Genomic DNA, 57,671 nt, shown 5'->3' on the forward strand with positions numbered 1-57,671 from the left:
ATAATAACATCGTGGTTCTGTTTGGCAGCTTCAATACCACCTTTTTCACCACGCCAGCTCATTACAACGGCATTGGGGGCCAGGCCACCTTCCAGTATTTCATCCCAGCCAATGATGGTCTTGCCTTTGCTGTTGATGTATTTTTCCATGCGCTGGATAAAATAGCTTTGCAGCTCATGCTCATTTTTCAGGTTGTTATCGGCCATTCTTTTCTGGCATTTAGGACATTTTTTCCAGCTCTCTTTTGGGCATTCATCACCACCGATATGTACATATTTAGAAGGGAATAAAGGCATCACTTCATCCAGTACATCCTGTAAAAAAGTAAACACCGTGTCGTTGCCGGCACAGAATACATCGTTGAATACACCCCATGTTTGTTGTACCTGGTAAGGACCGCCGGTACAACCCAGGTTAGCGTAAGCAGTCAGGGCTGCGGAAGCATGACCAGGCATTTCAATTTCAGGCAGCACGGTAATATAGCGTTTGGCTGCATACTCCACTATTTCCTTAACTTCTTTTTGGGTATAGAAACCGCCATAATGAATGCTGTCGTTACCGGTACCAGGGTGGTGGCCAATAATGGTACCATTGCGCCAGGCGCCTACTTTAGTAAGGTTGGGATATTTTTTTATTTCAATACGCCAGCCCTGGTCATCTGTTAAATGCCAGTGGAAGTAATTCATTTTATGCAAAGCGATATAATCAATATAACGTTTTACAAAGGGAATGGGAAAGAAGTGACGGCTTACATCCAAATGCAATCCACGGTATTGAAAACGTGGGAAGTCTTTTATGCTGAGGTATGATACTGCTAAGGAAGATGATTTTTCTGTTGGTAACAACTGCAACAGGGTTTGAACGCCATAAAAGGTACCCGTTTCATTATCACCGCCGATGAAAACGCCTTTGTCGTTTACTTCCATATTATAAGCACCGGCAATAGGATATTCGATCTTTTCGAAATTCAGGTGAATACCAGGCTCCTTGCCTGCTTTCTTTTTGATGGGTAAAGTAAAGCCATACACCTGTTTCAGATAATCATTCAAAAAGTAGGCTGAATTTTGAAGACCATCGCCTGCTAAGATGATCGGCGTTTTGGCCGTAATTACAAACGTACCCGCAGTTTCCGGCATTTTCAGCTCTGCAGGTTGGGGAATGATGTTTACCTGAGCATGTAGGTGCATGGACAGGAGCATAGTGGCAATAAACCAAACTTTTTTCATAATTGGTAAAAATGTTTACTCGATTTGTCACTAAAAGTGTCAAAACCGGATATTTTATAAAGAAAAATGAAAGTACACCTAGCTGTAGGGGCAGCCTGGTATTAAGTGTTGAGATGTTGCACTGCGATTTCTATTGATCCTGAGAGTCCGCAATATACGAGGGAAATGCTAGTTGAGCAAATTGTTATTGAGGCGAGGCAGTTGAGTATGTTGTGGCTGATGATTACAAAGAGGATGACCTGTAAAAGCCTGTCCGCCTTTGGCGGATTCGTCATTGGGTCTCGAACTATTAAAAAAAAAATGATCCGCCAGCTGGCGGATCATTTTTTTTTTAATGCTTACAGGTCAGCTTCTTGTCAACTAAAAAGTTATTTCAATACAGGTAATACTATATTACTACTGTTAGTTCCATCATGATAGATCTTTATAGCCGCTTTCTGGAAATCGCTGTCATTGCATTCGTAAATATTTACAAATTTTTGCGGGTTGCGATCAACCAGCGGAAACCAGCTGCTTTGGATCTGGATCATCAGCCGGTGTCCTTTTTTGAAAGTATGCGCTACATCGGGTAATTCAAATTTTACCTGTTCAACTTTGTTGGGTTTAAATGCTTCCGGTATAGTAAAGCTTTTGCGAAAACGGCCGCGCATGATCTCGCCACGCACCAGCATTTGGTAACCACCCATAGGATGTGGGCCGCCTGCGTCGCGGCTTTGATTGACGTAGTTACCAGTATATTTAAAATCATCGGGGAATACATCTATCACCTTTACTACAAAGTCAGCATCGGTGGTTGAAATGCTGGTGAGCAGATCAGCTACCACAGTGCCTGCCAGTGTAAGATCGTTATTCAGGATTTCTGTTTGAAAGGTCAATACATCAGTGCGGCGACTGGCAAATCGCTGGTCATCGGTCATGTAATCACGGGTGCGGATAAAATGTATATCTTCTGTATAAGGTACCGGATGCGCAGGGTCACTTACATATTCTGAAAAGCTGCCTTTGGTGGTGGGTTTTTCCCAACCCAGTTTTCCATCGGCCTGCAGGTAAATGGGTTCATCTTTTTTGTCAGCAGGTGGCCAGGTCTCAAATTGTTTCCATTCATTGGCACCGCTGAAGAATATAGAAGCTTCTGGCAGTTTTGAAATATCGCCTTTGCCTTTCAGGTAATAATTAAAGAAGGGTATTTCAATATTGTTCTGGTACCAGATACTGGTGTTAGAACCAAAACGAACCTTGCCCATTCGGGTGCCATCTGGTGATGCCCATTGACCATGGAACCAGGGACCCATTACCAGGCGGTTGGTGTTTTTTGCTTTTTTCTCAATGGCCTCATAAGTTCTCCATGCACCAAAACAATCTTCTGCATCAAACAGACCACCTACCACCATAGTTGCGGTACCTGTAGGTACATTGTCTGCAAAATTCCGCACGTTGCGGGCTTTCCACCAGTCGTCATAATTGGGATGCGCATACAGGTCTTTCCAGAAGGCCAGGCTATCGCCGGTGAGCTTCATAAAGTTCTTTAAAGCACCTAAACGCAAATACGATCCATAATTGTCATTGTCAGGAATATTGATGGTTTGTCTGGGGCCCACTTTTACAGGGACCGGATGGGGGTTGCCAAAACCACTGCTGTAAAATGACCATCCATCCATTAGGAAAAAGGCGCCATTATGATGAAAGTCGTCACCTTGAAACCAGTCGGTAACCGGAGCCTGTGGGCTCACCGCTTTTAATGCCGGATGACCGCAGAGCGAGGCCATGGTAGAATAAAAACCGGGATAGGAAATACCCATCACGCCAACATTGCCATTGTTATTGCTGATGTTTTTTATCAGCCAGTCGATCGTGTCATAGGTGTCGCTGGCTTCATCTATATCCTGGGGTGTTTTTTTATTGGGGTTAAAGGGACGCACATCCACGAATGTTCCCTCACTTGCCCAGCGGCCGCGCACATCCTGGTAAACGAAGATGTAGTTTTCTCTTGCATAATATTTGAGATAGCGAAACCATAGGCCAGGGTTAAATTTATCTTCTCCGTAAGGATTACAGGAGTAGGGTGTTCTACTCAACAAAAAAGGATGCTTTTCTGTGGCATCCTTGGGAATGTATAAGGCGGTAAATAATTTAACGCCGTCCCGCATGGGGATCATCACTTCTTTTTTAATGAAGTTATCGCGTATCCAGGCCGAATCCTGTTCGTATTGTGCATTTGCAAAATGAATAAGGAATAAGGCAGTAATGAAAAGAAATAATTTTCTCATGTTTAGCTCTTAATTTAGATGGTTAAATGTAAGTTGAAAAGTTGACAAAGCCTGCCCCGATAATTCGGGTTTGACCGGTTGAGGTGTTGAATGGTAAACAGGTAATTGGGGTTTAAAGGGTACTGTTCCCCTGTTAACTTTTCAACAGGATAACTTATTAATTTTAACTATCATGTCAACACGTAGAAAATTTCTGCATTCATCATTGCTGGGATCCTTGGGTTTGTTTGCCGGAAAAAAACTTATGGCCCGGCCGGAAGCTACCTTGTACCCTGCCACAAAGAATGAACCCATTGTCATCTCTACCTGGGATTTTGGAAAGGAAGCCAATGCCGAGGCCTGGACTGTTTTAGGCAAGGGTGGTCGGGCACTGGATGCTGTAGAAGCAGGTGTTAAGATCCCGGAAGCCGATCCCAATAATCAGTCCGTTGGCTATGGTGGTTTACCTGACCGCGATGGCCGTGTAACCCTCGATGCCTGCATTATGGATGATCAGTATAACTGTGGTTCGGTAATGTGCCTGGAACATATCATGCACCCAATATCGGTTGCCCGGCTGGTTATGGAGAAAACGCCGCATGTGGTGTTGGTGGGCGATGGGGCGTTGCAATTTGCCCTGGCCAATGGTTTTCAAAAAGAAAACCTGTTAACGCCGCAAAGCGAAAAAGCCTGGAAGGAATGGTTAAAAACATCGAAATATGAGCCTGTAATAAATATTGAAAACAAGTTGCATAAATCCGCAAATGAGGGAAATATGCCCGGCGGCCCCAATAACCATGATACCATTGGCATGATTGCCATGGATGCCAATGGCAATTTCAGCGGTGCCTGCACTACCAGTGGCATGGCTTTTAAAATGCATGGCCGGGTAGGGGATTCGCCCATTATTGGCGCCGGGTTGTATGTTGATAATGAAATTGGCGCTGCCACCTCAACGGGGGTGGGGGAAGAAGTGATCCGGATCGTAGGATCGCACCTGGTGGTGGAATTGATGCGGCAGGGCCTGGCACCCGAAGCGGCCTGTAAAAAAGCGGTAGAACGCATTATAAGCAGGAATCCGGCTAAAGCTAAAACACTGCAGGTGGGTTTCATTGCCGTTAATAAAAAGGGGCAGTATGGCGGATATGCGTTGCAGAAAGGGTTTACGTATGCCGTAAAAACAGGGAAAGAAGAGAAGCTGATCCCGGCGAAAAGCGTTTATTAGCAAACCACAAACTGGCAACCGGTGACCGGAAATGTAAGTGAAGTCACAAAAGCAATAATTAAAACAATAGCAATACGGTATGTTATTAGAAGTATGTGCGTTTAACCTACAGTCAGCCTTAATTGCAGAAAAAGTAGGGGCGAAACGGGTGGAGTTATGTGAAAACCCGGCCGATGGTGGCACCACGCCTTCTTATGGAACTATAAAACAAACCCGTGAAATGATCGGCATCTCCCTGTACCCGATCATCAGGCCCCGGGGTGGTAATTACTTTTTTGATGAAGAGGAGTTCGCTATCATAAAACAGGATATCCTGATGTGCAAACAGCTGGGCTGCGATGGTATTTCAACCGGGGTGAGTAAAGGGAACGGGGAAATAGATACCGAGCGGTTGAAGCGGATGGTAGAGTGGGCCTATCCCATGGGGGTAACCTGTCACCGTGTTTTTGATGCTACACCCGATCCGTTGCAGGCGCTGGAAGATATTATAACCTGTGGGTGTGAACGGGTGTTGACCAGCGGTCAACGGTCCGCTGCGCCTGAGGGTATTGAGCTGCTGGCCAAACTGGTTGATCAGGCCGATGGCCGGATTATCATTATGCCCGGCGCCGGTGTGCGTTCAACCAATATTGAAACGCTGATCAATGGCACGGGTGCCACTGAGTTTCATACCTCGGCAAGAATGGTGGCAGCAGACCCGGTTACTTTTCGCAACCCTGCCATTCTGGATGCTACCAATTGGTACATAGCGAATGAAGAAGAACTAAGAAAGATCATGGAAATATTAAATACAATCAGTTTGTAAGAGCGAAAGGCAATGGGCAATAGGCAGTGGTGAGCAGGCTGTAAAAAGTAACAGGCGATACTAAATGACATTAGTGTCGCCTGTTGCTTTTGTGGTAGTTGAGTCGGCAATCATGAACCGGCAATCGGCAATCGTGAATCGGCAATGGTAAAGATGGACATGTTTAAGTAAGATCTGTCTGCCGTCTGCCTTTCCCCCATTGCCCATTGCCTATTGCCCCTACTTGATCTTAGTTCCCAGCCAGCTTTTACGGAACGATCTCATATCATTGGTAAAAGAGGTATCACTCTCTTCCAAAGCACTAATCGCGATCATTGGATTCTCTGCAAGGGTAAGCGAGGCCATCTTATTTTCATTGCGATGTTTGTATTGAACGTTGATCACATCACCTGGCTTATGCGTAGCGATGATCTCATTGATATCAGCAGGACGGGCAACGAGTTTACCATCTATCTGCATGATCACATCATTAAAGTCAAGACCGGCATTGTACAATGGAGTACCAGTAACTGTATTGGAACTGATCCTGGTAGCATTCTCTTCATATTGCACCTGACCCAACCAGGCTTTACCGGCATTTGATTTATTCAATCGTAAACCGGCTTTCTCCAGTAAGGGGGCATAATCAAACGATTCATGTCCGTTTACATAACGGGTAAAGAAATCAGCGGCAAAGGTTTTGTCGTGGGTAACATCCGCCAGCACTTCTTCCAGTGCCGGTACGGTATAAGCGATCTCGGTTTTGCCAAAGCGTTTCCATAAAGCGGTCATATAATCATCTAATGTAAGCTGGAATTTGGTGCGCAGGGTCAGGTCGAGCGCTAATGCAATGGCGCCGCCATAAGGATAATACGAGCTGTACATGTTGGGATAGTTGGTGCGGTCAATGGCTACGCCCGCGTCTACAAACACCGCATGCTGGCTCACTTCAATGGGAGAAAAGCGTTTAGCGCCTGCCGTATTTTCCTTGGTATAGATCAGTGCTTTAAAGGAGCCCATCAGGTCGTCAATGGATTTTAAGCCCGCCCGGCATAATAACAATTCTCCATAATATTGTGTAAACCCTTCCGCACACCACAGCTCATTGCTCATATTGCTTTTTTCAAAATTGAAGGGTTCCAGTGTTTTTGGGCGAATGCGTTCGACATTCCAGTTATGAAAGAATTCATGGGCAAAAACGCCTAACAGCTCATTTTTACCTGTAAAATCGGTGGGAATACTGATCATGGTTGAATTGCGGTGTTCCATGCCATCGCCGTCAACGTAACGATTTATGCTGGCGATAAAGGTGTAGGTGCCAAAGTCATATGCAGGCACCTCGCCAAAAACAGCCTGTTCTTCTTCAACCAGGCGTTTTATTTTAGTGGCGAATGAACCGGCCAGGGTATCGGTGGTTTCCGCTTCCAGCGCCAGTCTGAACCGGTAATTTTTGCCATCGGGGTTTTTGATGCTCCATTCTTTCCAGTGCAGGTTACCGATCTTGGTAGGGCAATCCATAAAGTATTGTAACCCGGGGGCCGTAAAGGTAAGCGGGTCTTCAGTTGGTTTTAACTGCGTGGCGATTGTCCATTTTTTATCGGTGGGAATGTTAAAGGTAATTGAGATGGGAGCTTTGTCGAAGCCTTTGATCCACATAAATACCGATGGAATGTTAAGGTGAATGCTCGCGGGGTCAATACCGGAGTAGGTGCCATCGGGTGAGGCGGCGTACACGGTATAATCAACCCGCAGGGTGCCATTTTGTTTAGGCACTTCATATACATCGCCATCGATGCGGGTAATGGGAATGGGAGCGCCATTTTGGTCGAATGCTTTTACCTCGTATACATTTTTGCCAAACTCATGCGTGGCATAGCGGCCCGGTGAGGAGCGGCTCATCCGAAAGGTGGCTTTGCCGGCGGGGATGCCAGCTGCAGTTATGCTGATGTTGGCTTCGTGGTGAACAATATTGGGAAATGATACGGCATAATTGATCTTTTGGGCATAGGTATGCGAAAACCAAAGTACGGCCAGGATCAGGAATGTTCTTTTCATAATCATTATTGTAATGTAAGTATCAAGCTACAATTTACAGGAAAATTACTTTTGTAAAGGTTTGTGCTATGGCAGACGGCAGACGGCAAAAGGCAAACGGCAGACGGCAGACGGCAAAGAGAAAGGCAATGGGCAATGGCGGCGCAAGGTAATTATTAAACTCAACAATCGCGAACCCTTTCACGTTTCACGTTTCACGCACTCACCACTCACCATTCTGTCTTTTTGATTAAATTTGGTATAAATGTGTGTACTATGACGGAACGTGAATTACGTTTTATGCAGGCTGCAGTAGACCTGGCCAGGAAGGGTATGAACAAAGGGGTAGGCGGGCCATTTGGGTGTGTTATTGTAAAAGGCGATACTATTGTTGGTACGGGATGTAACAGCGTGGCCAGCTCAAATGATCCTACCGCGCATGCTGAAGTAGTGGCCATTCGCGATGCCTGTAAAAACCTGCAAACTTTTCAATTGACAGATTGCGAAATATATACCAGTTGTGAACCCTGTCCAATGTGCATGGGGGCTATTTACTGGGCACGCCCGAAGAAAGTGTATTTTGGCGCTACCCGGCACGACGCTGCGGCCGCGGGTTTCGACGATTCACTTATTTATACTGAATTGACTGCCCCTATACATGATCGCATTATTGAATGTGTAAACCTGGGGCGGGAAGATGCCGTAACGGTATTTGACGAATGGAATGATAAACCCGATAAGATCACTTATTGATGATGAAGGAACCTGGTAATGACCACGTAGGCAAGAACGGTGATAATAAGAATAAATGCAATGGTCACATACACCCAAAAACCATTGTTGATCTGTTTTTTTTCCCGGCGGTTTTTCTTTTCCTTGATGTAGTGACGTAATTCCTTATTAAGCTGATCAACATATCCTTCCAGCTTTTTATTGCTGTTCATTTGTTGCAGCCCTTCCAGGGCTTCATTCTCAAAGTCGTTGTCGACCATCCACATTTCCACTTCATGCTTTTCCTGGTCACTCAGCTTGCCGCTTAAGTAATCCATCAACTTCTGGTTGTCAATGTCTTTGTTACTATTGGATAATATGTTCAGTAAATCGTTGTTCATTGTATGTGTCGTCCATGTACGATCATTAGACCCGGGGTTTTAAGATTGGTTTAGTCTCCTTTCCAACAAGATCTTCAAATTGCGTTTACCGTTCTGTATATAGCTTTTTACCTGCATGAGAGAAAAGCCTGTAATGTCGGTAATTTCATTATAAGATCTTTTCTCCAGATAGAACAAAGTTACGCACTGTTTTTGTTCTTTATTCAGTTCCTGCAGGCATTCCTCCATCATTTCCAGTTGCCGGTCTTTTTCCAGGTGTGGCGCCATTCCGGGATCGTCTTCGGGGGTAATGGCCATTTGTTCCTTGATCTCTGCCGGTGTACGCCCCTGTTTGTCGCGCAGCTTCATAAGACAATGGTTCTTGGCCACCATGTACAGCCAGCTTTTAAAATACTCTACCTTGTATTTATGCAATTCGGTAATGGCTTTCAAAAATACCTGCTGAACACAATCTTTAGCCTCTTCCTCATTCTTAAGGTATTTCATGCAAACCCCCAGTAACAGAAGGGTGTATCGTTGCAATAATATCCCCAGCCAGTGGTTGTCGCGACTGGAATAAAAGGAGTTTAGCAATTGCTGATCGCTGATATGTGAATTAGGGTCTTGTTTCACTATGCGAAAATGCGTTTTTCTTATTACTGAGATGCGTATCGTTCAAGATTCCATAAAAATCTGAAAGACACCCCTAAACGATAAGAATGGTATTTTATTATGTCTAAAGGGCAATAGGAAAAGGCAGAGGGCAGAGAAAAAAACAGTAGGACGATACACGTAATCCTCTGCTGAACCGAGGGCAGTCGGCAATCCTGAATCGGCAATGAATACACCTCATCGCGGCAACGCCACTATTAAACTTTGACCTCGGAACTCCGAACTCTGAAATCTGAACTAAATAACCCAATAACTTAATAACACCCCATTGCCCACTGCCTATTTCCCATTGCCCATTGCCCATTGCCTTTTGTCCATTGCCTACTGCCTTTTTTCATTACCTTGCTATCAAACTCATTACAATCTTATGGCATATGCTATATGCAGGGTGCCGGTAGCTCCCTTACGGGCCGAGCCGGCGCATAAAAGTGAAATGATCAGCCAGTTATTATTGGCAGAAGCGGCGATTATCCTGGAAGAAACAAAAGATTTTATAAAACTGCAGTGTCTGTACGATGGGTATGAAGGTTGGTGCCAGCGTAGCCAGTTGACCATTACCGAAACCTGGAATAATAACGGTCAATCGTCCTTGTTCACTTCAAACTGGATCAATTCCATTACCATTAATGAAGTGCCGGCGTATGTGCCCATGGGCATACCCGTGCCGGATGCAGAAAATGCCAAACAGTTATCTGGGGTATTAAAGATAGGTTTTGGTAATGCGGCTATCTGGAATAGTGCTACTGTAAAGCCGGAGGGCGCTGCCATCAGGGAGCGGGCCGAACAGGCATTGAATACGCCTTACCTTTGGGGCGGACGCTCTGTATTTGGTATTGATTGCAGCGGGTTCACTCAACTGGTATTTCGCTTTTTTAATATTGCCCTGTTACGCGATGCGTATTTACAGGCTACCCAGGGTGAAGTGGTTGGTTTTTTACAGGAAGCACGCTGTGGCGATCTGGCGTTCTTTGATAATGCCGAAGGGCGCATAACGCATGTGGGCATCTTGTTGAACGATCACGAGATCATTCACGCCTCGGGCAATGTGCGTATAGATAAGATCGATAATGCGGGGATTGTGAACGTGGATACGGGGGTGCGTACGCATCAGCTGCGGATTATAAAGAGATATTTTTGAGATAGTTGATCAGTTTACGAGAAAGAAGTTGATAGGGTTGACAGGGGTGATAGGGTTGATAAAGGAAGTAAGAAGTAGGAGGTAGGAAGTTGACCAGGTAAGGGAGAAGAAAATTGATAGGATTGGTGGAGTGGCAGGGCTATTGGGTTGACAAGGTATGGAGGCTTGAAACAAACTTAGAAAGTATGATCATAGGACTTTCACGTTTCACGAAAAGGAGTACGAAAATCAGTAGGATCTGTTTTTCGTACTCCCTTTTCCTATAAATCTCACATCTCATCAGCGCTAGGTCCATAGCTGCCAGGTATAGGTACATCCAACAACCGCAGGAAAACGCCCAATTGCGCCCGGTGGTGCACTATCTGGCAGAACGACATTCTGATCACTTCTGCTTTTGTAGATACACTATAGATTTCTTCGCCGTTGCGTAATGTCCAGTTAGGCAGCAGGTCTTCCTCTTTGGATTTTTCCAGCTGCGATTTGCCATCGGTATATGATTTTTCAAATAATTCCAGTAATGCTGCCGTAGTGTTGATGTCGACAGGTTCGTAGGGGTTGGCGGCAAAATCAAGCTCACTGGTAGTAAGCGCAAAGCTTACCCAACCCGGTAATTCTGCTATATGGGTAGCCAATTGTTTAATGGTCATGCTTTTTTCATGGGGCTTCCAGCCGAATGTAGAGTCGGGGATCCTGGAAAGCATTTTACGCGTGGTTTCCGCTTCCTGTTCCATTTCTTTTAAAAGCATTGGGATTATTAACATAGCGTGGTGTTTTTGTTGATACAAAGTAACCACAGGTTGGTGACAACCCTATGTCAGCAGGAATTAAAAAGAATGGCTATGTTTTAAAATTAATCCAGCAAGGTCCCTTTTCTCATTTTATCAACCACTTCATCCTGGAACCTCGTGGAATACCCCTTCGATCTTAAGAGTGTAATAGCTTTCTCCTCCAGTTTAATGGCCTTCTTTACATTGTTATCTACTTTGTATAGTAACCGGCCCCAGGTATCGAGCGTAGTAACACTTTCAAACGCATAGTTGGCATTCACTGCCCACTGTAAAATGCCCTGCGCCTGTAGTGGCTAAAAGTAAAAACCGGAAGCAGGTCTTTTTAACTTACTTCCGGTTTTTATAAAAGGACTATTTCTTGTTCTTGAAGGTATCGTTGTACAGTTTCATGGCGTCTTCGATAATGGCCAGTGCTTTGGCTTTATCACCGAATTCATTCACTTCAACTTTTTTATTTTCAAGTGTCTTATACTCTTCAAAGAAGTGGCGTAATTCGTCAAAGAAATGCGGGGGTATTTCTTCAATGTTGTTATAGTGTCTTACGCTGGGGTCGTTGGCAGCAACAGCAATGATCTTGTCGTCGCCATCGCCGTTGTCGATCATTTGCATAACACCAATAACCTTGGCTTCCATCAAACACATAGCCTGTACTGGTTGTGAAGTAATTACCAATATATCGAGTGGATCTTTGTCGTCGCCGTAAGTTTGAGGAATAAATCCATAGTTACATGGATAATAGAACGAAGAATAAATGATACGGTCCAGCTTTAATAAGCCGCTTTCCTTGTCAATTTCATACTTGGCCCTGGACCCCTGCGGAATCTCAATGACTGCATTTACAATCCGTGGAGCCTGATCACCAGGAGGCACGCCATGCCAGGGATGGGAAACAGTTATCATATTGTTTTTAAAATTTAAGCAAATCTAAAATAAGTTCTGCTTCATATGGTAAGTAACAATCATGCATGGTCCCGGTTAAAACCGGAGTTGGATATTAGGATAATGCAATAGTATTCGTTAGGGGCGCAAAGTAAACTAATAAAAAAACAATCAGCAACATTTACTGTCATGGTCCGCCGGGTTACATTTTTATTACGGACTTCAGGTCTACCAGCCAGGTATCCTGCTGGCGAATGATGCGTAAAGTGGTCGTATCGGCCGGGTTGGAGGTATGGTAGTATTTATATTCAACAGTTGAATCGTTGTCATTGGAGATGGCAACCGGTCTGATGGTAGCGGCTTTATACTGGTCTTTTTCTTTGCTACTCAATTGTTTGTAATTCGCCTGTTGCTTTTCGAACAGCAAGTTATTGGTGGAATCCTTCAGTAAATAAAATGCCGCTTTATCGTAATCGCCATCCAGTGAGGCCCGGATGAATTCGGTGCCGGCATCCTGTGCATTTTCGGCTTTTTTATATCCTTCGCCGCCTGAATTACAGGATAAAGTGGCCAAAAGGCAAAAAGGGCCAATTAATTTCTTCATAATCAACAAAAATAGGTCTAACTAAGGAAAAATGCTATGCTTTTTTAGTGTAATGTGTTTTTAAGGGGGCGAGCCAACTCACAACTGCCCATTGCCTATGCCCATTGCCTATTGCCTATTGCTGTCTGCCGTTTCACAAAAAAAGGAAGTACGATTATCATACTTCCTTTTTTTTGTTTATTATTTACAATTACTTGGTTTCCTCAGAACGATCAGTGCGTTCTTTCCGGTCGCGCCAGTGCTCTCTGGGGCGTTGGTCCGGGTGAACATCGGTTTCTTTGTGGTCCTTGTCGTAAGCCCGGATAATGGCTTTTACGAGGCGGTGACGCACTACGTCTTCTTCGTCCAGCTCAATATGCGCAATGCCATCGATGTTCCGTAAAATACGGGCGGCTTTTTCCAATCCACTGCGTTGATTTTTCGGCAGGTCGATCTGCGTTAAATCGCCGGTAATAATGGCTTTGGCATTGGCGCCAATACGGGTGAGGAACATCTTAAGTTGAAGATCGGTTGAGTTTTGCGCCTCATCCAGGATGATAAAGGCATTATCGAGCGTCCGGCCCCGCATGTAGGCGAGGGGCGCAATTTCAATAACGCGGGTGCTCATATAATACCCCAGCTTGTCGGCCGGTATCATATCGTCGAGTGCGTCATACAGGGGACGCAGATAGGGATCGATCTTCTCTTTTAGATCGCCGGGTAAGAAACCAAGGCTTTCGCCGGCTTCTACCGCAGGGCGGGTAAGAATGATCTTTTTGACCATTTTGTTTTTCAATGCCCGAACGGCCAGGGCTACGGCGGTATAGGTTTTACCCGTACCGGCAGGACCTATGGCAAATACAATGTCATTTTTTTCAGCCACCTGAACCAGTCTTTTCTGGTTTATAGTGCGGGCCCGAACTGTTTTTCCGTTGGGGCCAAAAACAAGTATGTCGTTGGGATTGCGGTCAATGAAATTGTCGACTGTTTCGGCGTCGTCGCCGCCCAGGATCTGCTCAAAGTAGTTCTCGCTCATATGGCCATTGCGCTCCAGGTATTGAACAATGAGGTCAATTTTTTCCTTGGCGCTTTCAACTTGTTCAGGCGAGCCGCTTAATTTGATTTGAGTTCCTCTTGAAAGGATTTTTAAAAGCGGGAATTTTTTCTTGAGAATATCCAGTTTTTGGTTGTTTACACCGAAAAACTCAATAGGGTTTACAGTTTCAAGGCTAATTATAGTTTCTGTCAATGCACATCAATTTAGGTTTCACAAATACAGGATAATATTCCTGACATCCTCTTTTTTCATCTATTCCAAATATAATTATTTGGAACAGCATTGTCGTAAAGTTACTTATTCACAACATGTGGAAAATTGAAAATGTTGTGGTGTTTTCGTTAAATGTGCTAAAACAAAAATGTCCCGATGAATCGGGACATTTTCTATATGATAGTAAGTGGCTTTGGCACTTATTTACTGATCTTGATCTCTGTTATTCTTATCGGTGCTCCGTTTTTATCATAATCAATTTTGGTGCAGTGTTGCAGAATGTTCGGTTCACTAACATCTTTCGAACAGATCTTTTCCAACTGGTTGGCACCATTGTAAGCATATTCATTCAGCGGCACGCCGGTCATGTAAGGTAATGTGGCAGTAGCAGGTCTGTTATTGCTATATTGCCACATGGGGAAAATGAACGGCACTTTTTTCTGCTGACGGGCATCTACTTCCCAGTTGTCGTTATCGAATTGCAATACTCTGCCGGGCGAGCTGATCTTTTGCAGTTTATCGCCGTTGTAAGAGTAAGTCCATGTATCGGTTTCCTGACCAACACCTGAAGGTATTACCTGTACAGTGGTGATCTGGCCGGTAGCATTGAAATTATATACCAGGTCATATTCTTTTTGACCTGAAGGCTCAGCGCTGCCGCTTGCCCGCAGGAATAATTTTTCAATTTTGATCTCTTTCATTTTCCTTTTGGCAATGAAAGCAGGGTTAGGCACAAATGGCAGGCCTGGGTGTGATGACAAATAGAAGTTGATACCTGCATAATAGTTGCTGGTACTGTAATCAAAGAAGTCATCAGCACTTACTGTTACAGTTTTGCTGTTAACAGGTGATTCTGAAGTTACTCTGGAATACTTTTTACCACCATCGGTGATGGTCTTTCCATCAAAGCTCAATGTCATTTTGGATGCATCAGGCTCAAAGTGTACCAGCTCGTTCCCATTGACAGTAAATGGTAAGAACTTGGCTTTTCCTGGAAAATAAACAAATACTGAGGGATTACTCTGTCCGCTTACGCTTACTAACAGGCTGTCCTTTTGGTCCTGGGTTTTCCATACTCCTTCAATATCAACCTTGTTTTGACCAAAGCTGACTGCGGAGATGATGAGCAGAAGTGTGGTTAGGGAACACTTACTTATCATAGAACGGTTTTTAAAATTGATTGATAAAAATAATTGAACTCACTTATTTTTTTAATGTTGCAATGCCTGGTCTAGGGGTGTTCCGCCTGTTAGCGGAACTGATATTCCGGTTTCCCGGTATATCTATAGGGTGTAACTTATAAACCATTTTACACTTTTCGATGAGTTGACTGCAAGTGTGCCTTATGCTTCTTGTTGTATCAACTTTTTCGCTAATATAACAGACGGATCTGTTATTTAAAAGTGATTTGTAAAAGAACTTTTATTGTCAGGTTATATTTAAAATATAACTGACCCTTGAACCGGGCCGTTCACTCACTGTACGCTCCGCACCTTGTTTATATAAACAAAAGCTGACTTATTTGATGTAAAAAGGGAATAATTAAATACTGCCTGGAGATAAATGCTACCCGGAGCACGTAACAGGCTGGCTGTTGGGTTTTCCGGCTTCCATTGCCTAACTATACCTTGTAACAGCAGCCCCTGCACATAGGATATGGTTATAATACAAATGAAAGTAAGTAGAATTATATTCATCATAGGGTATTAGTATGCAGCGGCAAATTAGTAAATTAACTAATTTAAAAACAGTGAAAAGTTTTTTTTATTATAAAAAGATCGTGTTATTAATAATAGTTCACATACAAATGCCGCCGAAATAGTACTTATTCCGGTATAATGATATAACGCAAAATTTTAGCCGGCAGTATATTCAATTTGAAATATGTTACAATAATTTAGCGTGCTTATACGCTTATTGTGATCGTTTTGAAGGTGTAAATAACACAGTTGTTCGTAACCCAGCTTTTACAGGCCGTCTTTTTCCGCTTTGGCGGCCCTGATCATTTCGGAATAACCCCAACCCTTTGCCAGGGCCTTCATAGACATAGTGAGCCGTTTGGTTTTGGTGGCCTCCGTTTTGGCGCTTTCTATCCAGGTGCTGAAGTAACGCTGATGGCCTTTGGTTAATTTGTCCCAACCGGCTTTTGCGTCCGGATCGTCTTTCAAACATTCCAGCAGGTCGGCATCTGTTGGTTTTTCGGTTTTATCTTCTTGTAACTGCACTTTTACCATCGCCCCTTTACGTTTTCCAATGCCTTTTCGCATGTCGGCATTTACGGCCAGAATAAACCGGCCACCACCCATGGGCATTATGGCCACACTTTTTATGGAAAAATTGTCCAATTTACCTTTAACGCGAAACGACTTTTTATTACCGGGCTTTAGTTGCTCACCTATATCGGCTGGTATTTCAATATACGTCCAGCCTGTTTTTTCCCCCTGCTCGGCAAATTGTAATAATGTGGTGGTAAATGTTACCATTGTTTTATTGTAGTTCTGTTGCTAATATAGGAAGAAATAAACTGACCAGTTGAGGAGGAAGAAAGAAGGTTGATATGGTTGATAAGGGAAGTAGGAGGTAAGAAGTAGGAGGTTGGAAGTTGATAAGTTGACGTGGAAGGAGGTAAATATGGTTGATGGAGTGATAAGGGAAGTAAGAGGTAAAATGTAGGAAATAGGAATTGGAAAGTTGAAAGAAGGTTGTGAGCCTAAGGCGAAAATGCGAAGAATCAACTTGCCGGATCAAGGGCTAGAACATAGTTTTTACAACTGCCGCGTCGAAGATTTGCCGTATGCCGTCTGCTCTCGGCTGAGCCGAGACCGTCTGCCATTTGCCGTCTGCCGACTCAACTGCCCCAAAAGCACCAGGCATATAAAATGTGAGTGGGCCCGCTAATTGCCTGAATCCTGAAATTCGCGAGCCCACTCACAACTCACAACTCCTTATTGTCTCTTCAATATCTTGATCAATTGTCTTTTTCCGCCCTGTTCAATCTGCACCGTATATGATCCCTGTACCAACCGCTGTCCTATAGTTGTTTTGTTCAGCCCATTCCCTTTTTCAACCAGCCTTCCCAGTTGATCATAAATGAAATACCTGAAATCGCCAATGGCGTTTATATTAAAAACATGATTGCTGGGGTTGGGTGAAATGCTGATGACATTCGGCTGGCCGGTGGTGGACAGGGTAGTAACAGTTCGTGCAACTGCTGCGCAGCTTACGCCTGTTACTGAAGAAGGTCCCTGTACACTTATGTTATCGATATTGGCCAGTCCGGCGCTGCTGGTGGCTTGCAATCTTATGGTAGTTGTACCGGTATTCAAACTTACAATGGACTGTGAATTTGTCCAGGTCGTATAATCGGTAGTTGCCGGGAAGCTGATGGATGACACAACGGTACTGCCATTGATCAGCAGACTGGCTGGGCGGTCGCTGCCGCTGCCATTTGAATAGCGCCACGAAATGGTATAGCTGCCGGCGGTGGGCACTGAGATACTCCAGTTAATGCCGCTGCCAGTAGCATTACTGGTATTACAAAAGCCTGTACCGGTATAGCCGGCATTGTTGTTGTCGATGGTGCCATCAACACTGCAAAAACCGGTAGCGCTTTCCTGAATGGTTACGGTTGAACCGCTGCTGCTGCCAGGGAAATATATATTAGGTACAGGGGGAGCACTCATATCGCCACCCAAATAAAACCCCGGATGCGGTGGCTGGTTGTATGCCGAGTTTTGCCAGGCGATGGCCACCCGGTATTGCGGATCATGCATTAATGTATAAATGCGATTGGATGCAGTAATGGTAGTGGTGAATATGCGCAGGGCGCTGTTGTCGGATGTTCTTAAGATCACTTCTTCGCGCCAGTCGCCCAGGATATCGCCCGATAAACAGGGGGTTGCTTTTGTACTATTGTTGGAAGCGCAACCGGTAGCCGTTAACAGGGTACTGGTACTGCTGCTGCTGTAATTCCATTTGCTGATGGTAATGTTATCGAGCAGTTCGCGTTGCAGATCGGCATCCCACCAAACCCCAAAGTTCATAGATGGTTTGGTGGTACCAATGTCAACCCCGGTACAGGTGTACAGATTACCACGGGCAGCCCACATTTCATACCCTTTATAACGGGGATCAATGTCTGCGGCCATGGCACGGCCTACATCGGCAGAAGCTTCGGCCACCGTAAAAATGCGGGCGCCGGTACGCGCATCAACCAGGGCGGCGCCTACCTGTCCATTACTGCCGGGCGATTCATAACACTGCCATATTTCCAATCCGGCGCGGTCGGGGTTCATGTCGCTCATATGCATGGCATCGCCATGGCCCATAGCATTGGCCCAAAAGCCGGTCCCATTGTCGTTAACGGCACTGGAGCCATTGAATACTTCATCTTTACCATCGCCATCGGCATCGCCAACCGTCATCTGGTGGTTGCCCTGGCCTGCATACGAACTGTTGCCAGAGTTATTACTGTCAAAATTCCAGCGTTGGGTAAGCTGGCCATTGCGCCAGTCCCAGGCCACGCGCACCAGGCGGGTATAATAGCCACGGCCAAACACCATACTGGGCCGTTGCCCGTCGAGGTAGGCTACGGCAGCGATAAAGCGGTCAACCCGGTTGCCATAGCTGTCGCCCCAGCTCGAGACGGTACCACGAGCCGGTAAATAATTGGTAGTGGCCATAGCGGCGCCGGTTTGTCCATTGAATACAGTCAGGTATTCCGGCCCATCCAGCACATAGCCGCTGGAGTTGCGGTAATCAGCGCTGGAGCTGCCGATAGTAGTGCCTGCGCCATCAACAGTGCCATCGGCCGTTTTACAGGCCATTTCCGCTTTGCCATCACCATCAAAATCATATACCAGGAATTGAGTGTAATGGGCGCCGGCGCGAATATTTCTACCCAGGTTAATACGCCACATCCGGGTGCCATTGGTTTGGTAGGCGTCGAGGTACACATTGCCGGTATAACCCGATTGGGAATTGTCCTTCGAATTGGATGGGTCCCATTTTACAATGAATTCATAATCGCCGTCACCGTCAAGATCGCCCACACTGCAGTCGTTGGCATTGTACGTGTACGCCACACCGTCGGGCGTGGTGCCGCCGGCCGGGATCTGCAGCGGGATGTTCAGGTAGTTTTGCGACCATACACTGGCAGCTTCTGAAGCGGCCTGTTCCACCCCGTTTATTACCGGGCGTACGGTGTAGGCACTGTTGGTAGAAATGTTGTCTACATAGTTGGTAGAATTGGTAATGGGGGTAGCATTCAACAGGGTGGAATTGCGGTATACATTGAATCCTATACCGGATGGGTCATTGCCGAATAACCGCCAGCCAATATATACCTGGCTGGTGCTGGTGCGTACGGCAACCACACCCCGGTTCAATTGTTCCATTTGTTTTTGTGCCAGTAACTGCACCGGAACAAGGAACAACAATAAAGAAATGGAAAATAAACAACTGGTGGTTGTTGTGGAAAGGTGGTGGCGAAAAGGGCGTAACAATCCCTTGCTCGCAGGATAAGTAAATGCGAACTTCATATGGCTGTTTTTTAGTTAGAAAATCACTGGAATGGTCTTTTCCAACTGGTTGGGTTGCTGGCAATCGTTGTTAAGATCGGGGAGAGTACGGAGATTGTACGGATAGTGTAGGAAGTTAGTTGTAGAATGCGGCAAAACCATCCTGATCTGTTCTGTGGATAAACGCGCTCCGGATGATTTTAAAATACTTTAATACATAGTAGCTTTAACATATTTACTTTTGCAAACAAAACTACATGCGCATATTTATTGCAATATTAATTATGTTCTTTCCGGCATGGCTGGTAGCCCAGGTAGATATTACCCAGCATACGATCCCAGGCCGTAGTAACAGTAAAAAGCAACAGGAAAAGCCGTATGTGATCCTGATCTCTGTGGATGGCTTGCGCTACGACCTGGTTGATAAATACCACGCCACTCATTTGCAACAACTGCGTAGTAAGGGGGTAGCGGCAAAGTCTATGATCCCTTCGTACCCTTCGCTTACGTTTCCCAATCATTATACACTGGTAACCGGTTTGTATCCTGCTCATCACGGACTGGTGGATAATACTTTTTACGATAAAAAAAGGAACGAGACCTATCGCCTTGGAAACCGGAAGGCAGTAGAAGACAGCAGCTGGTATAACGGCACGCCCCTTTGGGTGCTGGCTGAACAACAACAAATGGTAACGGCCAGCTTTTACTGGGTAGGTTCTGAAACAGCGGTGAAAGGAGTGCGACCTACCTATTATTACCGGTATAACGATTCCATTGATATCGACAGCCGTATTCAACAGGTAAAAAACTGGTTACAGCTGCCCGAAGATAAACGGCCACATCTTATTACCTTTTATTTACCGCAGGTAGATCATGAAGAACACATGTTCGGCCCCGAGTCGAAACAGGCAGAAGAAGCGGTACAGTTTGTTGATGAGAGCATTCATAAAATGGTGCGCATGACCGATTCGCTGAAACTGCCCATCAATTATATTTTATTAAGTGACCATGGCATGATTGCGGCAGACACGGTCCACCAGTTGCCCATGCCTTCGGCTATTGATACCACAAAATTCAAAGTGCCCGATGGGGATGTTTTAGTGCACCTGTATGCCAATGATACCAGCTTTGTACAATCCACTTACCAGGCTTTGAAAAAGGAGGCGGTGGATTATGACGTGTACCTGGCCAATGAAATACCGGCTCGCTGGCACTACAGCGCTAAAGACGATCATTATCAACGTATCGGCGATATGATCCTGGTGCCGCATGCGCCCAAATCGTTTAATTTCCGGCGCAGGCGAAGCCTGCTGGGTAAACACGGTTTCGATAATGCCCTGCCTGAAATGCAGGCTACGTTCTATGCCTGGGGACCAGCGTTCAAAAAGCAATTAAATATCCCGGCTTTTGAGAACGTACATGTGTATCCGTTGGTGGCGAAGATCCTTGGATTGACTATTACTGATAAAATTGATGGATCTTTGAATGTACTAAGACCTGTGTTGAAGGGGAAGTAGGGGGAGGAAGTTGATCAGTTGACCAGTTGACCAGGAATGCAGAGCCTGCCCCGCCTTGCGGGGTTGATAGAGGTGACTGGGTTGATGGGGGTGATAAGGGAAGAAGGGATTTGAAAATTGAAGGATGTGAGCCGAAGGTGAACAAGTGAAAGGTGAATGGTTAGTGGTGAGTAAGCTCGCGAAAATGGGAGACGTCCGAAAATCGGAAACCCTCTCACAACTGACCACTCACAACTCACGATTAATATCACAAAAGTCAAAATCTATGCAACAAGCAATTATAATAATAGGAGCAGGGGCCGCAGGCTTGATGGCTGCTCGTAAGTTATCCGCGGCCGGTCATCAGGTTACCGTGTTGGAAGCGAATGACCGCATTGGCGGAAGAATTCATACCATTCAGCCAACCGGTTTTATAAAACCCATAGAAGAAGGGGCGGAGTTTATGCATGGTAAACTACCCATTACCATGCAACTGTTGAAAGAAGCAAGCATGTCCTATCAACCGGTTGGGGGCAACATGGTACGCGTAAAAAATGGAGAATGGTCGACCCAGGACGAATTTATTGCTGGTTGGGATGAATTGATGGACCGCATGGCCGCGCTGAAAACCGATATGACCCTGACCGATTTTCTGCAGCAATATTTCAGTGACGAAAAGTATACCCTGTTGCGGCAATCGGCACAACGTTTTGCCGAAGGGTTCGATGTGGCCGAGCCCAGTGAGGTGAGTGTATTTGGCTTGCGCGATGAATGGAGTCATGAAGAGGAAGAACAATTCCGCATACCCGGTGGCTATACACAGTTGATGGAATACCTGCAAAAAGCCAGTAGGGCAGATGGCTGTATCATTCATACGTCCAGCCCGGTAAAAACCATTCGCTGGCAACCTCACCAGGTGGAGGCTGTAACTGCGGATGGAAAGGTATTCACAGCAAAAAAAGTCATCATTACGGTTCCGCTGGGCGTATTGCAAGCCGCGCCACAACACGTTACTGCTATTGCTTTTGAACCGGCCATCACGGCGCAAATGCAGGCTGTACAGCAAATAGGGTATGGGGCGGTTGTAAAAGTGATCATCCAGTTTTCTGAACGCTTCTGGTTGCGGTATAAACAGGATATCGGTTTTATCTTAAGTGAAGAAGCTATCCGAACCTGGTGGACGCACTTGCCCGATACCGATGCTGTCCTCACCGGCTGGCTCGGCGGACCCAAAGCCGCACGCTTTACACAGTCTACTGATGATGCCATTTTGCAGGAAGCTTTACAGTCACTGGCGAATATCTTTACCATGCCTGTTGATGAAATAAGCGCACTGGTGACAGCATCGCATATAGCGAAGTGGCAGATCAATCCGGGTAGTTTAGGCGCATATAGTTATAATAAATTATTTACTACTGATGCGCGTGCGTTATTAAATGAACCTGTTCAGGATACTTTATACTTCGCGGGCGAAGGATTATATGCTGGAATAAATGGAGGAACAGTGGAAGCCGCTTTACAATCTGGGGTAGATGTTGTTAAGCTGATTGTTTAAAGTGAATAGTAAAATTACTAGCTAAACCAAAAAATCCATTATCCTTTGTAGTTGTTTGGCTATTAAATAACAAGTGGCAGCATTTTTGTTATACAGTGGTCGACTAATTGTTACCTATGAAGAAGATTGGTGAGGCAACCATTCTGATAGTAGCGGATGTTTTCCCTTATGTACCATTTCCCATCCGTTCTTTAATTTTATTCTGTAGCAGATCTATCGTAAATGAAGAACAATCTTCTTTTAAGAAGAGCTATTCCTGGAATAGTATCTTCTGTAGTCACTTCTTGTTTGAATATCCCCCTTTAGAACAAAAAGCAGGTATTGTTTATAGCCATGTCGGTATTAAAATGAATATCGCTTAAAGTCTTTTGTTTAATCCATACTCCTTACCTCGGGCGTAGCAGTCGGTAAAGAGTCGGCAAACCGGCTTGCTACGTCCATATGTTTAATTGTATTATTTACATTAAACAGGATTGTCTTTTTATTGATATTACCCTTTAGCTACAAACAGCAAACGCAGGGAGGGCTGTCCTCACTGCGTCCTGAGCGCCTCGCTCACTGCGCCTTCGCGAAGCTTCAGCGAAGCAAGGCGAAGCCTTGGCGAAAGTGAGGAGTCGAAGGATGCAAAGTCCAGTAATGCTATTTCGAAGGACGCAAAATCGAAGAATGTGAAATCGAAGGGTGCAATCCGTAGACTGAGTATAATTGAATCATTTATTTACTTAAAAAGCCATCGATGCCTATATAAATACAGGAGGCCACAAAGGTGGTGATCAAAAACACCACAAAGGTGACCAATGCAACATGTTCCGAATTTCGATATATGTCATTACTACTACTGCTGCTGTTTGAATTTGCCGGTTTCATAGTTAAATGTTTATTACATACATTTAAAAAAGATGCCACCGGCTAAGTTCTATTGAACATCAATGTTTTAGTAAAATAAAGTGGGGAAAAGTATTGTTAAATCCGGGGAAGGGAAGACACAGTTTTATAGGCAATAGCCATTGTCAGTTGTAAGTTGTCAGTTGTGAGTAGGTTTCCGATCTTTCCTGCGAGTTCACTAACAATTCACAAATACATACTGTCCGCCAGTTGGCGATTAGCAAGCAACCCGCTTTCGCAGCCAGGCGGATGCCAAAGCCTTGTTTTGCCCACCGAAGCCTTGCTGCCCGAGGCTATCGCAGCTGAAGAGCCTGGGGAGGGCAGTGGCTGCCACACTCCGTCGGACAAGCCTACAGTTTTCAACCTCCTACGTGCTACTTACTGCATTTATCTGACCAACAACAGGTTAACTGGCAAACCTGCTATCTTCTGTATTCCTACCGCGTCAACTGGCAGTACTTTTACCTATAAACTCCTACCTCTTACTTCCTGTCTCAACCCTATCAACTCCGTCACCCCATATCAACTTCCTCCTCCCCGACACGTCTGGGACTGGTTAACGGACCAACTTGATCAACTTTCTTTAATCGAAAGCTATCGTCCTTGAATTCAATAACTTAATAACATAAGAAGCTGTCCCTTCAGCCACTAAAAGCTGAAGCGAATTACTGGAAACCCAGTAACCACAATCCCAAACTAAGAACAGTAAACAGGGAACCGTATACTGTAAACTCTTTACTGGAAACAGAACAAGGAACTGTATCTATGAGCTTTAACTCAATAGCTTACTAACCCAATAGCCTGGAATTTGAGCCAGGAAAGGAATTCAAAGCTTTAAACAGTAAACAGTAAACAATGAACTGTCAACAGTGAACTGTGAACAGTACACAGTGAGCCCGTTGCCAACTGAACTCCAGTTACAACAATAAAAACGATCAACTAAAGGTTTAGCTAACATAACATACCTGTTGCCCCCGGCTATCGCGGGACCAGGCTTTGAGGGAATGCAGAAACCAGGTTGCGGCCTAAATGCTACGCAATTCTTCCTCTATCAGATCATGGAATGTGTTCTCCTTATCCATAATCCAATTGGGCAATTGTTGCGGCAGTATTTTCCAGTTTTCTTGTTCTTTTTGCATACGAAACAGGAGCCGGTTCCCCCTGTCATCGCTTACATCTACTGTAAATAATCCTTCATTGGAGCCACCCAATTTTCTGAAGTTAAATTCCTTCAACCGTCCATTCACTTTCACCAACTTGGTGAAGTGGATATTTCTCTTTACTTCAATTCGCATAGTCCAAAGTATGTAACAAGTGAAACACAAAGTTATGAGCAATTCTCATGCTACAATTATAAAAAAACACTAATTAATTTAAATTTTATCGGCTACACACCGCTGCCCGTCTGCATTTTACACAGTATACATTTTTTTTGATCATCGACAAGCGGAAATTATGTCACCTTATTTTACTGTATACTTTTTTTCTCACTGTGATAAAACGGTTTAAGAATTCAGTTAGTAAGTTGTTTGGTCCATCACTTCATAAGTAAAATACTTACTCCCGAAAATTTGAACAACCCGCGTGAACTTTCTGCTGCTTATAGTGTATCGGCTACCGATTGCAGCACCCTACTAAACTTATTGAAATAACATTCTTGTTATTTTCTTATCATGCCCATACACGTCCTCTCTAAAGTTCAAGCGGCCTTCGTCATCTACCCAGGCGGTATAATAGGTGATGAACACTTCGGCCTTATCTTTTAGCCTTACCACTTTCTGTTCTTTGGCATTCATTGCCTCGGTTATTTTTGTCACGTCCCAGTCAGGATCGTTGCGCAAAAGGTATTCAGCCATTTTCTGGGCATCTGCCAGGCGGATACAGCCATGGCTGAAGGCTCTTTTTGACTGGTTGAATAAGCTTTTGGCCGGGGTATCGTGCAGATAAATATCAAAACTGTTGGGAAACAGGAACTTTACCTTGCCTAATGCGTTTTTATCTCCAGGAAGCTGACGGATATCAGGAATTCCATCGCCGTCTTTATCGCCCTGATCTTCCATCTCATTCTCCGTCAGGTAGTTTTTATTTTTTTCGATCTCGGGTAATATTTCATTGGTAACTATCCGCGGCGGGATATTCCAGTAGGGGGCAAATACAACCTGGTTTAGGGTGCCGGTAAACTGGGTGGTGCTGTGCCCGTCTTTTCCCACCACTACATTCATATCAAATTCCTTTTTCCCATTTTCAAATAAGTGTAAAATGAATTCCGGAATGTTTATGATAATAAGGGTGCCATTGGGCTGGGATGGCATCCAGCGCATACGGCCCATATTGATCAGGATCTGCTCAATACGGTTGCGCAGCGGTACGTTCATTTCGGCGATCAGCTCTTTGCTTAACGTGCCGGTACCCTTAAAGCCAAAACGCTCCTGTATATGCGATATGCCTTCTGCCAGGTTATCATTGAATACGTCGGAGGTGTCGTTCCCGGCCAGGTCGCCGGTCATTTGCAGATACTGCTTTATTAGTGGAACGTGCGGTGATGATTTACCTTTCTTTAATGATTTTGCCTCTACAGGGATCGCAGGCAGGGTGCCCCGTTTATTCAGGTCGAAATATTTCTGCAGCTGCTCCTTTAATGATTTGTAATTGGCATTGATATCTTCGAAATATTTATTGTCTTTATGCTTTTTTGAAAGCAGGGAATCAGCCAGTTGAATGGGATCGGCTTTTTTAAAGGGAACGAACCGCTCCAGCTCTTTGCGTTTTACATACCCCTTCTCGAATTTTTTAGCAGCATATTTAAGCAGGGTATGGGTAAGCTGTAATTCGGTTTGGCGCATGTTCTTGTCACTGGCGTTTACCGTAAAACTATCGGCCAACAGGCGGTTCATTCGTTTTTCAAGCGTTTTATTAGCCAGTGTTGTGTCGCCGGTGTAAGTAAGGTAATGTTCCAAAAGGTTCCAGAATCCCTGGGCCTCTTCGGTAAACCCATCACTGGTAAACCAGGCATATTGATAATTACGGGCATTGTAAAAGCTAAGCATACGGTTGGCAAGTGAATCGGCCACCTGATGACGGGCTATAAAATCAGCCAGGGAGGCGCTGTCTAAAAACAGGTCAGCATAAGAATTGTCTTTTGTAATGCTGTAATCGCGGGTAGAAATATTCCTGGGGGCATTGGACCCTCCACTTTCTTCATTTTTGTTCTTATCTCCATTATCTGCACAGCCGGATAATATAAGGGTAACGAGTATTAAATAGAAGAGGTGTTTCATAGATCATGATAAATGAAATTTTATACCATCGGAAAATTGGGCACTTCTTTTCTAAATTGATAATTATCAATTAAATCAGGGCTACATCTTATCTAATTCCAGATCACATCATGTGGAATTCATTCTACACTGTCTGCCTATTTATATGGATGGCAGTTAATAGTTGCTTATATACTGAAGTTTTCCTGGAGATATCCCGTATCTATTAAGAGACGGGTTATCTCCGGGATATATACGGGATATATACGGATTATCTACGGGATATCTATATATATGTCATGAATATCAACTGCTTCCGAACACTTGTTTTTATGGGTTAGCGTGAAGTAATAGTAATTATAAGTGGTACTATCATGGGAAGGGCGGTAAACGAACCCATTCACCAACAACGTCTTATCTTTAGCAAATCAAAACAAACACATCAAATGAGAAAAATCCTGGTTCTCTCTTTTTGTCTGTGCCTGCTACTTTCCCTTCAGGCGCAGCAAACGCAAAAACCACCTTTACACGCAAAGAACTGGCTGGCCATAACCGGCAAACCCCTGGCGGCTACGGCTGGCGCCACTATTTTTCAAAAAGGCGGCAATGCCGTAGATGCGGCTTGTGCCATGATAGCGGCTACCTGCACCATGTGGGACGTACTGAGCTGGGGTGGCGAAACACAGGCCCTGATCTATAATCCGCACACAGGTAAAATAATAGGTATTAATGCCCTGGGGATGGCGCCCACTGGCGCAACGCCTGGTTTTTTCAAAAGCAAAGGAATGCATTATGTACCAGAATATGGCCCGCTGGCAGCAGTAACACCCGGAACACCTGGGGGCATATGCACCATGCTGGCAGAATATGGTACCATGAGCCTGAAAGACGTATTTACGCCCGCCATGCAATTGGCGGCAGGTTACCCCATTGAAGCGCAAACAGCTAACAGTATGGAGCGGGGAAAAGAAAGAATAAAGCAATGGCCTTATTCCAAAGCTGTTTTTTTACCCCATGTAGGACAGGAACGGGAAGCGCCAGAGGCAGGTGAGATCTTCAAACAAACCGATCTGTTGGAAACCCTGCGCAAAATGGTGGAGGCTGAACAACAGGCTTTGAAAAAAGGAAAGAACCGCAAAGAAGCGATCTATGCCGCCTACGCCCGGTTCTATACCGGTGATATAGCCAAGGAATTTGTACGGGGGTGCCAGGAACAGGGTGGTTTAATAACAGAAGCCGACCTGGCCAAATGGAAAGTGATGATTGAGGAACCCATGAGTGTTAACTATAAAGGAATAGATGTTTATAAATTAAAACAGTGGACACAAGGTCCGGCCATGCTGCAGATGTTGAATATTCTTGAGAATTTCGATTTGAAAAGCATGGGCTATAACTCAGCCCGTTATATTCATACCGTAACGCAGGCCATGCAACTGGCTTTTGCTGACCGGGACTTCTATTATGGCGATCCTTACTTTGCACCTGAGGAACCAATGAAAGGATTGTTGTCGAAAGAATATGCAAAGGAACGGGCCAAATTGATCAATCCTGACAAAAACCTGGCGCCTGCTTTACCAGGAGATCCCTATCCGTTTGAAGGAAAAACAAATCCCTTTACAAATTATTTACAGCAATGGAGTGGCAACAAGTCGTTGTCTTATGCACCCATTGATGAAAAATATATGGAGAAGTTATGGCTGGGTACTACCTCGGTAGAAGCAGCCGATTCAGCAGGATGGGTGGTTTCGGTTACCCCCAGTGGCGGCTGGCTGCCAGCCTGCATCGCTGGCCGTACAGGAGTAGGCATGAGCCAGCGGATGCAAAGTTTTGTACTTGATTCGGTACTCGATCCCTTTAATGTGGTAGAACCCGGTAAACGTCCACGGGTAACGCTTACCCCCACACTGGCCATGAAAGAGGGTAAACCATTTTTGTCTTTTGCAGTGCAGGGCGGCGATACGCAGGACCAAAACCTGTTGCAGTTCTTTTTAAATGTAACCGAGTTTGGGATGACCGTGCAGGAAGCGGTTGAAGCGCCGAATGTTAATACCAATCAATTGTACCTGTCGTTAGGAGGGGAAGACCGCAAACCGAAACCTGGCTCATTACTGGTGAACAGTAATACACCCGACTGGATACGGCGTGAGCTGATAAAAATGGGTTATAAGCTGAGTTTTGAAGATCGTACAAGCGGGCCAGTGAATGCCATTTACTTCGATAGCAGGCATGGAACTATGTGGGGTGGTTCAAGTAATCATGGTGAAGATTATGGGGTAGGATGGTAGCGAAATCGTGGAAATTTAACTACATATCATATTGTTACATAGGTGATTTGAACCAGTAAGGCGGTGGCATAATTTTGTTGTTATTGTTGATATAAAAGAAGAATATGGGATGTTGAAGATGTGATTAAAAACAAAATGGTTGCTGACTGAATTCAATTCAAATATAACGCATGGAAGAATAGAGATGTGGTAGCACGCCGGGTGCCTGGGTAGGCATCCGGCTTTCTTTTTGTCTTGGATCCCCGACAAGTCGGGGCAGGCTAGCAATGGTTTTCAATATTGAACATCTTTATTAAATTCAAGATTGCCGATTGCCGGCTATCTTTTAAAATTCTTTTTTCACCAGTACTGTCGCTCGCTGCTTCATTAATCGTTGTACCAGGTCTTGTTCGGTATCGCCTATATTCAGCAAATTGCCAATGCGGGTAAGCAGTCGTTCCTCTTCAGCGCTAATATTGCCATCGGCATCACATAACTCAATACACCAGGAAAGCAGGGCCAGGTTATTGGTTGGTTTAAAAAGACTGATCAGGTAATTCAAATACATATCTTCATCGGTAATGCTGCTTTGGTAGGATTTGAATTTTCGCATTTCGTCCTTGAAGTTGAGTTTCTTTTGCAGACCAAGGGTAACCAATTTGTCGGATATGGTGTCTAGTTCAGATTCCTGAAATTTACCATCCTTCATACAACAGTAATAAAACAGGTGGCATATTCCTTCCTCTGGAGCTTTTAATAAACCGGTATACATAATTAAATTTATTTAGTGTGGAATAGATCAACTATTGAGCCATGTTGCCATTCGCCTACGCCAAGGCTACGGCGAACAAGTCGGCAATACAGCAATACGGCAATCGGGAATGGGTTCTCTAAATTTGAGTCTTCCGCGTGTTGGCGAATGAAATGTAAAATAGAACCTGGGCATCTCACTGCACGCCATACTCTACACGTAATATACCTCAGCGCGCCAACTACGAAAGTCAGAAAGCTTCAGGCAGACGCGGCAACAGGTCTCTGATAATTCATTAATCCGGCTATTACTCAGACTGCTTTAGTTGAAGCCCATTGCCTATTGCCCACTGCCTTACAAACAATGTTGATAAAGAAATTTACGATTTTAGCGGTGAATTGCCTTGTGAAATTTTCCAATTCGCTATATTTACTCACTCATCCTGTCAATGCTACAAAGAGTGATCATCATCAGTTTTTTGGCTTATCCCACTCTATAGTCAGGCCTTATCTTCGAGGTTGTAATTTCTGCGAAACTTTATTTTGTCTTCAAAGGCTTTATCCGGTTAATCATTCTTGACAATTTTAAAAATGCCCATGACCCTGTCTGCCCGTAACCACGATGTTATTACCGATTTTAAGCGTGGCCATTATTTTGTTGTGAAAGAGTTGTACGAGGAACATTACCCCGCTTTGCTCGATTTTGCCAGTCAGTTAATTATTAATAAAGAAGAAGCGCATCATATTGTTCAGGAAACATTCATCAAGCTGTTTGGGATGCGCGACCGGTTCCATCAATTGCCCGATATAAAAGCTTTCCTGTACATAACGGTACGGAACATTTGTTTAGCCTATATCAGGGCCGATAAAAAAAATGGACCGGGTAGTGATGCTGCCTGGTATAACCAGGCGCTGATAGCTATTGACCGTTTTGATGAGTCCCTGGTTCGGTCAGCCGTATTGCGCAAAATGCAAGAGCAGGTGATGGACCTACCGGCACAGGAACAAATTGTATTCCGGCTGTTGTTTTACGATCGCCTCACCATACAGCAGGCAGCGGAAGAATCGGGGCTTACAACCGTTATGGTAGCGCAACGTCGTATCAGCGGCATCAGGTTGTTGCGTGAAAAATTAATTACGTCCGATCTTTTCTCTATCCCCCTCTTTATTTATTTCATTGCTGTTGGTTGTGGGAGTGATAGTTTATAAGTTAGTTAGTTTATTAGTTTGTTTGTTATTGGGTTCCTGAGTTATTGAGTTAGTAAGTTGACCGCGGGTTAAGCAAACTAAAAAACAGATAAACAAACAAACTAAATAACTAATTAACTACCTGTAGTTCAATAAATATAGAACTATACTTTAATGGATATTGTTACAAAAAACAATTATCTCCCCTAACTTTTTAGCATAAACGTTTGTAAGTTTCAAAACTTTTTCAGTACATTAGGTATTCGATCCACTGTTAAATAATCCCGTACAAAGCGAAAACCTGAATGAACAAGTCCAAAAGACTGCAAGGGAAGTACGCTATAATAGTTCAGCACGTACCTGTTTAAAATCTTCTGATTGCTTGTTATTACTAAAAACGGAATGCACAAATCATAGCAACTCATTTCCGCGCCCGTCATGTCAAAATATGCATATCTATTGATAATGCAGCCGCTTTTCGTTTATGTACCTGGTTGAAAAACTGGTATATAAAACTCAACTATTAATGGCATAAACCTTAAACGAATGGGTGCTGAAACAGACCATATCCTACTGCAATTGCTCAAAACGGCTGACCCACAAGGGTTTAAAGCGTTATTCCAACGGTATTACAAAACGTTGTGCATACAGGCATATCTGTTATTGCAAGATGAAGGCGAAGCGGAAGACCTGGTACAGGATGTTTTTGTAAAATTCTGGCAGGAACGCAAATTTGAGATTGTACAACAATCGCTGGGTGCATACCTTACCACCATGGTTAAACATGCTGCTTTAAATTTGCTAAAGCATAAGAGCAGGGTTAACCGAAAAGAAAAGACTTACCAGGAGCGGATAGACATCATTGAAAATACCCACGTAATGGAGATCCAGGAAACGGCTCAAATGGTACAAAGCGTTATTGCCCAACTACCTGAGCAATGCAAACGTATTTTTGAGCTGGTTTGCGTGGAAGGCAAAAAGTACCAGGAGGCAGCTGTTATTGCCGGGGTAACTGTTAATACGGTTAAAACGCAGCTGCGACGGGCTTTTGTAAAACTTCGGGAAAGTCTGCGCGACTATTATTATTTTACCGGCTTGTCACCTGTTTTGTATATTTTATTGTCTTAATATATTTGACACCCCCTGATGTTTTATTTATCATACTTGCCATGAACAATTATATTGATATGAATGATGTCGAGCAACTCATAATAGATAAACTGACGGGCCAAATTGGTGAGGAGGATGACTTAAGGCTTGAAGAGCTGATCGCCCAAAACCAGGAGGTTGAACAATTATGGCAACAAATGGCAAAGGTATATGCCATGCGCAAGGCTGTGAGTTTCGATCAATCATTTAATGTTGAAGATGCCTGGCAGGCCTTACAACAAAAAGTAAATATTCTCCAACCGGTTACTGAACCGGTTACCGATACCGTTGCCATTCCCATTCGGAGTAACACGTCGAACTGGTGGCGCTATAGCATTGCCGCTGCGGTGGCTGGCCTTGTTATTATCTCGCTGTATCTGTTTATAGATTATAATCGTAACCAGGTAACAGCGGCCAAAACCATCCAAATAAAACTGGCCAATGGCAATATTGTGCATACTACTGCACAGGATTCATTGGCCGGCTGGCTGCGTAATGCGCGTGCTGCCAATATAGATCCCGGCGCCTGGAATACACTTACCGTACCGGCCGGTAAAAATTATGCGTTTCAGTTAGCCGATGGCAGTAAGGTATGGATGAATGCCCTGTCTGATCTGCGTTTTCCTTTGTTGTTTACGCGGCCTGAACGCGTCATAGAATTAAACGGCGAAGCTTTTTTTAAAGTGGCCCACCAGGCCAGTCAACCATTTTCTGTGCAGGTGAACGGGTTGACCGTAAAAGCATTGGGTACGGAATTTAATATCAAGTCATATAATAAAGAAGCTACGTACATTTCGCTGGTGACAGGGTCTGTGTTGGTAGAGAACGCCAAAGGCGAAAGTATTATATTATTACCTGGTGAAGGGGTAGTGGCAAGCGATCGCAACAGTTCCCTGCGAAAAGAGAGCTTTGATGAAGCCACTGTGTTGGGCTGGATGAAGGGAGTTTACTTTTTTAGAAATGAAAAACTGCACCAGATCTCGGTTGTGGCTGAAAGAATGCTCGATATAAATATACAATTAAAAGATCCCACACTGGCCGGTCTCCACTTTACCGGTGCCATCGATCGCAATAAACCTGTTAGTCACTTCTTAAATATGCTCGCTTCTTCGGGGGATATTCGTTATGAAATTAATAAGGATAAGGTGATCATTTCGCGTAAGTAAATAGGCAAACGGCAAACGGCAGACGGCAGACGGCCCGCCTTTGCCAAGGCTTCGGTGGGCCACGCAATAGGCAGTGGTCAGTTGTCAGTTGTGAGTGGGTTCGCTACATTCGAGCCTCACTCGTCGTGAAATCCCTATAAGTCGGGACAGGCTGTCAAACGTGAAGCGTGAATGCCACGACGCGGAAATCTACTTCCTACTTCCTAATTCATCCCTCTGCTTCCAATATCAACCCAATCAACTTCTTCCTCCCCACGACGGGGCAGGCTGTCAACCCATCAGTGTTTCTCCATTGACCGGTTACCCATAACCGTAAAATATACCTGTAATAGTTGCTAATAACTTTCAGCAGTTTATGCAAACGTTTGTCTGACGTGAACCGATAAAAAAATAAAAATTAGTTAACCTGTTGTCACCCGAATCAAAGGTTTGCTTGTCTAAATAGTATAACGGTTCACAAAAACTAATTGTATTATGAGATTACCCTCCGGACGTTGTTCCCACAATATCCGGGTAATGAAATTGTTTTGGCTATCCATTACCATTTTGGTTATCCTATCAACATTACCCTTATCCCTACTGGCCGACCCTGTTCAGGAATTTAAAATAACCTTACAGGCTAAGCGTACTGAGCTTAGCAAAGTATTCAATGAAATACGCAGGCAAACCGGGTTTGTGGTTTTTTATAGCAATGACCTCTTTAACGATAAAGAAAAAATAAACGTAAACTTTGTAGAAGCAGGAATAGATGATGTAATGCGCAGTCTGTTACGCGGCCGGTCGCTGGGTTATAAGATCGCCGAGAATTTCATCATCATCATCAGGGCAATCGACAGAAAGAAAGATAAAGCCATCATAGCTCCCGCTGCAATGAGTCCCACAGCAGATACTTTACCCGCTTATAAATTAAAAGGAAAAGTAACCGGCAAAGAGGAGGATGCGCCACTGGGGAATGTGTCAGTGGAAAACCTCGATGACCACAAGGGCGTGTTCACCAACGGAAAGGGCGAGTTTATTATTAATGCGCAACCGGGTGACAGCATCCGGTTTTCGTACGTTGGAAAAGCTCCCAAAGTGATAGTGTTTAAAGGGCAATCATTTTTACCGATTGAACTGTTTAATGAAGAAGAACGCGTGCTGAGTGAAGTGATCGTAACTGGTTTTCAGAATATCGACAAAAATAAATTTGCCGGTGCGGCTGCCCGGTTAAAGGCCGATGAGATCAAGCTGCAGGGGGTAGCTGATGTAAGCCGCATGCTGGAAGGCAGGGCCGCTGGTGTTTCCATTCAAAACGTTTCGGGCACTTTTGGCACCGCACCCAAGATAAGGGTACGCGGGGCTACTTCTATTAATGGCGATAATAAACCATTGTGGGTTGTTGATGGCGTTGTGTTGGAAGACATCGTAAATATTTCCAACGACCAGTTATCGAGCGGTGACCCAACCACTTTATTAGGATCGGCAGTGGCTGGGCTAAATGCGAATGATATAGAAACATTCGATATTTTAAAAGATGCTTCGGCAACGGCCCTGTATGGCGCCCGGGCTATGAATGGGGTAGTGGTGATCACTACAAAGAAGGGAAAAGCAGGCCGGGTATCGGTTAACTATACCGGTAATTTCAGCACCCAGGTTAAACCGGTCTATAATGATTTCAACATCATGAATTCTGCCGAACAAATGTCGGTGCTGGCCGAGCTGGAACGAAAAGGGATACTTAGTCCAAATATACTCGATGGGGCCGACAATGGCGTATATGGTAAGCTATACGACCTGATGAACGGTACTAATGGAACCTTTCCTTTGGAAAATACGACTGAATCACGCAGGGCTTTTTTAACCCGTTATGCGATGGCCAATACCGATTGGTTCGATGTGCTGTTCCGGAACAATTTTGTGCAGGAACATTCCCTGAGTGTATCCTCCGGAACAGATAGATCGCAGTCGTATTTTTCAACCAGTTATTATGGTGATAATGGCTGGACGATTGCTGATATAGTAAACCGGTATACACTGAACTATCGCAATAACTACAAGTTCAACGACCGGTTGTCGGCGGGTTTTGCAACGGTAGGCTCCGTGCGTCAGCAAAGAGCGCCTGGCGCCCTGGCGCGTAACAGCAATCCGGTAGAAGGGAAATTTGACCGTGATTTTGATATCAACCCGTTCAGCTATGCGCTTAATACCAGTCGCACCATTACTCCATTTGATGAGCATGGCAACCGAGAATATTTCAGAAGGAATTTTGCGCCTTTTAATATTATCAGCGAACTGGAGAATAATTACCTTGATCTGAACCTCATCGACCTCCGGTTACAGGGCGATGTTTCGTACAAAATATTCAAAGACCTGAAGTATGAATTTGTAGGCGCCATTCGCTATGTGAAATCTTCCCGCGAGCACATTATCACCGAACATGCAAATATGGCGGAAGCTTACCGGGCAGACGGTACTTCTACCATCAGACGAAATAATAAATTCCTGTATCGGGACCCCGATGATCCGGAGGCGCAACCGGTGGCGGTATTGCCTTATGGTGGTTTTTATAACCGTACGGAAGACATGTTGCAGAATTACGATTTTCGCAACAGTCTTACCTGGTCAAAGGTCGTGAAGGAGAAACATACCATCAATGTATTGGCCGGTCAACAGGTAAAGTATGCCGACCGCCAGCGTTTTTCCAATACGGGTTATGGCTATCAATATGAGAACGGAGGAACTGCCTTTGTCGATTACCGCATCCTCAAACAAACTATAGAAAATAATTTTCCTTATTACGGCATGAGCCGCGACTACGATCGCTTTGTGGCCCTGTATGCCTCTGGTAATTATTCCTACGATCTGAAATATAATTTCACCAGCACCATCCGCTATGATGGGTCCAACAGATTGGGACAATCGAAAAAAGCCCGCTGGCTGCCCACCTGGAGCGTGGCTGGGTCCTGGAATGTAGAACAGGAAGCATTTATGCGGGAGAATCGTTGGGCCGATTACCTTACCCTGCGCGCCAGTTACGGATTAACAGCCAGTATGGGGCCCGCTACCAATTCAACCATTGTACTAAAGAATATCAATACCCGCCGCCCATTTTTGAGTGAAGTGGAGTCTGTGATCAATCTGGCTAACCTCGAGAACGCTGATCTTACCTGGGAAAAATTGTATACCACCAACCTGGGAGTGGATGCCGGTTTCTTTAAACGCCGGCTTACTATGAGCCTCGATATATACCAGCGCAGAAGTTTTGATCTGATCAGTCTTATTAAAACATCAGGCATTGGGGGCGAAACACCCAAGGCGGCCAACTATGCCGATATGGAATCGAAGGGGATGGAGTTGTTGATCGGTGGCGAAGTGATAAAACAAAAAAACTGGGGTTGGAAAATGAACGCCACGTTTGGCTACAACACCACGAAGATCACCAATGCCAGGAACAATCCACGCATCTTTGACCTGGTTGTAGCAGAAGGTGGCAACCGGCAGAATTACCCGGTGAGAAGCCTGTTCTCTTTAAAATATAAAGGACTGGAACATACAACCGGTAAACCCATATTTATTGATCAAAACGGTAAAACCAGTTCAGACATCTACCTGCAGGATGATAACATCAGTAACCTCGTATATGAAGGGCCGGTAGATCCTACCATCACCGGTGGCCTCTCCAATACCTTTCACTATAAAACATTTTCACTGAATATTTTTCTCACGTACCAGGCAGGTAACCATATCAGACTGTACCCCGCCTTTCATGCCCGCTATTCTGATATTGATGCCATGCCAAAAGAATTTGCTGATCGCTGGATAGCACCGGGGGATGAACAATACACCAGTGTGCCTTCCATACTCGATGCCTTTAATCTCGCGCAGTTGGGTGGGGCCTATCCTTACAACGATTATAACTATTCAAACCAGCGGGTAGCAAAGGGAGATTTCATCCGGTTAAAGACCGTATCGCTTACCTGGCAGGTACAGCCAGCCTGGGTAAAGAAAGCGGGCGTAAATAACCTGTTGTTGACAGCCTCCGCTATCAATCCCTGGTTGATCTATGCTGATGATAAACTGAAAGGCCAGGACCCTGAGTTCTTTAACTCGGGTGGAGTGGCACAGCCGATACAAAAGCAAGTGACGTTGTCGGTTAAAGTAGGAATATAGTTATTGAGTTATTGGGTTATTGAGTTATTGGGTTATTGAGTTATTGGGTTATTGAGTTATTGGGTTTTGAACCTACTAACAGAAGAACTTAATAACCTACGAACTAAAGAACTAACAAACTTGATTATGAGAAAGCTATTAATATATACGATTCTTACAATGCTACTAGGGACTAGTTGTAAGAAATTTTTAGAACAGCCTCCCGATAATCGCGCGGTGTTGAATTCTCCGGAAAAAGTATCTCAGTTATTGGGTACTGCCTATCCGCAAGCCAATTACATGGCCTTTAGTGAATCCATTTCGGATAATGTGGCCGATAAAGGCATTGGTACGCTGGAACGCACCAATATAGATCCGTTCAATTTTAAAGACGTGGCCAATATTGAGGAGGATTCTCCGGAGTTTTATTGGAACGCCTGTTACAAGGCAATTGCTGCTGCGAACCAGGCGCTGGAATCCTGTGGCAAGGCAAAAGATGCGGAAAATTATACGGCGCAAAAAGGCGAAGCGCTCGTATGCCGGGCCTATGCGCACTTTATGCTGGTAACGTTTTTCGCAAAAGCATACGATAAGGCAACTGCCAATACCGATCCTGGTATTCCCTATGTACTGAAACCCGAAAAAGTGGTTTTTGAAAAATATGAAAGAAAGACGGTACAGTACGTATATGACATGATTGAAAAAGACCTCACGGAAGGATTGCCGCTGATCGATGACAACAAATACGGAGTGCCCCGCTATCACTTTACAAAAGCAGCCGCCCATGCCTTTGCTTCCCGATTTTATTTGTTTAAACGGGAATATGCAAAAGTGGTGGAGCATGCTTCAAAGGTTTTTCCCAATAACAATGTGGTGGCCATGTTGCGTCCCTGGAATACGGAGTATCGTACACTTACCTATAATGAATTGTGGGCACGTTATGCCAAAGCTACGGAACCAGCTAATCTGTTGCTGGTAGAAACTCAATCGGTTTGGGCCCGCAATTATATCAATGTTCGTTACGGATTGGATGCTACAAAAGCAAATGAAATACTCCTGGCGTCCAATGTGACCGGTGGTACCCGCATTTTCCGGTATCAGTTATATACGCTGGGGACCAATAATTATTTTCTTCCCAAAGTGAACGAATACTTTGTACGGGAATCTGTAAATGCTGAGATCGGTTGGGCATATGTGATGGTGCCACTCTTCACGGCAGAAGAAGTGTTGTTTAACCGGGCAGAGGCCAATGTATACCTGAATAATATCAATGATGTGCTGAGCGACCTGAATACCTACGCCGGCACTCGCATCTATAATTACAATGCTTCGCAACATGCGGTCACTGCCAGTAAGATCAAATCATTTTATCGTACCAGTGATGTACAACAGGGTGCGCTGACTGCAGTGCTGGATTTTAAGCGCGCCGAGTTTGTGCAGGAAGGCATGCGCTGGTTCGATCTGCTGCGCTATAAAACACCCGTAGTACATCCCACTTTCGAGGGGCCTGTATTAACACTTGCTGCCGATGATCCGATGCGGATTTTTCAAATACCGGACCTGGCAAAGCAGGCGGGGATAGCGCAGAATCCCAGGAAATGAGCGTGTGAGTTGTGAGTTGTCAGTTGTGAGTGAGTTCGCGACATCTGAGACTCACTTTCGGCAGACGGCAGACGGTCTCGGCTCAGCCGAGAGCAAACGGCAGACGGCAAAATAAATACGGCGGGTATTCGGCTTACGCCTCATGCAATACGCTTTTGCGCGGCAACGCAGAACAAAGAACAAAGAACTCGAAACTCGGAACTCGGAACTCTGAAACCTGGAACTCTGAACTAATAACTTGATCCTATAATGAAACGAATTGTAACATATCTGTATGTAATCCTCTTATCAATTGGATGCAACAAATCTGAAAACCTGGGTACGGTCGACGATATTCCCGGATTGGGTGGCGATACCTGGGTGAAAGGTCCGGTTGATAATTGGATCTATGATAATCTGACCAGGCCCTTCAATATATCAGTAAAGTATAAGTGGGACCAGTTTGAACTGGAGCTGAACAAAAACCTGGTGCCTCCGCGTGAAGAAAAGATCGTGCCTGTAATGGAGGCAGTGAAGAAAGTCTGGATCGATACCTATATAGCCGAAGCTGGTGATGTCTTCTTAAAAACCTACTGCCCCAAGTTTTTTGTATTGTGTGGCAGCGCCAGTTGGAATACCGATGGCACAATTACCCTGGGCACTGCTGAAGGCGGAAGAAAGATCGTTTTGTATGTGCTGAACGATTTCAGAACAAAAGCAATGGCCGGTTATACTCCATCCGACTCCGCTACTATTAAGCAAATGTTTCACACCATAGAACATGAGTTTGGTCATATCCTGCATCAGAATGTGTTGTACCCTGAAGATTTTAAACGGATCACGCCAGGGTTCTACACTGCCAATTGGAACAATGTGTCTGACAATGCTGCCCGGCGGGATGGTTTTGTTACTGCTTATGCCATGTCGGCCCCCGATGAAGATTTTGTTGAAATGATTGCCATGATGTTGATAGAAGGGCGGGCTGGGTTCGATAAGATCGTAAGCTCCATTCCTGCCGGCACCAGCATCAACGGTATCAATCAGGCTGACGCCGTTGCCAAACTCCGCAAAAAAGAAGCGATGGTAGTGGCGTATTATAAAGACGTATGGGGAATTGATTTCTATTCATTGCAAACAAGAGTTCGATCGTCAGTAGAGGCATTGATCAAATGAGAGGAGAAGTTTGTGAGTTTATAAGTTATTGAGTTAGTGAGTTTGAATGAACTCAAAAACTTAATAACCTAATAACTAAATAACCAATTATGAAAAGGAATATACTATATCTGATTATACTAATAACTGCAATAGCCTGTCATAAAGATAAAGAGGCTTTTGACAAAGACGCAAACGATCGCATTAACGAACAGCTGGGTAGTTATCAAACGGTGATCACGGGGGCGGCCAATGGCTGGATGGCCACCCTGATCACCAAATTGGGCAATACCTATAGTTTTTACTTCCGCTTCAATGAAAATAATCGCGTGTTTATGTACTGCGATTTTGATACCACCACTGCCAGTGTATTGAAGGAAAGCAGTTACCGATTAAAATCACTGCAACAGCCCTGTTTGTTGTTCGATACCTATAGCTATGTTCATTTACTGGCTGATCCCGATGCCCGGGTGAACGGTGGCTTTTATGGTGGTGGTCTGTTGTCGGACTTTGAATTCTCTATCGATACCCTGACCACAGACAGTGTCAAACTCACTGGCCGCTTTAATGGCAGTACCGCCATTTTACGAAAAGCTTCAGCACAGGACCGGGCCGCCTGGGAAAACAAACAGGTGCGTGATAATATGGTTGGATTAAGCAGCCTGGGTAAGATCCTGAACTACTTCAAGCGGCTTACGTATAACGGTACTGAATATGAAATACAGATCAATAACATTTATAAAGTAGCGATCATCACCTGGAAAGATGCAGCCGGAACGGTGCATCAGGTTATCACACCCTATTTTATTTCAACAACAGGTATAGTGTTTACTATTCCGGTGGTGAATGGAAACACCACTATTAATGGTTTTACCATCATTGGTTTCAATACAACAACGAATTCAATTCAGGTACGCATAAATAATTCAGATGCCACTATAGCCGGGGCTATCAGGCCTGTGTCTCCCGATGTGCAGGCCGCCCGGCGCTGGTGGCAATGGGGCGCTGATGCGCAGAGTTACTGGTATTCGTGGAATGGATTTCATGTAGATGGGGTAGAGGATGCGTTTAATTTGAAGTCATTAAAGACCGACAGCTCGCAGTATTATTATCTTACTTACTGGCCTGGTGTAAAACCCCAAACCGGAGCATCCTTTGATGCGCTGATCCCGTTTTACTACATCCCCCGCATCGATGATATTGACTTTATATATGGTACGGCGCCCAAACCAACTTTTCAAACAGATGGCCGGGTTACGTTCAGTTTATTGGGCGATCTCACTGTAGGCCCTTACCCAACTTCCGGTCCTGCTTTTAAAACAAAAGATCAATTCTACAATAGCAATGGATATTGGTTTGTTCAAACCGGTGAGAGCAGTTATGACATGGTGAGTGCGAAGGATGCTAAAACGTGGGTTACCTGGGTGCACCAATAGGAGGTTGATAGGGGTGACAGGGGTGATAGGTTGATAAGGAAAGGAAGTTGACCAGTTGACCAGGAAGACAGAGCCTGCCCCGCCTTGCGGGTTTGATAAGGTGATAAGGAAATCAAGCCATAAAGAAATTGTATGTCCTATTTGAAACCCGGTTGAATTCGGCCCTATGAAAATATGTAAGCCGAAGGCTACATGTAATTCGCGGAACTCGGAACTCTGAACTCTGAACTATAAAGAACTCTAAAATACTGCTCCATGAGAAAAGGCTACCTATTTAAATTAGTCAAAGGCTGTTTGTTTTTTCTGCTATTCATAGCTTTTCAATCAAAAGCCCAAACCGATATTACTATCGGGAACGGTACAACCGGTAATGAGAGTGACAGTTATCCCTGTCCCATCCAGGACTGGTTTGAAGGGGGGCGTGCCCAATATTTGTACCAGGCATCCGAACTCACGGCAGCAGGGATGGGACCTGGTACCATAAGCTCCATCAAGTTCAATGTGCTTGACCTGAATGGGGCGGGACTAAGCGAAAAAATGGTGATAAAGATCGGCGGTACTACGGTAGCTACTTTATCAACTGGCAGCTGGGACGATTTTACCGGAACGCCTGTTGAAACAGCACAGGCAGATTACCAGGCTGTATTAGGCACCAATGTACTTAGTTTGCCAACGCCTTTTTTCTGGAATGGGACTGATAATATCCTGATCGAGATCTGTAATGGAGAACCCGGCAATACGTCTGGGGTGTGGTATACCGAGAATCCTGCAATCGCTTTTACAACCGGGTTGTCGTTCAATGGGTCGCATACTTATATTTCAGATAACCAGGGCAATTTATGTGGCACGGTGAATACCAACAATGCGGGAGATCCAACCACGCGGCCCGATATTGTTTTTGCCTGGACGCCGGCTTCTGGATGTACGGGCAAACCAAACGCCGGTATAATTGCCAGCACCTTAACAAATGTATGTCTGGCGCAAAACTTTACACTAAGCCTGAGCGGCCAAACGGTTGCTTCGGGCATTACTTATAAATGGCAATCATCTGTCAATAACACTACCTGGACTGATATTGTCGGGGCTACGTTGTCGACGCTCACCACCAGTCAAAGTGGTACGCATTGGTACCGGGCTGTTATTACCTGTACCAATGGCGGGTTAATGGATACTTCCACCACCGTACAGGTTATTTCACCTGCATTGGTGCAGGGCATGTATACTATTAATAGTGCACAACCAACAGGCAGTACCAACTTTCAGTCGTTCAACGATGCAGTGAATTTTATGAAGTGTGGTATTAGCGGTCCGATCACTTTTAATGTGGTACCCAATAGTGGGCCGTATGCTGAACAGGTTACCATTCCCAATATCGGCGGTGCTTCCGCTATCAATACCATCACCTTTAACGGAAATGGAACCACGCTGGCCTGGAATACGTCTGACGTCAATAACCGCACGGGGATCATTCTCAATGGGGCCAAACATGTAATTTTTGATAGTCTGAATGTTGATGTATCGGCCGGTACTTATGGTTGGGGCATGGTGTTGATGAATAAGGCAGACAGCAATGTCATTCGAAGATGTACGATCACTACCAACAATACTTCTACGAGTACCAACTATGCAGGGATCCTTATAAACGGATCGGCAACCAGTACGGCTGTTTCGGGTAACAATGGTAATGGGAATCTGATCAGTGGCAATACGATCAATGGGGGTTACTATGGCATTTATGTTTATGGAAATACCAATCCTTACAATACCGGGAATATTATTGAGAAAAATAAGATCCTGGAAGCGTACAATTATTTTATGTACGTGTATGGAAATACTAACCTCACTATAACCGGGAATGATCTTTCCAGCCCGTCCCGGACATCAGTTACCAGTACCTACGGAATATTTGCTACAACCACCATCAATACGCTGATAGAAAAGAACCGGGTGCACAATTTATTCGATGGTGCCACGGGTACCGGTTCTACCGCCTATTGTATTTATTTAGCCGGCTCCGGCACCTCCCCCACACAACCAAACCGGGCTGAGAATAACCTGGTGTACAATATCAACAATGGCACCGGTACTATCTATGGCATTTATTCACCCGGTTATAACAACTGGAATATTTATCATAATACCGTTGTGCTGGATGATGCAGCTGCCACGGCAGGTACAGCTTATGGCTGTTATGTATACGGGGTCAGTGTATTCGTAAAAAACAATTTGATCTATATCACCCGCGGTGGCACGGGCACCAAGTATTGTATGTACTTCTCCACCGCCGGGGTAACCTCTGCTGCTAACAATGACCTGTACCTGAATGCCCCGGGAGGGACCAATAATTATGGCTACTACAATGTAGCCTGGGCAACCATGGCCGGCTGGCAGGGAACAGGTTTTGATCTCAGTAGTGTATCGCTCGATCCGCAGTTTGTAAATGCCGGTGCTGGTAATTACCGGCCCGCAAATGTGTTTCTCGATAATATGGGTGCTGCGGTAGGAGTGACCAGTGATATGCTGAGTGCAGCGCGTAGCAGCAGCACACCTGATATTGGTGCTTTTGAATTTACATCGGCTGCCTGTACAACGCCGCCGGTACCTGGTGCTGTGATCAGTACCGCCAATCCGATCTGTGCCGGCGTGAATTTCTCCTTAAGCCTAACCGGTGGTACCGCCGGGGCCGGACAAACCTATCAGTGGCAGTCATCACCCGATAATGTCACCTGGACAAACATACCAGGGGCCGTAAGTGCCACATACAGCACAATGCAAACCGCCAGTACCTGGTATCGTGTATCGGTTACGTGCGGTACGTTAACGGTAATCTCGAATCCATTGCAGGTGAATACGGCTGCTGTTTCTTATGCTACGCTGCCATTCACTGAAAGTTTTGAAGCAGCCTGGATAAATGGTTGCGACACACGCGATATTCCCAATAACTTCTGGCGAAGCAAACCGGGCACAGGCAATAACTCCTGGCGCCGGTATGATGATGGTGCAGCAGGCGCGTGGACCTCGCCTGCCAGTGGCGCCTATACGCCGGCAGCTTCCCATGGTAGCTTTTCGGCACGCTTCCACAGTTTCTTTGCTACCAGCGGTTCCATGGGCGCGCTTGATTTTTATGTAAACTGTAATACCGGGGTCCCTACCAAACGGTTACGGTTCGATTATATAAATACCTCTGGTGGCGATACCCTGGAAGTTTTACTGAGCACCGATGGGGGAGCCACCTTTACTCATTTGGGCGGCTATGCACTGAATACCAGTTGGAATAGGAAAGAACTCAACTTTACTTCCAATTCGGCTACAACGGTGATCCGCTTCCGTGCTACCAGTGATTTTGGTGCTACGGATATCGGCATAGATAACCTGTCGATGTACAACCTGGAAAATTGCGCGGGAACACCCGTGCCAGGTACAACTGTATCCAGCAATACGATGGTATGCCCGGGTTCGCCATTTACGCTTAGTGTAAACGGACTGCCATTACAAAATGGCCTGACCTACCAGTGGCAGTCATCACCTGATAATGTGGCGTGGACGAACATTTCCAACGCTACCGGTGAAACGCTTACTACTTCCGAAATCGCAGCCACCTGGTACCGGATATTTATTACCTGCACCAATGGTGGTCAAACGGCTTCTTCTGTTCCGGTGTTTGTGCCTATGCGGGCGCCGTTGTATACGGGCTTGCCATATTCCGAAAGTTTTGAAAATACCTGGACTAATGGTTGCGATACCCGTGATGTGCCGAATGATTTCTGGAGCAACGACCCGGCAACCGGTAATCCATCGTGGCGCAGATCTGATGATGGCGCTGCAGCCGGCTGGACCTCTACTAATGGAGCCTATACACCGGCAGCGGCGCAGGGTGTTTATTCAGCCCGCTTCCACACCTATAATTCCTCTAGTGGATCGAAGGGTAATTTCGATCTGCATATCAATGCGAGCACGGGTGCGCCCAATAAGCGATTAACTTTTAGTTATATCAATACCAGTGGCAGCGACAGCCTGGTGATTTTGTTGTCAACCAATGGGGGCGCCAGCTTTACCCGTCTGGATAGTATTGGCTCCCGCAGTGCATGGTCGCAAAAACTGATCTTCTTTAACACTACTTCAGCAACTACTGTCATCCGTTTTCAGGCTACTTCCGATTTCGGGGTTACCGATATTGGAGTGGATGATATACTGGTGGCCGATTGGCCCGATTGTTCGGGGACGCCTAATACCGGTACTGCCACTTCTTCCACCACTACCGTTTGTGTGGAACCATTTACGTTGAATGTAACGGGCATCAGTACAGGTAATGGGATAACTTATCAGTGGCAGCAGTCGACAGACAGCCTGGTCTGGACTGATATCACTGGCGCTACTGCTATTTCACTGACCAAATCACAGGTGGGCACACACTGGTATCGCCTGGTAACTACTTGTACATTTAGTAGCACAGCTGCCAACTCACTTCCGGTGAAAGTGATCTCGCCTACACCGGTTCATGGCCTCTTTACTATCAATAATACACTACCAACAAACAATATCAACAACTTTAATAATTTCAACGACGCCTATAATTTTATCAAATGTGGTATCGACGGGCCGGTAACGTTTAATGTAGAAACCGGTACAGGTACCTACAATGAACAGTTAAGCATGACGGCCATACCGGGCGCTTCGCCTGTTAATACCGTGACCTTTAAAGGCGTTGGCAATGGTGTAATTGGTTTTGCTTCCACCAATACCAACGAACGGGCGGTAATAAAACTGAAAGGTACCCGGTACATCATCCTGGACAGCCTGATCATAAATGCCAGTCTGGGTACTTATGGATACGGCGTACAACTGATGAGCAATACCGATTCGAATATTGTGCGGAACTGTACCATCAACCTGTCGACCACTTCAACTACCCAGAACTTTGCCGGTATTGTGGTAAATGGTGCCGATGCAGGCCCTGTTGCAACCGGTAATGTCTTAAGCGACTTTAACGAATTTACCGGTAATACCATTACCGGCGGCTATTATGGCATAACGCTGGTGGCCAGCTTTAACAACGGCGCAAATGGTAATAACAGGATCACGAAGAATATTATAAAAGATTTTTACTCCTATGGTATTTATGTGGCCGGTAGCTATGCCACCCTTATTGAAAAGAACAGCATCAGCCGGCCAACACGTACCGGGGTTACCGATTTCTATGGCATTTATTTTACAACAGAAAAGAATGCAGGTTGTGCCATAAGCAAGAACCGCATCTTTAATCCATTTGGCGGTGCACCCAATAGTACTGCCGCTTTCTATGGAATCAATTGTAATAATTCCAGTGGTTCAACCGGTGGAACGAATAATGAGAACATTGTAAGCAATAACCTGATCTATGAGATTAATGGCAATGGACTGGTGTATGCCATTTTCAATACGGCATCAGGTAATACCTGGTATTTCCATAATACCATTTCACTGGACAATATCACTTCAACCGCTACTGCAGCAACCAGAGGTTTTTATCAAACCGGAACTGCCGGTGGCATATTCTTCTATAATAATAATATTTCCATCACTCGCGGCGGCACCGGTATCAAGTATTGCATTTACCTGGCATCGAACCTGCCTGCCGGCGCTGATAACAACAACTATTATCTCAATGCGGCAGCGGGTACTAATGCGGTAGGATTTTATACTGCAAGCCGGGCGCAGTTGAATAACTGGCGTACTGCTACAAGCCTGGATGCAAATTCACTATCTATAACACCGGCTTTTGTTGATCCGGCTAATGGCGACTTTACGCCTGGTAATGCCGGTATCGATAATAAAGGAACCGGTATTAATGTTACAGACGATATAAAGGACCAATCCCGTAGTACTACTACACCCGATATTGGTGCGTATGAATTCACACCATCTCCTTGTACCATTCCATTGGTAAATGGAAAAGTAGATCTGTCGCCGGATACTATTTGCCAGTATAACCCTGTGTACCTCCATGTGAATATAGGTGCATTCGGCTCCGGCCAAACCTTCCAGTGGCAACAGGCTAAAACAATATCGGGGCCATGGGTCAATGTAGGGCTGCCGATGCTTACCCCAGATACCACAATTATTGCCGATACGACCAGCTTTTACCGCGTACAAATTTCCTGTGGTGTCAATACCGTATATACCGACACGGCGAAGTTGGTGGTGAACCCGGTATTGCCCAATGGTACGTATACCATTAATAAAAACGGACAAAGCACTTACATTCCAGGTAAACCCGGTGGTAACTTCCTGAGTTTTGCCGATGCAAAAGCAGCCATGGGTTGTGGTATTGGCGGTGCTATTGTATTTAATGTAGAACTGAATTCAGGGCCTTATAATGAACAATTGGTGCTGGATAGTATTCCCGGTACATCAGCCGTGAACACCATCACCTTTAATGGAAATGGCAATACCCTCAGCTTTAATGCAACCAGCAACAATCAACGTGCGGTGATAAAACTGAATGGCGCCGACCATATTATATTCGACAGCCTGGTAATAGAAGCCGGCGGGGGCACTTATGGGTATGGGGTGCAATTGATCAACAATGCCGACTCCAATACATTCCGTAAGTGTACCATTAATACGGCTCTTTCATCAACCAGTGCCAATTATGCCGGTATCGTTATCAACTCAAGTGATGCGGGTAGTATTACAACCGGTAATACGCTGTGCGATGCCAATACGTTCGACAGCAATACTGTTACCGGTGGTTATTATGGTATAACCCTCGTAGGTAATACCGCAGCTGCAGGTTTTCTCAACAACAACACCTTTACCAATAACACTATACAGGATTTCTATAACTATGGATTGTATATAGCCGGTACCAATTTTACTACGGTGGCTGGTAACACCTTTACCAGAGCCACCCGTACCAATACGGCTACCAGCGTGTATGGTATTTATGTAACTACCGCTGCCAGTAACCGGTTGAGTATTTCCAAAAACAGGTTCACCCACTTCTTTGGCGGGATCAGCGCCAATACGGCAACCTTCTACGGCGTATACCATAATAGTGTCTCGGCTACGCCGGAAGATACGGTGAGCAATAACCTGTTCTATGACCTCGATGGCAACGGGCCTGTTTATGCATTGTACAATACCGGATCATCGAACATCCGATACTATCACAATACTATTGCCATTGACAATACGATCAGTACGGCAACGGGCGTAAGCGTAGGGTTCTATCATACCACTACTGCAACCGGCATTCAGTTCGTGGATAATATTGTTACCATCACCAGGGGTGGCACCGGCGCCAAACACGCCATATATCTCAATTCCACCACCAGTGAAGTATTGTCTAACAACAACGATCTGTATGTAAATGCTACGAATGCACATGTAGGTTTTTACACCGCCAATCGTACTACACTGGCCGATTGGCAAACCGCCACCACCAAGGATGCCAGTTCGTATAGTCTGAATCCGCTGTATACCGATATTAATACCGGTAATTATATGCCGCTGCTGGCCGCCCTCGATAATAAGGGTACACCGGTTGGCATCACAACGGATATTTTGAATGTGGTGCGTTCAACCACTACACCGGACCTGGGCGCGTATGAGTTTGCTCCATTGCCATGTGCCAACCCGCCAGTGGCAGGTACCGCCATTGCCACGCCTTCATCAGGCTTGTGTCTGGAAATGCCAATAGCCCTGAACGTAACCGGTCATTCACCGCTGGGGGCCATTACCTTCCAATGGCAATCGTCACCCGACGGGCAAAACAACTGGACCAACATCAGTCCGGTCCAATACTTCCCGCAATTCAACACCAAGGCAGGTTTGAGCACCTGGTATCGTGCCGCTGTAACCTGTACCGGAAACACCGTGTATACAACGCCGATACAGATAACCCTGAATAATATTCTGCTGACGGGCCGGTATACCATCGATCCTGCAGGGGGAACGGCCTTACCCAACTTCACTTCCTTCCAAAGTGCGGTGGATGCCTTGTTGTGTGGGATCAGCGGACCAATTGTATTCGATGTAAAGGCCGGTACCTATAACGAACAGATAAGAATTCCTTATATACCCAATACCTCATCGGTGAATACAGTAACCTTTGAGAGTGAGTCTGGCGTGGCCAGCTCCGTGAACCTGACTTTTGATGCTACCACCGCTGCTAATTATACCTTGAAGCTGGACAGTACCCGTTATTTCATCTTTAAGGACCTGACCATCAGCGGCACCAATACCTCGTTTGGCCGCGTGGTAGAACTGGCCAATACCGCTTCGTTCGACAGCATTGTAAACTGTATCATTACTGCGCCGGTCACTACGGTGGCTACCAACGCTATTGCGGGTATTTATGCCAGCCAGTTAAAAGGTACCAATAATGTGATCAAAGGCAACACCGTCAATAATGGCGCTTCAGGGATCTACTTTACAGGTACAGGCACTGGCGCCAACTTAACGCCCGATCATGTGATCGATAGCAATACCGTGAACAACGCCTGGCAGAATGGGATCTATACCGCTAATATCAAAAGACTTCAGCTCAATAAAAATACGGTGACTGTAAATGGCCCGGTTAGTGCAACGGCCTATGGCATTTTTGCAACAGATTGCGATTCGTCGTACAATATAACCGGTAACCATGTTAACATAAGTAATACTGCTACCATAGTATATGGCGTGGCATTGTTGAATAGCGACAGTTCACTCACTGCTCGTGGCAAACTGGCCAATAATATAGTGACGGCAGTTAATAATAACACCGGTACGTTGTATGGGATCTATCTGAGCACATCGCCAGGTGTTCTGGTCAGGAACAACGTAGTAGCGCTACAAACAACCGGTGCGGCTTCGTATGGGATGTACCATAACAATTTCAGTGTGGCTGATTATTTCAATAACAGCATTAACAGTACATCGGCTACTACCACCAACAACCACGCCATGTACCTGCTGAATACAACGGCGAATGCGGTTCAATTACGTAATAATATTTTCTCAGCAAAAGGTGGTGGCGTAGCCCTGTATGTGAACAACAGCAGTCAATCCCTTACCAGTGATTACAATATGCTGTATACCACCGGGCCCACCCTTGTACAAAGAGCAACCCCGGCAGGTTTATTTGCTACCCTGGCCGATTGGAAGAATGCATCTTACTGGGATAAATATTCCCTTGTATATACACCGGCCTTTGTAAGTGATAACGACCTGCATCCCGACCTTACTAGCCCTGATGTGTGGGCCATGCATGGCCGTGGGGTGCAAATAGCCGGCAACGATCGCGATATAAACGATTCTATCCGTCCGGTAACACTTACGCAAGGCGTTCCTGATCTGGGTGCCTGGGAGTTCTTCCCAATAGCGCAGCCAACCCTGTTGACTGCAACACCCGCAACACCGGTGGCCAACCAGTTACAGACATTTATGTATGGTACAGATACGGTGATGAAGATCACCTGGGGGCCAACTGCGCCAACGACGCTGGAAGCCCGTCGATTCTCGGGTGTAGTGCCGGCAGGGCTGGTGTCACGTCCTGATTCCATGTTCTTCTATACAAAAGTGGAGATCCCCGGTGGTGGTAATTATGATTACAATATGGAGTTGTTCTACCTCGATCCATGGCAGGGGTCCATCCCTGATCAAAACCAATTGGGGCTTGGAAAAACAACCGTGTCCAATGCCTGGGTGGTTGGCTTTAGCAGTCGTGTTGATGTGTTGAAGAAAAAGATCACGCAAACTTCAGTGAATTATATCGATCGCTTTACCGGATTGATCAATCCTTATGCACCACCGGTGCTGCCTGAAAAAGACAGTTCGAACCGTGGTAAACATTTCTGGGTGGGTTACCAACGGAGTTGGGATTTTAATCCCGGTTCCAATACACAGGAAATGGTATTGTATATGAGCACCACCGATCAACCGGCCAATGTACAGGTACGCATCAATGGTACCAGCTGGGTACGGAATTATGTGATACCGCCATACACAACCAAAGCCTCTGACTTTTTACCGAAAACCGGTTTGGATGATGCCCGGCTGATGGATGAAGGTTTATACCACCGCGGCATCAGTATCGTGAGCGATGTGCCCATTACCGCCTACGCACATATTTTTGCCAGTACCAACTCGGGCGCTACCATGTTGTTCCCGGTTGGGGTATGGGGATATGAATATTACTCGCTGAACAACCGGCAGAATTACAGCAACACCGGCGCCTATACAACAATAATGGTGGTGGCCGATAAGGATAATACCATAGTAGAGATCACCCCATCTGTTCCCACACTGGGTGGCAAACCAGCCAATGTTCCCTTCAGAATAACCTTAAATGCTGGTGATGTATACCAGGTGCTGGGTGCTATGATCAGCGGCAGTGAGGGCTATGACCTTACCGGTTCTATAATAAAATCTATTCCAAATGCCAACAACGAATGTCATCCCATTGGCGTGTTCACCGGAAGTTCACGTACTTCTTTAGGTTGTAGCGCCAGTATAGGCTCATCGGGCGACCTGTTCCTGCAACAGACCTTCCCGTACTCAGCCTGGGGTAAAAGATACCTGACTGCACCCACCTCAACCAGTGGCAGCATCAGCACCCTGATGACAAATATTTACCGCATCCTGGTAAAAGATCCTACAACTGTAGTGAAACGAAACAATATTCAATTTGCCTTTAACACTTTGATCGATAACCGCTATTATCAATATGAAAGTACTACAGCAGATATTATTACAGCAGATAAACCGGTTACCATGGTACAGTATATGTCGTCCTCAGGCAGCTGTCCAAATACCAGTGGTGATGGTGATCCGGAAAGTAATATCCTGAGCCCGGCGGAACAGGCTATCAATGGTTTCTCCGGCTTCTATCGCAATAACCGCGACGCTATTGATATCAACTATTTAACGCTCATTATTCCCGATGCGGGTATGGCGTCGCTGAAAATTGATGGAGTAGGCTGGGCTGCCATCCCTGCTGCTGATAAATACAGTTATGCACATTCGCAGCCTGGTTATACGGTGTGTGTCAAAAAATGGCCGGCCGGGGCAGGTCAAAGCTCTATAGAAAGCGATTCAAATTACCTGGGGCTTGTATATGGATTGGGTAGCGTGGAAAGCTATGGTTACAATGTGGGCACTATGGTGAAAACATTACAGGGATTGGGCACCATCTCCAATACGTTGAACAATGGCGCTAAAGCAGACTATACCTGTTCAGGCACACCATTCCGGTTCACTGGTTACCTGCCATTCATCCCCAATGCGCTTACCTGGAAGCTAAGCCGTGTACCTGGCTTAACTCCGAATGCCGATGTGACCGTAAATGCACCGGTGCCAAGCGACAGCGTATTGTTAAATGGAAAGATGAACTATCTATTCCCGCTGAACCAGGATTATACTTTTACCAACCCAGGTGTATACTCCGTAGAAATTATCTACGATCACCCTGATATTGAAAGCTGTGACCACACAGGCCGCGACCTGATCTATGTGCAGGTGGTGCCAGCGCCCAAAGCTGACTTTGCCATTAACTTCTCTGGTTGTGTGAAAGATGTAGCTGAGTTTACAGGAGAGAACAATGCGCAAAATGGTATTGCAGTGAACCAGTGGAAATGGGCCTTCCATGATGGTACGCGCGCAAACGGACAAAAAGTTACTTACACCTATAAAACGCCAGGCACTTATACCGAAGAACTGCAATCGATCACTGCCGATGGCTGTATTGGCGATACTACCAAACAAATAGTGGTGAAACCGATACCAGTATTGACAGTTAAGCCGGTTACTGTATGTACCGGCGGCGATACCACGCTTTCAGTGGAAAATCCCAATGCGGGCGCTACCTACACCTGGTATACCTCAGAAACAGGTGGAACAGTGGCAGGAACAGGTACTTCCTTAAAAATTAGCCATGTAACAACCGAGACCGATTATTATGTACAGGAAACCTCCACAACAGGTTGTAGTTCGGAAAGAACAAAAGTGTCAGTGACCGTACAAAGCTCCATTCCGGCACCAGAGGTCAAAGTTGATTCAATAGGGGCTAACCTGGTTCGCTTTACGTGGATTGCAGTACCAGGCGCTACCGGTTACCAGGTGTCGCTGGATGGTGGCAACAACTGGTCTACACCTTCTTCAGGTTCAACCGGATTGAGCCACACCGTAGCAGGTTTACAACCACTGCAAACAGTGACCATCATTGTAAAAGCGATGAGTGCCTGCGTGGAAGCGAAGTCTGTTCCCGTATCACAACAGGTATTGCCCGATGGCGTGTTCATCCCCAACAGCTTTACGCCCAATGGCGATGGATTGAATGATATGCTGAAAGTGTATGGATATAAGATCAGGGAATTGAAACTGGTCGTGTTCAATCAGTGGGGTGAGAAGTTGTTTGAATCAAGCGATCAAAGCCGTGGCTGGGATGGTACGTACAAAGGCAAGGTGCAGCCAACAGGGGTATACATGTACGTGTGTCGCCTGGTGTTGACCGACGGAACGGTGGTGGATAAGAAAGGAGCGATCAACTTAATTAGATAAAGGCAGACGGCAGACGGTAGACGGCAGACGGCAGACGGCAGACGGCAGACGGCAGACGGCAAACGGCAGACGGCAAACGGCAGGTTCGCCTCTTCCGCCTGGCGGCGGATTCGGCAGAGAGGAAGACCTGTAAGGTGCATCATTTGAGGCTGAATAAGTAGAGGGTTGCATTGCTCCTGACAGGTCTTCTCGAGAATTCTGAAATAGACCAGACCTGTCAGGTTCGCTTAAGCACGCTGTAAGTTCAAGACCCGATGGCGAACCTTACAGGTCTTCTCTGACAAACAAAGCAGCATTTAAGAAATTAAAGAAACTATATGGAGATCATAAGAAAACATAAAAGGGATGTGCGACTGGTTGGCACCAGCTTGCTGTGGTTGGTATTTCTTTTATCTGGTTTGCATAGCAAAGCCCAAAACGTATCGAACCGGGGAACGGAATTCTGGGTAGGGTATGGGCATCACCAGTTCATGGAACAGGGCACTAATAACATGAACATGGTATTATACCTGAGTGCCGAAGACCAGCCTGCAACAGTTACGGTAACGCTCGATAGCAGCGGCCCCTTTGTAGCCACCTGGTGGCGCAAAACCTATACAATACCAGCTTATTCAGTCATTAAATCAGATATCATTCCCAAAGGACCGGTTAATGTAGTGGCGGCCCCGGGTGACCCATTGAGCGATCCCAATTATGATGCCCGGTTGTTTTCAGATCCGCCACCTGCCGGTACAGGCGGGGCCGGGGTGTTCAGAAAAAAAGGCATTCATATAGAAAGCAATGTGCCTATAGTTGCGTATGCCCATATTTATGGTAATGCGTCTTCCGGCGCCACCATGTTGTTACCGGTTACTGCCTGGGGGTATTCTTATGTGTCGCTCAACAGCCGGCAGGACTATGGCAACGACTGTTACAACTGGATGTATGTGATAGCCAGTAAAGATAATACGGTGATACAGGTAACGCCTTCTGTATTAACCAGGGCCCAGGATAAATCGGGTTTGAAACCCGGTGTTACTTCTACCATAACCTTAATGAAAGGTCAGATCTATCAGGTGGTGGGTGCCAATGATGGAGCTGATGCAAACGGGAACGGTGGTACCGCCAGTTCCGGTAAACAACTAACGGGTACCACTGTGCGGTCGATGGCCAATGGCGCCAACGATTGTAATCCCATTGCTGTTTTTGCCGGCAGTAGCCGTACGCTCAATCCGGCCAGTTGCGGCAGTGGGGGTGGGGATAATGATAACCAGCAATTATTTCCGCAACATGCCTGGGGTAAACGGTACCTCACCGCACCGTTCTCCGGATCAGGCACTTCCATGGCATTTTCAAGAAGCACGTATAAGGTAGCGGTAAGGGACCCGACCACCGTTGTAAAAGTGAACAATCAGCCGATCACCGGCGCGCCCTGGAACGCAACCCTTGTCAACGGGAATTATTATGTATATGAAAGCGCCTCTGCCGATCTTGTTGAAGCAGATAAACCCATTGAAGTAATGCAATTCATGACCGGTGGTAATTGTTTGGGAACTATTGGCGGCGGGGGCGATCCGGAAATGGTGGTGTTGAGCCCGGTTGAACAGGCTATTAAAAGCGTTGGGTTTTTCCGGAATAATAATCAAAACATTACGGTGAATTATGTAACCGTAATTGTGCCCACATTGGGGATAGGTTCATTAAGAATTGGGGGCAGTGGGATGTTCAGCGCACAGTACGCACACCCCAATATGCCGGGTTATTCGGTAGTTATACAGCGATGGAACTGTAACCCGCCCCCGGCTGCGCCGTTAGGGCAATGCCTGGTTACCTGTGACTCTGCTTTTACAGGTATTACGTATGGATTGGGAAGCGTGGAAAGCTATGCCTACAACGTAGGTACTTACCTCAACAACCTGAATGCGGTAGGCAGTGTGCACAACGAACCCGATACAACCAATGGCGGTAAGAACCCCAATCAATTTACCTGTGTAAATACACCGGTAAAACTATCTGCGCTTATTCGCTACCAACCCCTGAAACTGGTATGGAATATTAATTCATTGGGCGGGGTTGTTACACCCAATGCCAATGAAACGATGGACCCTGCTTCCTCTTATTTTGATGGTACGGTAACCCTGAATGGGATCACTTATTATAAATATACCTTGTCTGGCTCCTATAATTTCAATACGCCAGGGACGTATACTATCCTTATAAAGTCAACCAGTCTTTCGTTAGACAATTGTAACAATACAGAAGAATTAAAGATCTCGATAGAGGTGAAGCCCCGGCCCACTGCCGATTTTACCTTCTCACACCCGACCGGATGTATAAAAGATGCAGTAGTGTTTACCGGTCCGGCTTCTACGGGCGCCTATACCATTGGGCAATGGAAATGGACATTCCCTGATGCTACTACTGATGGCGCGCAAAACCCTACCAAAATATTTTCTGCTGTAGGCACGCAGAATGTGAAACTGGCTGTTGTGACCGCCGATGGATGTATGGCTGATATTACCAAACCCATTACCATCTTTGCGCCACCGGTAACTACATTGAATGCAACGCCATCGACCATTTGTGAAGATGGCAGTATTACATTTAGTGAAACCTCGTCTTATGGCGGTCCGGCACCCATAAACAGCTGGTATTGGGATTATGGCAACAATACCACTGCCACCACTGCCAATGGCAATGCCCAAACAGTGGTATATCCGGCGTATGGCGCTTACACCGCCAGACACGTAGTGAAGGTGAGCAATGCCTGTGTGAGTGATACGGTTACCGTGCCGGTTACCGTATATGCAAAACCGAAACCAGGGTTTAGTTACCCGGCTGGTTGTTTGCCCGATAATGGCATTGTACAATTTACGGATACTACCAGGGTTCCCGATGGCCAGGCCATCAGCAGTTGGAACTGGGTCTTTGGTGATCCGGGGGCTACACCTGCTAACCCTAATACCGCTACGGGACAAAATCCATCACATACTTATTCATTTGGAAATTATACCATCCAGTTGAGCGTAACTACGGCCAACGGATGTACAAAAGATATTTCGGTGCCTGCCAGCTTTAGTTTGCGGCCCCGATTGAATTACCCGGCATTAAACGCCATTTGCGCCAGCCAGTCGACACCAGTCAATATTGCTCTCGCTACGGTTACCAATGGGGTGCCTGGCAATGGAGTATACAGCGGGCCAGGTACAACAGCGACTGGTAGCTTCAGGCCTTCCGTTGCAGGGGCCGGTACACACACCATCACTTATACCTTTACTACAACGGGCGGGTGTACCGAATCGGTGACCAGTGCTATTACAGTATATCCAAAGCCAACGGCAGTGTTTACAGTCAATCCGGATATCTGTTTGAACGGGTCTGTCCTTATCGACGATCAGTCAACCCTTACATCGGGGGCCATTACTTCCTGGCGGTGGGATCTGGGGGATGGCAACTGGGTATCGCGCAATAACAATACTGCGTTTACACACACATGGTCTACATACAAACAGTATGCTGTAAAGCTGGTTGCCGTGAGTGATAGGGGGTGCACCAGTGATACAGTCACCCGGATGGTAACAGTACATCCGCTGCCGGTAGCTGATTTTAGTTTACCTGCAGCGGTATGTATGCCGGGTGGGGCGGCCGTGTTCAAAAATGCCTCTACGGTAGCAGATAACTCAACGCTTACTTATACCTGGGATTTTG

General features: G+C 45.6%; 34 protein-coding genes (2 of these 34 only partly in view). 17 read left to right on the forward strand and 17 right to left on the reverse strand.

Going from position 1 to position 57,671, the window contains the following annotated elements; all coding sequences use genetic code 11:
- Together J7I42_RS22800 and J7I42_RS22805 are read right to left on the reverse strand one after the other, a co-directional pair.
- Positions 1-1,226, reverse strand: the 5' portion of a protein-coding gene (locus J7I42_RS22800) for a beta-N-acetylhexosaminidase (RefSeq protein WP_209141186.1). The gene continues 352 nt to the left of window position 1, outside the view; the window shows 1,226 of its 1,578 coding nt (coding positions 1-1,226); it begins with the start codon at positions 1,224-1,226; its stop codon lies beyond the left edge, outside the window.
- A 368-nt stretch (positions 1,227-1,594) separates the two neighbouring features.
- A complete protein-coding gene (locus J7I42_RS22805; RefSeq protein ID WP_209141187.1) occupies positions 1,595-3,493 on the reverse strand; it encodes a CocE/NonD family hydrolase in 1,899 nt (632 codons plus the stop codon).
- Positions 3,494-3,665: 172 nt separating this feature from the next.
- Between J7I42_RS22805 and J7I42_RS22810 the strand changes: the two genes are divergently transcribed.
- Together J7I42_RS22810 and J7I42_RS22815 are read left to right on the forward strand one after the other, a co-directional pair.
- On the forward strand, positions 3,666-4,697 hold the full coding sequence (locus tag J7I42_RS22810; protein WP_209141188.1) for a N(4)-(beta-N-acetylglucosaminyl)-L-asparaginase: 1,032 nt from the start codon (positions 3,666-3,668) through the stop codon (positions 4,695-4,697).
- A 79-nt stretch (positions 4,698-4,776) separates the two neighbouring features.
- On the forward strand, positions 4,777-5,502 hold the full coding sequence (locus tag J7I42_RS22815) for a copper homeostasis protein CutC (protein ID WP_209141189.1): 726 nt from the start codon (positions 4,777-4,779) through the stop codon (positions 5,500-5,502).
- A 219-nt stretch (positions 5,503-5,721) separates the two neighbouring features.
- Here the strand turns inward: J7I42_RS22815 and J7I42_RS22820 are convergent, their stop codons facing one another.
- Positions 5,722-7,536 carry a M61 family metallopeptidase gene (locus tag J7I42_RS22820; RefSeq protein WP_209141190.1) on the reverse strand — a complete coding sequence of 605 codons (1,815 nt, stop codon included), beginning with the start codon at positions 7,534-7,536 and terminating at the stop codon, positions 5,722-5,724.
- A gap of 255 nt (positions 7,537-7,791) precedes the next feature.
- Between J7I42_RS22820 and J7I42_RS22825 the strand changes: the two genes are divergently transcribed.
- Positions 7,792-8,268, forward strand: a complete 477-nt coding sequence (locus tag J7I42_RS22825) for a nucleoside deaminase (protein ID WP_209141191.1) — start codon at positions 7,792-7,794, stop codon at positions 8,266-8,268.
- Here J7I42_RS22825 and J7I42_RS22830 read toward each other — a convergent pair.
- Both J7I42_RS22830 and J7I42_RS22835 read right to left on the reverse strand, forming a co-directional pair.
- Positions 8,262-8,627 carry a hypothetical protein gene (locus J7I42_RS22830; RefSeq protein ID WP_209141192.1) on the reverse strand — a complete coding sequence of 122 codons (366 nt, stop codon included), beginning with the start codon at positions 8,625-8,627 and terminating at the stop codon, positions 8,262-8,264. The two genes, J7I42_RS22825 and J7I42_RS22830, sit on opposite strands and share 7 nt — an antisense overlap.
- 39 nt (positions 8,628-8,666) lie before the next feature.
- Entirely contained in the window at positions 8,667-9,239 is a 573-nt protein-coding gene (locus J7I42_RS22835; RefSeq protein WP_209141193.1) for an RNA polymerase sigma factor, read from the reverse strand.
- Positions 9,240-9,645: 406 nt separating this feature from the next.
- Between J7I42_RS22835 and J7I42_RS22840 the strand changes: the two genes are divergently transcribed.
- Positions 9,646-10,416 (forward strand): C40 family peptidase, encoded by a 771-nt coding sequence (locus tag J7I42_RS22840; RefSeq protein ID WP_209141194.1) that lies wholly within the window; start codon positions 9,646-9,648, stop codon positions 10,414-10,416.
- Between the two features lie 269 nt (positions 10,417-10,685).
- On the opposite strand, the gene J7I42_RS22845 is transcribed toward J7I42_RS22840, so the two are convergent.
- The 8 genes from J7I42_RS22845 to J7I42_RS22880 all read right to left on the reverse strand — a co-directional run bounded on the left by J7I42_RS22845 (position 10,686) and on the right by J7I42_RS22880 (position 19,476).
- Positions 10,686-11,177, reverse strand: a complete 492-nt coding sequence (locus J7I42_RS22845) for a DinB family protein (protein ID WP_209141195.1) — start codon at positions 11,175-11,177, stop codon at positions 10,686-10,688.
- Positions 11,178-11,266: 89 nt separating this feature from the next.
- On the reverse strand, positions 11,267-11,464 hold the full coding sequence (locus J7I42_RS22850) for a hypothetical protein (RefSeq protein WP_209141196.1): 198 nt from the start codon (positions 11,462-11,464) through the stop codon (positions 11,267-11,269).
- Between the two features lie 91 nt (positions 11,465-11,555).
- The gene (locus J7I42_RS22855; RefSeq protein WP_209141197.1) at positions 11,556-12,104 is read right to left on the reverse strand and encodes an inorganic diphosphatase; all 549 of its coding nucleotides are present in this window, start codon (positions 12,102-12,104) and stop codon (positions 11,556-11,558) included.
- Between the two features lie 181 nt (positions 12,105-12,285).
- Positions 12,286-12,687, reverse strand: a complete 402-nt coding sequence (locus J7I42_RS22860) for a DUF4878 domain-containing protein (protein ID WP_209141198.1) — start codon at positions 12,685-12,687, stop codon at positions 12,286-12,288.
- Positions 12,688-12,877: 190 nt separating this feature from the next.
- Positions 12,878-13,915, reverse strand: a complete 1,038-nt coding sequence (locus J7I42_RS22865) for a PhoH family protein (RefSeq protein ID WP_236065557.1) — start codon at positions 13,913-13,915, stop codon at positions 12,878-12,880.
- A gap of 221 nt (positions 13,916-14,136) precedes the next feature.
- The gene (locus J7I42_RS22870; RefSeq protein WP_209141199.1) at positions 14,137-15,096 is read right to left on the reverse strand and encodes a hypothetical protein; all 960 of its coding nucleotides are present in this window, start codon (positions 15,094-15,096) and stop codon (positions 14,137-14,139) included.
- Positions 15,097-15,903: 807 nt separating this feature from the next.
- On the reverse strand, positions 15,904-16,419 hold the full coding sequence (locus tag J7I42_RS22875; protein WP_209141200.1) for a YdeI/OmpD-associated family protein: 516 nt from the start codon (positions 16,417-16,419) through the stop codon (positions 15,904-15,906).
- A gap of 462 nt (positions 16,420-16,881) precedes the next feature.
- Complete coding sequence (locus J7I42_RS22880; protein ID WP_209141201.1) at positions 16,882-19,476, reverse strand: rhamnogalacturonan lyase family protein; 2,595 nt, start codon at positions 19,474-19,476, stop codon at positions 16,882-16,884.
- A 236-nt stretch (positions 19,477-19,712) separates the two neighbouring features.
- On the opposite strand from J7I42_RS22880, the gene J7I42_RS22885 reads away from it, so the two are divergent.
- The 3 genes from J7I42_RS22885 to J7I42_RS22895 all read left to right on the forward strand — a co-directional run bounded on the left by J7I42_RS22885 (position 19,713) and on the right by J7I42_RS22895 (position 22,868).
- Positions 19,713-20,972 carry an alkaline phosphatase family protein gene (locus J7I42_RS22885; protein ID WP_209141202.1) on the forward strand — a complete coding sequence of 420 codons (1,260 nt, stop codon included), beginning with the start codon at positions 19,713-19,715 and terminating at the stop codon, positions 20,970-20,972.
- Between the two features lie 265 nt (positions 20,973-21,237).
- Complete coding sequence (locus tag J7I42_RS22890; RefSeq protein WP_209141203.1) at positions 21,238-22,506, forward strand: flavin monoamine oxidase family protein; 1,269 nt, start codon at positions 21,238-21,240, stop codon at positions 22,504-22,506.
- A 116-nt stretch (positions 22,507-22,622) separates the two neighbouring features.
- Positions 22,623-22,868 carry a hypothetical protein gene (locus tag J7I42_RS22895; RefSeq protein WP_209141204.1) on the forward strand — a complete coding sequence of 82 codons (246 nt, stop codon included), beginning with the start codon at positions 22,623-22,625 and terminating at the stop codon, positions 22,866-22,868.
- A 352-nt stretch (positions 22,869-23,220) separates the two neighbouring features.
- Here the strand turns inward: J7I42_RS22895 and J7I42_RS22900 are convergent, their stop codons facing one another.
- The 3 genes from J7I42_RS22900 to J7I42_RS22910 form a co-directional block, all read right to left on the reverse strand.
- The gene (locus J7I42_RS22900) at positions 23,221-23,373 is read right to left on the reverse strand and encodes a hypothetical protein (protein WP_209141205.1); all 153 of its coding nucleotides are present in this window, start codon (positions 23,371-23,373) and stop codon (positions 23,221-23,223) included.
- A 1,043-nt stretch (positions 23,374-24,416) separates the two neighbouring features.
- The gene (locus tag J7I42_RS22905) at positions 24,417-24,686 is read right to left on the reverse strand and encodes a hypothetical protein (protein WP_209141206.1); all 270 of its coding nucleotides are present in this window, start codon (positions 24,684-24,686) and stop codon (positions 24,417-24,419) included.
- A 345-nt stretch (positions 24,687-25,031) separates the two neighbouring features.
- Positions 25,032-26,669 carry a L,D-transpeptidase family protein gene (locus tag J7I42_RS22910; RefSeq protein WP_209141207.1) on the reverse strand — a complete coding sequence of 546 codons (1,638 nt, stop codon included), beginning with the start codon at positions 26,667-26,669 and terminating at the stop codon, positions 25,032-25,034.
- 425 nt (positions 26,670-27,094) lie between these two features.
- Between J7I42_RS22910 and J7I42_RS22915 the strand changes: the two genes are divergently transcribed.
- On the forward strand, positions 27,095-28,933 hold the full coding sequence (locus J7I42_RS22915) for a gamma-glutamyltransferase family protein (protein ID WP_209141208.1): 1,839 nt from the start codon (positions 27,095-27,097) through the stop codon (positions 28,931-28,933).
- 325 nt (positions 28,934-29,258) lie between these two features.
- Here the strand turns inward: J7I42_RS22915 and J7I42_RS22920 are convergent, their stop codons facing one another.
- A complete protein-coding gene (locus J7I42_RS22920) occupies positions 29,259-29,621 on the reverse strand; it encodes a tellurite resistance TerB family protein (RefSeq protein WP_209141209.1) in 363 nt (120 codons plus the stop codon).
- A gap of 632 nt (positions 29,622-30,253) precedes the next feature.
- Here J7I42_RS22920 and J7I42_RS22925 point away from each other — a divergent pair.
- The 9 genes from J7I42_RS22925 to J7I42_RS22965 all read left to right on the forward strand — a co-directional run.
- Complete coding sequence (locus tag J7I42_RS22925) at positions 30,254-30,871, forward strand: RNA polymerase sigma factor (RefSeq protein WP_209141210.1); 618 nt, start codon at positions 30,254-30,256, stop codon at positions 30,869-30,871.
- A 525-nt stretch (positions 30,872-31,396) separates the two neighbouring features.
- Positions 31,397-31,978 (forward strand): RNA polymerase sigma factor, encoded by a 582-nt coding sequence (locus tag J7I42_RS22930; protein ID WP_209141211.1) that lies wholly within the window; start codon positions 31,397-31,399, stop codon positions 31,976-31,978.
- 41 nt (positions 31,979-32,019) lie between these two features.
- Positions 32,020-33,165 (forward strand): FecR domain-containing protein, encoded by a 1,146-nt coding sequence (locus J7I42_RS22935; protein WP_209141212.1) that lies wholly within the window; start codon positions 32,020-32,022, stop codon positions 33,163-33,165.
- A gap of 516 nt (positions 33,166-33,681) precedes the next feature.
- The gene (locus J7I42_RS22940; RefSeq protein ID WP_209141213.1) at positions 33,682-37,314 is read left to right on the forward strand and encodes a SusC/RagA family TonB-linked outer membrane protein; all 3,633 of its coding nucleotides are present in this window, start codon (positions 33,682-33,684) and stop codon (positions 37,312-37,314) included.
- Positions 37,315-37,473: 159 nt separating this feature from the next.
- Complete coding sequence (locus J7I42_RS22945) at positions 37,474-38,895, forward strand: RagB/SusD family nutrient uptake outer membrane protein (RefSeq protein WP_209141214.1); 1,422 nt, start codon at positions 37,474-37,476, stop codon at positions 38,893-38,895.
- Between the two features lie 249 nt (positions 38,896-39,144).
- Positions 39,145-40,047 carry a zinc-binding metallopeptidase gene (locus tag J7I42_RS22950; protein ID WP_209141215.1) on the forward strand — a complete coding sequence of 301 codons (903 nt, stop codon included), beginning with the start codon at positions 39,145-39,147 and terminating at the stop codon, positions 40,045-40,047.
- A gap of 89 nt (positions 40,048-40,136) precedes the next feature.
- Positions 40,137-41,462, forward strand: coding sequence for a DUF4302 domain-containing protein (locus J7I42_RS22955; protein WP_209141216.1), 1,326 nt, complete (start codon positions 40,137-40,139; stop codon positions 41,460-41,462).
- A gap of 255 nt (positions 41,463-41,717) precedes the next feature.
- Positions 41,718-53,984: an Ig-like domain-containing protein gene (locus J7I42_RS22960; protein WP_209141217.1), complete on the forward strand. Its 12,267-nt coding sequence runs from the start codon at positions 41,718-41,720 to the stop codon at positions 53,982-53,984.
- 317 nt (positions 53,985-54,301) lie between these two features.
- On the forward strand, positions 54,302-57,671 hold the 5' portion of the coding sequence (locus tag J7I42_RS22965) for a PKD domain-containing protein (RefSeq protein WP_209141218.1). 899 nt of this gene lie beyond the right edge of the window; 3,370 of the gene's 4,269 nt are visible here — the first part of the coding sequence; it begins with the start codon at positions 54,302-54,304; its stop codon lies beyond the right edge, outside the window.

Source organism: Niastella soli (assembly GCF_017742245.1).
Classification (GTDB): domain Bacteria; phylum Bacteroidota; class Bacteroidia; order Chitinophagales; family Chitinophagaceae; genus Niastella; species Niastella soli.

Coding starts and splice junctions, on each gene's coding strand:
- J7I42_RS22805 (WP_209141187.1), bottom strand. CDS start 3,493: ATGAGAAAATTATTTCTTTTCATTACTGCCTTATTCCTTATTCATTTT.
- J7I42_RS22810 (WP_209141188.1), top strand. CDS start 3,666: ATGTCAACACGTAGAAAATTTCTGCATTCATCATTGCTGGGATCCTTG.
- J7I42_RS22815 (WP_209141189.1), top strand. CDS start 4,777: ATGTTATTAGAAGTATGTGCGTTTAACCTACAGTCAGCCTTAATTGCA.
- J7I42_RS22820 (WP_209141190.1), bottom strand. CDS start 7,536: ATGAAAAGAACATTCCTGATCCTGGCCGTACTTTGGTTTTCGCATACC.
- J7I42_RS22825 (WP_209141191.1), top strand. CDS start 7,792: ATGACGGAACGTGAATTACGTTTTATGCAGGCTGCAGTAGACCTGGCC.
- J7I42_RS22830 (WP_209141192.1), bottom strand. CDS start 8,627: ATGAACAACGATTTACTGAACATATTATCCAATAGTAACAAAGACATT.
- J7I42_RS22840 (WP_209141194.1), top strand. CDS start 9,646: ATGGCATATGCTATATGCAGGGTGCCGGTAGCTCCCTTACGGGCCGAG.
- J7I42_RS22845 (WP_209141195.1), bottom strand. CDS start 11,177: ATGTTAATAATCCCAATGCTTTTAAAAGAAATGGAACAGGAAGCGGAA.
- J7I42_RS22855 (WP_209141197.1), bottom strand. CDS start 12,104: ATGATAACTGTTTCCCATCCCTGGCATGGCGTGCCTCCTGGTGATCAG.
- J7I42_RS22860 (WP_209141198.1), bottom strand. CDS start 12,687: ATGAAGAAATTAATTGGCCCTTTTTGCCTTTTGGCCACTTTATCCTGT.
- J7I42_RS22870 (WP_209141199.1), bottom strand. CDS start 15,096: ATGATAAGTAAGTGTTCCCTAACCACACTTCTGCTCATCATCTCCGCA.
- J7I42_RS22875 (WP_209141200.1), bottom strand. CDS start 16,419: ATGGTAACATTTACCACCACATTATTACAATTTGCCGAGCAGGGGGAA.
- J7I42_RS22880 (WP_209141201.1), bottom strand. CDS start 19,476: ATGAAGTTCGCATTTACTTATCCTGCGAGCAAGGGATTGTTACGCCCT.
- J7I42_RS22885 (WP_209141202.1), top strand. CDS start 19,713: ATGCGCATATTTATTGCAATATTAATTATGTTCTTTCCGGCATGGCTG.
- J7I42_RS22890 (WP_209141203.1), top strand. CDS start 21,238: ATGCAACAAGCAATTATAATAATAGGAGCAGGGGCCGCAGGCTTGATG.
- J7I42_RS22895 (WP_209141204.1), top strand. CDS start 22,623: ATGAAGAAGATTGGTGAGGCAACCATTCTGATAGTAGCGGATGTTTTC.
- J7I42_RS22900 (WP_209141205.1), bottom strand. CDS start 23,373: ATGAAACCGGCAAATTCAAACAGCAGCAGTAGTAGTAATGACATATAT.
- J7I42_RS22905 (WP_209141206.1), bottom strand. CDS start 24,686: ATGCGAATTGAAGTAAAGAGAAATATCCACTTCACCAAGTTGGTGAAA.
- J7I42_RS22910 (WP_209141207.1), bottom strand. CDS start 26,669: ATGAAACACCTCTTCTATTTAATACTCGTTACCCTTATATTATCCGGC.
- J7I42_RS22915 (WP_209141208.1), top strand. CDS start 27,095: ATGAGAAAAATCCTGGTTCTCTCTTTTTGTCTGTGCCTGCTACTTTCC.
- J7I42_RS22920 (WP_209141209.1), bottom strand. CDS start 29,621: ATGAAGGATGGTAAATTTCAGGAATCTGAACTAGACACCATATCCGAC.
- J7I42_RS22925 (WP_209141210.1), top strand. CDS start 30,254: ATGCCCATGACCCTGTCTGCCCGTAACCACGATGTTATTACCGATTTT.
- J7I42_RS22930 (WP_209141211.1), top strand. CDS start 31,397: ATGGGTGCTGAAACAGACCATATCCTACTGCAATTGCTCAAAACGGCT.
- J7I42_RS22935 (WP_209141212.1), top strand. CDS start 32,020: ATGAACAATTATATTGATATGAATGATGTCGAGCAACTCATAATAGAT.
- J7I42_RS22940 (WP_209141213.1), top strand. CDS start 33,682: ATGAAATTGTTTTGGCTATCCATTACCATTTTGGTTATCCTATCAACA.
- J7I42_RS22945 (WP_209141214.1), top strand. CDS start 37,474: ATGCTACTAGGGACTAGTTGTAAGAAATTTTTAGAACAGCCTCCCGAT.
- J7I42_RS22950 (WP_209141215.1), top strand. CDS start 39,145: ATGAAACGAATTGTAACATATCTGTATGTAATCCTCTTATCAATTGGA.
- J7I42_RS22955 (WP_209141216.1), top strand. CDS start 40,137: ATGAAAAGGAATATACTATATCTGATTATACTAATAACTGCAATAGCC.
- J7I42_RS22960 (WP_209141217.1), top strand. CDS start 41,718: ATGAGAAAAGGCTACCTATTTAAATTAGTCAAAGGCTGTTTGTTTTTT.